At 66.3% G+C, this 57671-nt stretch carries 50 protein-coding genes, 1 tRNA gene and 2 pseudogenes (1 of these 53 running past the window's edge); 32 read left to right on the forward strand and 21 right to left on the reverse strand.

All coding sequences use genetic code 11. The features are described from left to right. Positions 1-114 (forward strand): annotated as a pseudogene (locus HWX62_RS27420) (3-hydroxybutyrate dehydrogenase); the annotation flags it as partial. 123 nt (positions 115-237) lie between these two features. Here HWX62_RS27420 and HWX62_RS27425 read toward each other — a convergent pair. Continuing rightward, entirely contained in the window at positions 238-1437 is a 1200-nt protein-coding gene (locus HWX62_RS27425; RefSeq protein ID WP_175932683.1) for an amino acid aminotransferase, read from the reverse strand. Positions 1438-1695: 258 nt separating this feature from the next. Between HWX62_RS27425 and uvrB the strand changes: the two genes are divergently transcribed. The 5 genes from uvrB (at position 1696) to HWX62_RS27450 (ending at position 7248) form a co-directional block, all read left to right on the forward strand. Then, on the forward strand, positions 1696-3786 hold the full coding sequence (uvrB, locus tag HWX62_RS27430; protein ID WP_034207824.1) for an excinuclease ABC subunit UvrB: 2091 nt from the start codon (positions 1696-1698) through the stop codon (positions 3784-3786). Between the two features lie 227 nt (positions 3787-4013). Further along, positions 4014-4565, forward strand: coding sequence for an iron transporter (locus HWX62_RS27435; protein ID WP_006483880.1), 552 nt, complete (start codon positions 4014-4016; stop codon positions 4563-4565). A 55-nt stretch (positions 4566-4620) separates the two neighbouring features. After that, positions 4621-4953: a cupredoxin domain-containing protein gene (locus HWX62_RS27440; protein WP_006760846.1), complete on the forward strand. Its 333-nt coding sequence runs from the start codon at positions 4621-4623 to the stop codon at positions 4951-4953. A 58-nt stretch (positions 4954-5011) separates the two neighbouring features. Continuing rightward, the gene (locus HWX62_RS27445; protein WP_175932684.1) at positions 5012-5854 is read left to right on the forward strand and encodes an FTR1 family protein; all 843 of its coding nucleotides are present in this window, start codon (positions 5012-5014) and stop codon (positions 5852-5854) included. Beyond that, the gene (locus HWX62_RS27450) at positions 5851-7248 is read left to right on the forward strand and encodes a 4Fe-4S binding protein (RefSeq protein WP_175932685.1); all 1398 of its coding nucleotides are present in this window, start codon (positions 5851-5853) and stop codon (positions 7246-7248) included. Before HWX62_RS27445 ends, HWX62_RS27450 begins: the two co-directional genes overlap by 4 nt. A gap of 276 nt (positions 7249-7524) precedes the next feature. On the opposite strand, the gene HWX62_RS27455 is transcribed toward HWX62_RS27450, so the two are convergent. The 3 genes from HWX62_RS27455 to HWX62_RS27465 form a co-directional block, all read right to left on the reverse strand. Continuing rightward, positions 7525-7770, reverse strand: coding sequence for a hemin uptake protein HemP (locus HWX62_RS27455; RefSeq protein ID WP_175932686.1), 246 nt, complete (start codon positions 7768-7770; stop codon positions 7525-7527). A gap of 140 nt (positions 7771-7910) precedes the next feature. Beyond that, complete coding sequence (locus HWX62_RS27460; protein ID WP_175932687.1) at positions 7911-8393, reverse strand: SRPBCC family protein; 483 nt, start codon at positions 8391-8393, stop codon at positions 7911-7913. Positions 8394-8489: 96 nt separating this feature from the next. Then, a complete protein-coding gene (locus HWX62_RS27465; RefSeq protein WP_175932739.1) occupies positions 8490-9362 on the reverse strand; it encodes a pirin family protein in 873 nt (290 codons plus the stop codon). A gap of 120 nt (positions 9363-9482) precedes the next feature. Between HWX62_RS27465 and HWX62_RS27470 the strand changes: the two genes are divergently transcribed. After that, positions 9483-10457 (forward strand): LysR family transcriptional regulator, encoded by a 975-nt coding sequence (locus tag HWX62_RS27470; protein ID WP_175932688.1) that lies wholly within the window; start codon positions 9483-9485, stop codon positions 10455-10457. A 403-nt stretch (positions 10458-10860) separates the two neighbouring features. Here the strand turns inward: HWX62_RS27470 and HWX62_RS27475 are convergent, their stop codons facing one another. The 9 genes from HWX62_RS27475 to HWX62_RS27515 form a co-directional block, all read right to left on the reverse strand. Beyond that, the gene (locus HWX62_RS27475; RefSeq protein WP_006478310.1) at positions 10861-11289 is read right to left on the reverse strand and encodes a biopolymer transporter ExbD; all 429 of its coding nucleotides are present in this window, start codon (positions 11287-11289) and stop codon (positions 10861-10863) included. A gap of 13 nt (positions 11290-11302) precedes the next feature. After that, the gene (locus tag HWX62_RS27480; protein WP_006483875.1) at positions 11303-12037 is read right to left on the reverse strand and encodes a MotA/TolQ/ExbB proton channel family protein; all 735 of its coding nucleotides are present in this window, start codon (positions 12035-12037) and stop codon (positions 11303-11305) included. Between the two features lie 36 nt (positions 12038-12073). Continuing rightward, positions 12074-12805 carry an energy transducer TonB gene (locus HWX62_RS27485; RefSeq protein ID WP_175932689.1) on the reverse strand — a complete coding sequence of 244 codons (732 nt, stop codon included), beginning with the start codon at positions 12803-12805 and terminating at the stop codon, positions 12074-12076. A 218-nt stretch (positions 12806-13023) separates the two neighbouring features. After that, the gene (locus HWX62_RS27490; RefSeq protein WP_006482749.1) at positions 13024-13260 is read right to left on the reverse strand and encodes a (2Fe-2S)-binding protein; all 237 of its coding nucleotides are present in this window, start codon (positions 13258-13260) and stop codon (positions 13024-13026) included. Between the two features lie 148 nt (positions 13261-13408). Beyond that, positions 13409-14266 (reverse strand): glutamate racemase, encoded by an 858-nt coding sequence (murI, locus tag HWX62_RS27495; RefSeq protein ID WP_175932690.1) that lies wholly within the window; start codon positions 14264-14266, stop codon positions 13409-13411. Between the two features lie 34 nt (positions 14267-14300). Beyond that, positions 14301-14777, reverse strand: a complete 477-nt coding sequence (bfr, locus tag HWX62_RS27500) for a bacterioferritin (protein ID WP_006482753.1) — start codon at positions 14775-14777, stop codon at positions 14301-14303. Between the two features lie 193 nt (positions 14778-14970). Continuing rightward, complete coding sequence (locus HWX62_RS27505; RefSeq protein WP_006478316.1) at positions 14971-16494, reverse strand: fumarate hydratase; 1524 nt, start codon at positions 16492-16494, stop codon at positions 14971-14973. Positions 16495-16538: 44 nt separating this feature from the next. Continuing rightward, the gene (locus tag HWX62_RS27510; RefSeq protein ID WP_034207817.1) at positions 16539-17123 is read right to left on the reverse strand and encodes a TIGR00645 family protein; all 585 of its coding nucleotides are present in this window, start codon (positions 17121-17123) and stop codon (positions 16539-16541) included. A 113-nt stretch (positions 17124-17236) separates the two neighbouring features. After that, positions 17237-18145 carry a DMT family transporter gene (locus tag HWX62_RS27515; protein ID WP_175932691.1) on the reverse strand — a complete coding sequence of 303 codons (909 nt, stop codon included), beginning with the start codon at positions 18143-18145 and terminating at the stop codon, positions 17237-17239. A 317-nt stretch (positions 18146-18462) separates the two neighbouring features. Here HWX62_RS27515 and acs point away from each other — a divergent pair, with 317 nt between their 5' ends. From acs to HWX62_RS27530, 3 genes are all read left to right on the forward strand, one after another. Continuing rightward, entirely contained in the window at positions 18463-20445 is a 1983-nt protein-coding gene (gene acs, locus HWX62_RS27520; protein ID WP_175932692.1) for an acetate--CoA ligase, read from the forward strand. Between the two features lie 85 nt (positions 20446-20530). Beyond that, the gene (locus HWX62_RS27525) at positions 20531-20875 is read left to right on the forward strand and encodes a DUF4212 domain-containing protein (RefSeq protein WP_175932693.1); all 345 of its coding nucleotides are present in this window, start codon (positions 20531-20533) and stop codon (positions 20873-20875) included. Between the two features lie 3 nt (positions 20876-20878). Then, entirely contained in the window at positions 20879-22894 is a 2016-nt protein-coding gene (locus HWX62_RS27530; RefSeq protein ID WP_175932694.1) for a sodium:solute symporter family protein, read from the forward strand. 232 nt (positions 22895-23126) lie between these two features. On the opposite strand, the gene HWX62_RS27535 is transcribed toward HWX62_RS27530, so the two are convergent. Next, a tRNA-Ser gene (locus tag HWX62_RS27535) sits at positions 23127-23217 on the reverse strand. Positions 23218-23681: 464 nt separating this feature from the next. Between HWX62_RS27535 and HWX62_RS27540 the strand changes: the two genes are divergently transcribed. The 12 genes and pseudogenes from HWX62_RS27540 (at position 23682) to HWX62_RS27595 (ending at position 38594) form a co-directional block, all read left to right on the forward strand. Further along, positions 23682-24311, forward strand: a complete 630-nt coding sequence (locus tag HWX62_RS27540) for a LysE family translocator (protein WP_175932695.1) — start codon at positions 23682-23684, stop codon at positions 24309-24311. A 418-nt stretch (positions 24312-24729) separates the two neighbouring features. Next, on the forward strand, positions 24730-27507 hold the full coding sequence (locus HWX62_RS27545) for a type VI secretion system Vgr family protein (RefSeq protein ID WP_175932696.1): 2778 nt from the start codon (positions 24730-24732) through the stop codon (positions 27505-27507). Positions 27508-27530: 23 nt separating this feature from the next. Continuing rightward, positions 27531-29792: a hypothetical protein gene (locus tag HWX62_RS27550; RefSeq protein WP_175932697.1), complete on the forward strand. Its 2262-nt coding sequence runs from the start codon at positions 27531-27533 to the stop codon at positions 29790-29792. A 122-nt stretch (positions 29793-29914) separates the two neighbouring features. Further along, a complete protein-coding gene (locus HWX62_RS27555) occupies positions 29915-31270 on the forward strand; it encodes a hypothetical protein (protein ID WP_048984991.1) in 1356 nt (451 codons plus the stop codon). A gap of 9 nt (positions 31271-31279) precedes the next feature. Then, positions 31280-31543: a PAAR domain-containing protein gene (locus tag HWX62_RS27560; RefSeq protein WP_006482760.1), complete on the forward strand. Its 264-nt coding sequence runs from the start codon at positions 31280-31282 to the stop codon at positions 31541-31543. 46 nt (positions 31544-31589) lie between these two features. Further along, positions 31590-32924 (forward strand): annotated as a pseudogene (locus tag HWX62_RS27565) (virulence factor). Positions 32925-33270: 346 nt separating this feature from the next. Beyond that, a complete protein-coding gene (locus HWX62_RS27570; protein WP_175932698.1) occupies positions 33271-34359 on the forward strand; it encodes a toxic anion resistance protein in 1089 nt (362 codons plus the stop codon). Positions 34360-34386: 27 nt separating this feature from the next. Further along, positions 34387-35127 carry a VWA domain-containing protein gene (locus tag HWX62_RS27575; protein WP_175932699.1) on the forward strand — a complete coding sequence of 247 codons (741 nt, stop codon included), beginning with the start codon at positions 34387-34389 and terminating at the stop codon, positions 35125-35127. A gap of 43 nt (positions 35128-35170) precedes the next feature. Beyond that, positions 35171-36187 carry a DUF475 domain-containing protein gene (locus HWX62_RS27580; protein WP_006482747.1) on the forward strand — a complete coding sequence of 339 codons (1017 nt, stop codon included), beginning with the start codon at positions 35171-35173 and terminating at the stop codon, positions 36185-36187. 88 nt (positions 36188-36275) lie between these two features. After that, on the forward strand, positions 36276-36932 hold the full coding sequence (locus HWX62_RS27585; RefSeq protein ID WP_175932700.1) for a TerD family protein: 657 nt from the start codon (positions 36276-36278) through the stop codon (positions 36930-36932). A 51-nt stretch (positions 36933-36983) separates the two neighbouring features. Then, complete coding sequence (locus HWX62_RS27590; RefSeq protein ID WP_175932701.1) at positions 36984-37850, forward strand: hypothetical protein; 867 nt, start codon at positions 36984-36986, stop codon at positions 37848-37850. A gap of 123 nt (positions 37851-37973) precedes the next feature. Then, the gene (locus tag HWX62_RS27595) at positions 37974-38594 is read left to right on the forward strand and encodes an HAD family hydrolase (protein WP_175932702.1); all 621 of its coding nucleotides are present in this window, start codon (positions 37974-37976) and stop codon (positions 38592-38594) included. A gap of 22 nt (positions 38595-38616) precedes the next feature. Here HWX62_RS27595 and HWX62_RS27600 read toward each other — a convergent pair whose 3' ends face one another. Continuing rightward, entirely contained in the window at positions 38617-39726 is a 1110-nt protein-coding gene (locus HWX62_RS27600; RefSeq protein WP_175932703.1) for a fatty acid desaturase, read from the reverse strand. Between the two features lie 225 nt (positions 39727-39951). Here HWX62_RS27600 and HWX62_RS27605 point away from each other — a divergent pair, with 225 nt between their 5' ends. Beyond that, the gene (locus HWX62_RS27605; protein WP_175932704.1) at positions 39952-40989 is read left to right on the forward strand and encodes an AraC family transcriptional regulator; all 1038 of its coding nucleotides are present in this window, start codon (positions 39952-39954) and stop codon (positions 40987-40989) included. A gap of 75 nt (positions 40990-41064) precedes the next feature. Here the strand turns inward: HWX62_RS27605 and HWX62_RS27610 are convergent, their stop codons facing one another. Next, entirely contained in the window at positions 41065-42114 is a 1050-nt protein-coding gene (locus tag HWX62_RS27610; protein WP_175932705.1) for a beta-propeller fold lactonase family protein, read from the reverse strand. Next, on the reverse strand, positions 42101-43468 hold the full coding sequence (locus HWX62_RS27615; protein ID WP_175932706.1) for an MFS transporter: 1368 nt from the start codon (positions 43466-43468) through the stop codon (positions 42101-42103). The genes HWX62_RS27610 and HWX62_RS27615 overlap by 14 nt, the downstream gene beginning before the upstream one ends. Positions 43469-44199: 731 nt before the next feature. Between HWX62_RS27615 and HWX62_RS27620 the strand changes: the two genes are divergently transcribed. Then, positions 44200-45180, forward strand: a complete 981-nt coding sequence (locus HWX62_RS27620; protein ID WP_175932707.1) for an acetyltransferase — start codon at positions 44200-44202, stop codon at positions 45178-45180. A gap of 162 nt (positions 45181-45342) precedes the next feature. Here the strand turns inward: HWX62_RS27620 and HWX62_RS33250 are convergent, their stop codons facing one another. The 3 genes from HWX62_RS33250 to HWX62_RS27630 form a co-directional block, all read right to left on the reverse strand. Next, the gene (locus HWX62_RS33250) at positions 45343-45465 is read right to left on the reverse strand and encodes a hypothetical protein (protein WP_006478335.1); all 123 of its coding nucleotides are present in this window, start codon (positions 45463-45465) and stop codon (positions 45343-45345) included. Beyond that, positions 45456-46688: an MFS transporter gene (locus tag HWX62_RS27625; protein ID WP_175932708.1), complete on the reverse strand. Its 1233-nt coding sequence runs from the start codon at positions 46686-46688 to the stop codon at positions 45456-45458. The genes HWX62_RS33250 and HWX62_RS27625 overlap by 10 nt, the downstream gene beginning before the upstream one ends. A 161-nt stretch (positions 46689-46849) precedes the next feature. After that, complete coding sequence (locus HWX62_RS27630; RefSeq protein WP_175932709.1) at positions 46850-47791, reverse strand: LysR substrate-binding domain-containing protein; 942 nt, start codon at positions 47789-47791, stop codon at positions 46850-46852. A 238-nt stretch (positions 47792-48029) separates the two neighbouring features. Between HWX62_RS27630 and HWX62_RS27635 the strand changes: the two genes are divergently transcribed. Both HWX62_RS27635 and HWX62_RS27640 read left to right on the forward strand, forming a co-directional pair. Continuing rightward, a complete protein-coding gene (locus tag HWX62_RS27635; protein WP_175932710.1) occupies positions 48030-49070 on the forward strand; it encodes an alpha/beta fold hydrolase in 1041 nt (346 codons plus the stop codon). Positions 49071-49194: 124 nt separating this feature from the next. Beyond that, positions 49195-49950 carry a 4'-phosphopantetheinyl transferase superfamily protein gene (locus tag HWX62_RS27640; RefSeq protein ID WP_175932711.1) on the forward strand — a complete coding sequence of 252 codons (756 nt, stop codon included), beginning with the start codon at positions 49195-49197 and terminating at the stop codon, positions 49948-49950. 21 nt (positions 49951-49971) lie between these two features. Here HWX62_RS27640 and HWX62_RS27645 read toward each other — a convergent pair whose 3' ends face one another. Further along, entirely contained in the window at positions 49972-50892 is a 921-nt protein-coding gene (locus tag HWX62_RS27645) for a glutamate/aspartate ABC transporter substrate-binding protein (protein WP_175932712.1), read from the reverse strand. Between the two features lie 213 nt (positions 50893-51105). On the opposite strand from HWX62_RS27645, the gene hutH reads away from it, so the two are divergent. The 6 genes from hutH to HWX62_RS27675 all read left to right on the forward strand — a co-directional run. Beyond that, entirely contained in the window at positions 51106-52629 is a 1524-nt protein-coding gene (gene hutH / locus HWX62_RS27650) for a histidine ammonia-lyase (RefSeq protein WP_175932713.1), read from the forward strand. Positions 52630-52633: 4 nt separating this feature from the next. Then, positions 52634-53329 carry a histidine utilization repressor gene (gene hutC, locus HWX62_RS27655; RefSeq protein ID WP_059578316.1) on the forward strand — a complete coding sequence of 232 codons (696 nt, stop codon included), beginning with the start codon at positions 52634-52636 and terminating at the stop codon, positions 53327-53329. 39 nt (positions 53330-53368) lie between these two features. After that, complete coding sequence (gene hutU / locus HWX62_RS27660) at positions 53369-55057, forward strand: urocanate hydratase (RefSeq protein WP_175932714.1); 1689 nt, start codon at positions 53369-53371, stop codon at positions 55055-55057. 2 nt (positions 55058-55059) lie between these two features. Beyond that, a complete protein-coding gene (locus tag HWX62_RS27665) occupies positions 55060-55683 on the forward strand; it encodes a HutD family protein (protein WP_175932715.1) in 624 nt (207 codons plus the stop codon). Positions 55684-55687: 4 nt separating this feature from the next. Then, the gene (hutI, locus tag HWX62_RS27670) at positions 55688-56911 is read left to right on the forward strand and encodes an imidazolonepropionase (RefSeq protein WP_175932716.1); all 1224 of its coding nucleotides are present in this window, start codon (positions 55688-55690) and stop codon (positions 56909-56911) included. 110 nt (positions 56912-57021) lie between these two features. Beyond that, on the forward strand, positions 57022-57671 hold the beginning of the coding sequence (locus HWX62_RS27675) for a formimidoylglutamate deiminase (protein ID WP_175932717.1). 727 nt of this gene lie beyond the right edge of the window; the window shows 650 of its 1377 coding nt (coding positions 1-650); it begins with the start codon at positions 57022-57024; its stop codon lies off the right edge, out of view.

Below are 57671 nucleotides of genomic sequence, written 5' to 3' on the forward strand. Positions count from 1 at the left end.
GTGTTCACGACGGTGCAGGATGTCGCGCAGACGGTGCTGTTCCTGTCGGCATTCCCGAGCGCCGCGCTCACCGGCCAGTCGGTGGTCGTCAGCCACGGGTGGTTCATGCAGTAACGCCGGCGCGGGTGGTGTCGCCGCCCACCGAACTGCCGTGCGGCACAAAAAAACGCGCTCCATGGAGCGCGTTTTTCATGTCGGCAGGGCGGGGGCCGGTGACGGCTGCCGCCCGCCGCCGCTTTACTTCAGGACCGCTGCGATCGCATTGGCGACCACGTCGAGATTGCGCGTGTTCAGCGCGGCCACGCAGATCCGGCCCGTGCCGACCGCATAGATACCGAACTCGTCGCGCAGGCGATCGACTTGTGCCGAGGTCAGGCCCGAATACGAGAACATCCCGCGCTGCGCGTTGATGAAGCTGAAATCGCGATCGACGCCGCTCGCCTTCAGGCGCTCGACGAGACCGTTGCGCATCGCGCGGATGCGATCGCGCATTTCGCCGAGTTCCTGCACCCACGAAGCGTGCAGTTCCGGCGACGCGAGCACCGCTGCGACCACTGCGCCGCCGTGGGTCGGCGGGTTCGAGTAGTTCGTGCGGATCACGCGCTTCAGTTGCGACAGCACGCGCGTGGCTTCTTCCTTGCTCGACGTGATGATCGACAGCGCGCCGACGCGCTCGCCGTACAGCGAGAACGACTTCGAGAACGACGACGACACGAACGCGTTCAGGTCGGCGGCGGCAAACAGGCGCACGGCAGCGGCATCGGCTTCGATGTTCTCGCCGAAACCCTGGTAGGCCATGTCGAGGAACGGCACGAGGTTGCGCGCCTTCACGACGTCGACGACCTGTTGCCACTGCGCTTCGGTGAGGTCGACGCCGGTCGGGTTGTGGCAGCACGCGTGCAGCACGACGACCGTGCCGGCCGCGTAGCCGTTCAGCGCCGACAGCATGCCTTCGAAGTTCACGCCGTTGGTGGCCGCGTCGTAATACGGGTACGCGACGACTTCGAAGCCGGCCGCCTCGAACAGCGCACGGTGGTTTTCCCAGCTCGGATCGCTGATCGCGACCTTCACGTTCGGATTCACGGTGCGCAGGAAATCGGCGCCGATCTTCAGCGCGCCCGTGCCGCCCAGTGCCTGGGCCGTGACCACGCGGCCCGCCGCGATCAGCGGCGAGTCGTTGCCGAGCAGCAGCTTCTGCACGGCCGCATCGTAGGCGGCGATCCCGTCGATCGGCAGGTAGCCGCGCGGCAGGCCGGCCTCGACCCGTGCCTTCTCCGCGTCGCGAACCGCGCGCAGCAGCGGAATCTTGCCTTCTTCGTTCGTGTACACGCCGACGCCGAGGTTGACCTTGGTCGGACGCGCATCGGCGTTGAAGGCTTCGTTCAGGCCCAGGATCGGGTCGCGGGGAGCAAGCTGGACAGCGGAGAAGAGCGACATGATGATTCGGCAGTAGTGAAAAGAGGGTCAGGCTTTCAGCCGGCGGGGCGGGCGCAGCGGAGCGCGCCAACGGCGCGACGCCGGAAAGCGCAGCAGCCTGACATTGTAGCGAATTCGCGCTGGCGGAGGCGGTGATTCCGTCGCGATCCGGCCGGGAATCGCGATTTCGGGCGGCCGCCGCGCGTCAGGAGCCGACAGCAGTTCGGGCGGCCGCGAAGCGCTAGAATGCTTTCTTTGCCCTTGCTCCGGCCGCATTCCATGTCCGAACATCATGCCGAAGTCGGCGACGCGCTCGACGAATCCAAATTCGTCACTTTCGAAGGCTCGCCGTTCCAGCTTTACCAGCCGTATCCGCCCGCGGGCGACCAGCCGACCGCGATCGACACGCTCGTCGAAGGGGTCGGCGACGGCCTTGCCTTCCAGACGCTGCTCGGCGTGACCGGCTCGGGCAAGACCTTCACGATGGCCAACACGATCGCGCGGCTCGGCCGCCCGGCGATCGTGTTCGCGCCGAACAAGACGCTCGCGGCCCAGCTTTACGCGGAGTTCCGCGAGTTCTTCCCGCGCAACGCGGTCGAGTACTTCGTGTCGTACTACGACTACTACCAGCCTGAGGCCTACGTGCCGCAGCGCGACCTGTTCATCGAGAAGGACTCGTCGATCAACGAGCACATCGAGCAGATGCGGCTGTCGGCGACGAAGAGCCTGATGGAGCGCCGCGACGTGGTGATCGTCGCGACCGTGTCGGCGATCTACGGTATCGGCAATCCGTCGGAATACCACCAGATGATCCTGACGCTGCGCACCGGCGACAAGCTCGGCCAGCGCGACGTGATCGCGCGGCTGATCGCGATGCAATACACGCGCAACGAGCAGGATTTCCAGCGCGGCACGTTCCGCGTGCGCGGCGACACGATCGACATCTTCCCTGCCGAACACGCGGAAATGGCCGTGCGCGTCGAGCTGTTCGACGACGAGGTCGAGACGCTGCACCTGTTCGACCCGCTGACCGGGCGCGTGCGGCAGAAGATCCCGCGTTTCACCGTGTATCCGTCGTCGCACTACGTGACGCCGCGCGACACCGTGATGCGCGCGGTCGAGACGATCAAGGACGAACTGCGCGAGCGGCTCGAGTTCTTCCATCGCGAAGGCAAGCTCGTCGAGGCGCAGCGCCTCGAGCAGCGCACGCGCTTCGATCTCGAGATGCTGCAGGAACTCGGCTTCTGCAAGGGCATCGAGAACTATTCGCGGCATTTCTCGGGCGCGGCGCCCGGCGATCCGCCGCCGACGCTCGTCGACTACCTGCCGCCCGACGCGCTGATGCTGCTCGACGAATCGCACGTGCTGATCGGCCAGCTGAACGGCATGTACAACGGCGACCGCGCGCGCAAGGAAAACCTCGTCAATTACGGGTTCCGCCTGCCGTCGGCGCTCGACAACCGGCCGCTGAAGTTCCACGAGTTCGAGCGCAAGATGCGCCAGGTCGTGTTCGTGTCGGCCACGCCGGCCGACTACGAGAAGCGCGTGACGGGCCAGATCGCCGAGCAGGTCGTGCGGCCGACGGGCCTCGTCGATCCGGAAATCGAAGTGCGGCCGGCGAGCTCGCAGGTCGACGACGTGCTGACCGAGATCAACGCACGCGTGAAGGCCGGCGAGCGCGTGCTGATCACCGTGCTGACGAAGCGCATGGCCGAACAGCTGACCGAGTTCCTGGCCGACCATGGCGTCAAGGTGCGCTACCTGCACAGCGACATCGACACGGTGGAGCGCGTCGAGATCATCCGCGACCTGCGGCTCGGCACGTTCGACGTGCTGGTCGGGATCAACCTGCTGCGCGAGGGCCTCGACATTCCCGAAGTGTCGCTCGTCGCGATTCTCGACGCGGACAAGGAAGGTTTTCTGCGCGCCGAGCGCTCGCTGATCCAGACGATCGGCCGCGCCGCGCGGAACGTGAACGGCAAGGCGATCCTCTACGCGGACAACATGACCGAGTCGATGAAGCGCGCGATCGACGAAACCGAGCGGCGCCGCGCGAAGCAGATCGCGTACAACGAAAAGATGGGCATCACGCCGCGCGGCGTCGTGAAGCGCATCAAGGACATCATCGACGGCGTCTACAACGCCGACGATGCGCGTGCGGAGCTGAAGGAGGCGCAGCAGCGCGCGAAATTCGAGGACATGTCGGAAAAGCAGCTCGCGAAGGAAATCAAGCGGCTCGAGAAGCAGATGGCCGACTACGCGAAGAACCTCGAATTCGAAAAGGCCGCCGCGACCCGCGACCAGCTTGCCGTGCTGCGCGAACGCGTGTTCGGCGCGAACGTCGGCGACCACATCAGCGGCGGTCGGTAAATCTTTCCAAACGTCACAGAATCCTTTTGGTAAAGCGCCTGTAAGCCTTGTCGGATCAGGGGTTTACGGCGCGCTCCGTTTGTTCCGAAACGGGTTCGGTGCTAAACTCCGCATGTATTGAGAATAGTTCGCATTAACGTTCTTCGTCGCGTTAGTGTTTCCAGCGGGCGGCCCCGGCGGCGGCTCGCATGTCGTCAAGATAGTCAGACAAATAACAAGGAGTGTCCATGTTGGGTTCTTCGTTCATCCGCACGACGGTTGCGGTAGCAGCGGCGCTTGCCGCGATGTCGGCCTCGGCGGCCGAGTACCCGATCGGCAAGCAGCAGATCCAGGGCGGCATGGAAATCGGCGCGGTGTATCTGCAGCCGATCACGATGGACCCGGAAGGCATGATGCGCAAGGCGTCGGATTCCGATATTCACCTCGAGGCCGATATCCACGCGGTCAAGAACAACCCGACCGGTTTCGCCGAAGGCGACTGGATGCCGTACCTGCAGGTCACGTACAAGCTGACGAAGCAGGGCGACACGAAGTGGAAGGCCGAAGGCGACCTGATGGGCATGGTCGCGAGCGACGGCCCGCACTACGGCGACAACGTGAAGCTCGCCGGTCCGGGCAAGTATCACCTGACGATGGTCGTCAAGCCGCCGATGCAGTCGGGCCACATGGCGTTCGGCCGTCACGTCGACAAGGAAACGGGCGTGGGCCCGTGGTTCAAGCCCATCACGCTCGAGTACGACTTCCCGTTCGCCGGTATCGGCAAGAAGGGCGGTTACTGATCGGTGGCATCACGAACGGCGCGCTTCGGCGCGCCGTCGGCGTAGAGAACCCAGAATGAAATTTCCCCAGAAAATCGTCGCTGCAGCCGCCGCGCTGTGGCTTGCCGGCGCGGCGCATGCGGCCGATCTGCCGACGTTCAAGCTCGAGATGACGGATGGCAAGCTGAACCCCGCCCGCATCGAAGTGCCGGCCGGCCAGCGTTTCAAGATCGAGATCCGGAACACCGGCAAGGGCGCCGCCGAATTCGAGAGCGTGCAGTTGCGCAAGGAGAAGGTGCTCGCGCCGGGCGCCGATTCGTTCGTGGTCGTCGCCCCGCTGTCGCCGGGCGAATACAAGTTTTTCGACGATTTCCACCAGCAGGCACAGGGCGTGATCGTCGCGAAGTAATGCGTTTTGTCTGCGTGCGGGCGCACCAGTCCCTTGCCCCGCGCGTCAGGAGGTATCGATGGGTCAGATCTTGTTCATCGTCTGGCGGGAGAGCGTCGAAGCGCTGCTCGTCGTCGGCATTCTCTATGCATGGCTGAAAAACGGCGACGACGACGCGCGCCGCGGCCTGCCTTTCCTGTGGACGGGCGTCGCCGTCGGCCTGTTGATGGCCGTCGGCCTCGGCGCCGCGCTGGTCGGGTTCACCGAAGTGTTGTCCGGCGACGCGCAGGACTATTTCCAGACGGCGATGGTGCTGATCGCGTGCGTGCTGATCGTGCAGATGGTGCTGTGGATGCGCCGGCACGGCCGCACGCTGAAGCGCGACATGGAGCAATCGCTGCAGCAAAGTACGCGCGACTCGAACTGGTGGGGCGTCGCCGTGCTGGTCGCGCTCGCCATCGCGCGCGAAGGCAGCGAGACGGTGATCTTCCTGTACGGCCTCGGTTTCGGCCAGTCGGGCCATGTCGACGGCAGCCAGATGCTCGCGGTCGTGATCGGCCTCGGCCTCGCGTTCCTCACGTTCTATCTGCTGCAACTCGGCGGCAAGTACTTCTCGTGGCGGCATTTCTTTCGCGTCACCGAAGTGATGCTGCTGTTCCTCGGCGCGGGCCTGTTCCAGACCGGCGTCGACAAGCTGATCGACAAGGAAATCCTGCCGCTCGGCATTTCGCAGGTGTGGGATACGTCCGCGATCCTCGATGATTCGGGCACGTTCGGTTCGCTCGTCGCGACGCTGACCGGCTATCGCGCGCACCCGGCGCTGACCAACCTGGTGGCCTATGCGGCGTACTGGGCGGTCGTCTGGCTGCTGATGAAGCGCGCGAGCCGCCGTCCGGCCGTTGCAGCGGGTCGCGCGGCATGAGCGTTGTCGCCGCCGTCAAGCCGGGCCGGCTCGCGCAGGCCGGCCAGTGGATGCAGCGCCACGGTGCGCTGATCCGCGGTATCCAGTGGATCGTCGTCGCCGTCTACGCGTTCCTGATCATCGTGCCGGCCGTGTTGCCGTTGCCGGACGATTCCGCGCATCTGTGGAACAACCTCACGCTCATCGCGCAATTCGCGTTCTGGGGCATCTGGTGGCCGTTCGTGCTGCTGTCGATGGTGATGCTCGGCCGTGTCTGGTGCGGTGTGCTGTGTCCTGAGGGCGCGCTCACCGAATACGCGAGCAAGTTCGGCCGCGGCGGCCCGATCCCGCGCTGGATCCGGTGGGGCGGCTGGCCGTTCGTCGCATTCGGCATCACGACGATCTACGGACAGATGGTGAGCGTGTACCAGTACCCGCTCGCGGTGCTGTTCGTGCTCGGCGGCTCGACCGTCGGCGCGATCGTGATCGGCGTGCTGTACGGCCGCGAGAAGCGCGTGTGGTGCAAGTACCTGTGCCCGGTCAACGGCGTGTTCGGCCTGCTCGCGCGGCTCGCGCCGATGCGCTACAAAGTCGACGAGGATGCGTGGCGCCGTTCGTACAAGAACGGCGAGCACGGCCATCGCGTGATTCCGATCAACTGCGCACCGCTCGTGCCGTTGCGCAACATGAAGGGCGCGGCGGCCTGCCATATGTGCGGCCGCTGCAGCGGGCATCGCGACGCGATTTCGCTGTCGCTGCGCTCGCCGTCCGACGAGGTCGTGAACCTCGGTGCGGAACAGGCCAACCCGTGGGACACCGCGCTGATCCTGTACGGCCTGCTCGGCGTGGCGATCGGCGCGTTCCACTGGACCGTCAGCCCGTGGTTCGTGCAGATCAAGCAATGGCTCGCCGGCTGGCTGATCGACCATGACATCACGTGGCCGCTCGAGACCAATGCGCCGTGGTTCCTGCTCACGCACTACCCGGATCGCAACGACGTGTTCTCCTGGCTCGATGGCGGGCTGGTCGTCAGCTACATCGTCGGCACGGGGCTCGTGTACGGCACGGCGCTGCTGGTGTTGCTGGCCGGCGCCACGCTGATGCTCGGCCGCTTCGATCGCGTGCGCCTGCATCACCTCGCGCAGGCGCTGATCCCGATCGCGGGTGCGGGCGTGTTCCTCGGGCTGTCGGCCACGACGCTGTCGTTGCTGCGCGCCGAGCACGTGCCGCTCGGCTGGGCAAGCGACGTGCGCATCGCGATTCTGGTCGGCGCCAACGTATGGAGTGCATGGCTCGCGTGGAAGGTGACGGGGCGCTATGCGGCATGGCCGCGCCGGCTCGCGGCATTTGCGTGGTTCGTCGTCGGGCTGGCCGTCGTCGACAGCGCATGGTGGTTGATGTTCTGGGGCTTCTGATGCGGTGTGCGAGCCGCCTGTCGCTCTTGCATTGACGGCAGGCAGCGGCAACACCCGGGCGGCGTGCGTTGCATACTGGCTGCCCAAACAAAAAGCGACACGTCGAAGGACGTGTCGCTTTTTTCTTCCTTGTGCGAGAACCAAAAAAGTGGCTTGGCTTGCTGCAACGGCTGCTTGAGTGTGTTTGCACGAAGGGGTCTAGATCTCGCGTGCAAGCCGTTACGCTGGCTACTGCCCAACACCTCTCAGGGAGGTGGTCCCCACAATACTCGGTCGTTACTTCGTCAGGATCAGTTTGCCGAGCCGCGTGGCGCGCAACTGATACGTCTCTCCGTTGTGCGCGATGCTGATGTGGCTGTGGCCTTGCAGCAGCGCGTCACTGTTGACGACCCGCGTGCCTGCGTCGCGGTTGCCGGCGGGTTTCGCCGGCGTGGTGACCGCTGCCGTCTTCTGGCGGCTGCTGGCTGCGGTGCCGGTCGTGCGGCGCAGGGACAGCGTGGTCGGGCGCATGGTGTCGGTCATTCGGTTTGATCGGTGACTGTCGATACGATGGAATGAATTCTAAATGATAACTATTCCCATTTACAAAAACTCTTTATCGATCGAAGTGCCGGATCTGATAGTTTGATTCAAAAGGGGCGGCCGGCGGGCCGCCACCGGGTTCAGTGCAGCGGATCGGGGTCCTTGCGACCCTGCGCGTATTCGCGGATCAGGCGGACCGTGTCGATATCCGACGTGCGGTACGCTTCCTTGACGATTCCGTGCGTCTGTCGAGCTTCTTCGCTGTCGTCCGTGACCGTCAGCGTCGTGCGGTACTCGAAACGCAGGAACAGCTCGTGGTCGTCGCGCTCCTCGATCGTCATCGTCAGCGAGCCGCCAATCTCGCCATCGGCCGCATGGATGTCGTAGCGGACCTGCTGGTTCGGCGTGAACGTCACGTGGTCGCGCACGGTCGCGTGGCCGTAATGCAGTTCGCGTTCGAGCGTCGTATCCGTTCGTTCGTGGATCACGCAGCTGTCGAGGCCGATCACGAACAGTTGCGGTTGTTCCGCACGCAGCACGAGGCCTTCCCACAGCTGGTCGCGGGTGAGGGTCGGCACGGCCGGATCGTCGGAGTTGATCTGGATCAGGTGTTCGAAGTTCAAGGGGACGGGTTCCTTCTGGTGGCGAGCGGCCACGTGGTTCAAGAACTTATTGTGACGCAAAACCACCGGCTTCGCGGCACCTGCGCCCCGGGCCGATCACGCTTCGATGCGACCCATGCGACCGGTCTGGTAGTCGACCACGGCCTGCCGGATCTCTTCTTCGGTATTCATCACGAACGGGCCGTAACGGACGATCGGCTCGTTGAGCGGCACGCCGCCGATCAGCAGCAGGTCGAGCGACGTGTCGCCGGCCGCGAACGTGACGGTGTCGCCGTCGTCGCCGTAGACGACCATGTGCCGTGCGTCGACAGCCTGCCTGTCGGGCCCGTAGAGGCCCGTTCCGTCGATCGGATAGGCGAACACCCGATAACCGGCCGGCACGGGCTGCGTGACCGTCGCGCCCGGTTCCAGCGTGAAATGCTGGTAGAGGATCGGCGTGCGCGTCTCGATCGCGGCCTGTACGCCGAATGCTTCGCCGGCGATGACGCGCACCCGCGCGCGCCCGTCCGGCGACGTTGCGGTCGGAATGCGGGCGGCCGGGATCTCCTGGTAGCGCGGTGCGATCATCTTGTCGCGCCGCGGCAGGTTGACCCACAGCTGGAAGCCGTGGGAGCGCCCGCCCGTCCGGGCGAACGCCGGGTCCGGCATCTCGCTGTGCACGACGCCGGCGCCGGCCGTCATCCACTGCACGTCGCCCGGGCCGAGCGTGCCGGCATGGCCTGACGAGTCGCGATGGCGGAAGCATCCGTCGAGCGCGTACGTCACGGTCTCGAAGCCGCGGTGCGGATGATCGGGCGCGCCGACGGCTTCGCCGGGGGCGTAGTCGACGGGACCCATTTCATCGAGCAGCAGGAACGGATCGAAGTCCATCAGCAGCCGCGTCGGGAACGGGCGGTGAACCACGAAACCGCCGCCTTCGGTGGTGCGAAGCGCGGGGTAGGTGCGGTCAAGCGAGCGAGCGGTGGTCATGGAAGCCCTCGAAATCATCGGAATAGCGTTATTTTTGAAACATGAGGCTATTATATGAGGCGTTTTACCGGACGATTTGCAGCGGTTCGCAATGGATTGTTCTGAAATTGGAACGATGAGATGAATATCGATGCACATAACCTGAACGACCTGATGTACTTCTCGCAGGTCGTCGAACATGGCGGCTTCTCGGCCGCCGAGCGCGTGCTGGGCATCTCGAAATCGCGTCTGTCGCGGCGCTTGACCGAGCTCGAGGCCGCGCTCGGCGTACGCCTGCTGCAGCGCTCGACGCGCAAGCTCGCGCTGACCGAGGCGGGGGAACTGTTCTACCAGCATTGCCAGGCGATGCTCGCCGAAGCGCAGGCCGCGATGAACGCGGTGCAGCAGTTGCGCGCGTCGCCGCGCGGCTCGGTGCGCGTCAGCGTGCCGGTGACGCTGTCGCAGACGATGCTGTCGCGCATCCTGCCCGAATTCCTGCGCCGCTATCCCGAAGTGAAGGTGCATGTCCGCGTGACGAACCGCGTGATCGACCTGTTCGAGGATTCGATCGACGTCGCGTTGCGCGTGCGCTCGGAGCCGCCGCAGAACGCCAACATCGTCGTGCGGCCGCTGTGGCGCACCGAGCAGATGCTGGTCGGCGCGCCGAGCCTGCTGAGCCAGAATGCGCCGCCGCTGGCGCCGGACGACCTGACGGGCTTCGAGACGCTCGATACGCCGAGCGTCGACGGCCGGCACGTATTCAACCTGATCGCACCGGACGGGACGCGCCACGTGCACGAGCATGATCCGCGGCTCGTGACGGCCGACCTGATGACGATCCGCGAAGCCGTGCTCGACGGCCTCGGGATCGCGGCGCTGCCGGAGATGATGTACGGCAACGCACTGCGCGCGGGGCAACTGTCGCCCGTGATGCCGGGCTGGACGCTGCCGGTGCCGCAGCTGTATGCGGTGTTCGTGTCGCGGCAGGGGATGCCGCCCGCGGTCCGTGCGTTCGTCGATTACCTGGTCGAGAAGCTCGACCATGGCGCGTACAAGGGGCCCGGTTGCCCCGAGCGCGCGAAGCAGGAAGCGGCGGCCGATGTTTCGGCGACCTGAACACGACGGGCACGACGACGCAAATTTGTTTTGTCATTGAAGCGTCGTCTGCAATCGCAAGTTTCAATCGCCGGAACCTTGAATGCGTGCGCGGCCGGGCCTATATTGAAATCCCATTTCGTGAAGGAAGTTCTGAGCGAAATCAGGTGGCCGCATATATTGTGAGCCAGATAGGGCAGAACGCGCAGTCCGTGCAGACCACGGCAGAGTCGCATTTGCGTTGCTCGAGGCGTAACCGATACCGCCGAAGAGCCCGCCGCCCGAAGGCGCCCGCGTGCGCATGAAAAAAGGCCTTCATCTGGCGATGAAGGCCTTTTACTTTGGGTGCGGCCGGCTAGGTGCGGCCGGCTAGGCGCGGCCGGCCAGGCGCGCAGCGGCTACCTGCGACGGCGGGGCGTGCGCGTTACTTCGCCTTTGCGCCCGGCTCCGTCACGAAGCCGAGCTTCGTCAAGCCGCCAGCCTGTGCGTCCGACATCACTTCCGCGACGTGCTCGTAGGCGACCTTGCGGTCCGCGCGCAGGTGCAATTCCGGCTGCGGCGTGCGTTTCGCGGCTTCCGCGATGCGTGCCTGCAGTTGTTCGCGCGTGACCGTGTGATCGTCCCACAGGATCGTGCCGTCGCCCTGGATCGCGACGTCGACGGTCTGCGGCTTTTCGTCGACGGGCTGGCTGCTGGCGTGCGGCAGGTCGATCTTCACCGCATGCTGCATCGCCGGGATCGTCACGAGGAAAATGATCAGGAGTACGAGCATGACGTCGACGAGCGGCGTCATGTTGATCTCGCTCATCACGGCATCGTCGTCATCGTCGCTGAAACCGGTGTTCATGGCCATGGTTCACCTCGTCTCAGCTGGCGGCGCGCGATGCGAGACGCAGGCCGTCGCGCGTCGACGACGACGCGAGGCTCGCACCCGTCACGAAGTATGCGTGCAGGCCGTGCGCGAAGCGGCGCAGCTTGCTGACGACACCCTTGTTCGCGCGGGTCAGCGCGTTGTAGCCGAGCACTGCCGGAATCGCGACGAACAGGCCGAAGGCCGTCATGATCAGCGATTCGCCGACCGGGCCCGCGACCTGGTCGATCGACGTCTGGCCGGTGGCGCCGATCGCGAGCAGCGCGTGGTAGATCCCCCAGACCGTGCCGAACAGGCCGACGAACGGCGCCGTGCTGCCGACCGATGCGAGGATCGCGAGGCCGCTTTGCATGCGCGAGATGCCTTCGTCCATCGTGTCCTTCAGGCAGCGCGTGACCCAGTCCGACACGTCCATGCGGTCGTGCAGGTGCGGTTGCGTCTGATGGTGGTGGTCGGCGGCTTCCTTGCCCGACAGTGCGAGCGCGAGGAACGGGTTGTCGTTCGGCGTCGATGCGGCGAGGCCGAGCTTCTTGATGCCGTCGTCGAAATTGTCCGAGTGCCAGAATGCCTGTTCGGCATTCTTCGTGAGGCGGTTCAGGCGGATCACGTTCCAGCCCTTGATGACGATCACGATCCACGACAGGACCGACATCACGAGCAGCGTGATCGCAATGGCGCGCGTGACGAAATCACCTTGCGCCCAGACGTGCGCGATACCGTAGCTTTGCATTTTTTTGTTTCCTTTGAATCTTCCGGATGAGGCAGGTTAGTCGGTGAGCCCGAAGCTGTAGGGCTGTGTGCGGGCGGCGCGGATCGCCTGGCCGTTCTCGATGTACGGACGGCAGGTGGTCGCGCGCATCGCGTCGAGTGCGGCGTCGTCGAGGCGCGGATAGCCGCTGCTCTTCTGCAGCTCGATGCTTTCGATCTTGCCGGTCACGCCGACGACGAAGTGAACATAGGCGGTACCCGATTCGCCGCGGCGGCGCGACATCGACGGATAGTCAGGCTTCACGAAGTTGCATTGGAGCGTCGGCACGTTCTTCGGTGCGCTGACCTGCATCGTTTCGCGCGCCGGGTTCGGCGTGGCGGCCGGTGCGGCGGGAGCGGGCGCGGCGGGAGCAGGTGTCGGATCGGCGGCGGGAGCGGGCGCGGGTGACGGGGCAGGCGAGGGCGCAACCGGCAGCGGGGTCGGTTTCGCCGCTTTCTGCACCGGCTTCGGTTCGACCTTCGGCTTCACGCGGGGCACGGGCTTCGGCGGCGCGGGCTGCGCGATCGATTCGGCCGCGACCTGCTGCGCGATCGGCGCGGGCGTGATGAGCTGCGCGGTGATCGTCTGGACCTCGACCGATTTCGGCGGCGGCGCGTTGCGATGGAGCCACGCGGCCGTCAGCATGATCGCGTGTGCGGCAAGCACGCCGACCGCGACGACGATCACTCGGGGATTCATACGTGGTGCAGCCGGCATGGCGCCGGCAGGAGCGAGATGCGAAGCCTGCATGTTAGCTTGAAAGAACGACGTCGCACCCGGGGCGCGGCGGGTGAATCGGCATCACTTGCGGAAGATCAGCAGCGAGATGCAAACGGTGGTTACGAATCCGATCAGCAATTCCATCACAGGCTCCTTGGCAGGTAAGCCGTTGGCTCGCGCGGACGGTGGCTTGCTGACGGTCAAGACAAAAAATGCGGCCGGGGCCGCATGCGTACGCTTCGCGCCGCTCAGGCCGCCTTGCGGTCGTAGAACGTGACCGGGATCGGATGAGCATGATGCTCGACACCGCACCGGCTCGCGCAGACGCCTTGCTCGGCCATGAGGTCGCGTACGGACTCCTCGCACTTGCCGCAGCACGTGGCCACGCCGAGCTCGAACTGGAGTTCATCGAAAGAGTTCACGCCCTCGGCGAGGGACGCGCGAATCTTGCGATCGGAAACAGACTTGCACACGCAGACGATCATGATGAGTTGCGATAGCTAACGTTAATGCGAATTATTATCATTAATTTTGCCGGTGTTGACAAGCATGGGTCGGGCTTTTTTTAAGGTCATCGGACCCTTGAAACGATGGGGCGGGGGACACCGCGGCGGGAGCCGGCGTACCGGCGCGTCAGGCGGTCGCGCAGGCGCGCGCGTTCGGCGAGGAAATGGTGACGGATTCGACCGGCGCATCGAGGCCGAGCAGCGTCGATGCGAGCGCGCGCAGTTGCAGGCCGTCGCTCGTCGAGCAGAAGCGCGGCGGCGCGGCATGCGTGCCGGCCGGCGCGCGCAGCCCGCGTTCGTCGAGCACCCGCGCGAGCTGGCGGGCGATGGCATCGCTCGTGTCGACGATCGTCAGGCGCTCGCCAACAAGGTCACGAATTGTTTCTGTGAAGAACGGATAGTGCGTGCAGCCGAGTACCAGCGTATCGGCACCGTCGTCGAGCATCGGCTGTAGATAACGCTGAAGCAGCGCACGCAATGCGGGCGAGTTCGTATCGCCGCGTTCGATCGCCTCGACGAGCCCGTGGCCGGGCTGGCAGATGAAGCGGCGGCCGGCGCCGTAGCGGTCGAGCAGCGCCTGGAAGCGCGGGCTGTTCAGCGTCGACTGCGTGGCGAGCACGCCCGCGACGCCGGTCGTGGACAGCGCGGCGGCCGGCTTGATGCCCGGCTCGACGCCGACGAGCGGGATCGACAGGCGTTCGCGGATGGCCGCGATCGCCCGTGCCGTTGCCGTGTTGCACGCGATGACGAGCGCTTTCGCGCCTTCGCGGGCGAGCCACTCGCCGATGGCCAGCGTGCGTTCCGTAATGAATGCCTCGTCGCGCGGGCCATATGGCGCGTGGTGCGAGTCGGCGACGTAGACGAACGATTCGTCGGGCAGGTGCGCGCGCGCGGCGCGCAGCACCGACAGGCCGCCGAGCCCCGAGTCGAAGATGCCGACAGGGGCGGCGGCGCGCGGCGCGGGAGCGGCGGACGGATTCGTCATCGTCAGGCGGGCGGCGGACTGGCGGGCAGGGCGATTACTCGGGCGAACCCATCATCGTTTGCTGGTAGTTCTGCAGGCCGACCTTGCCGATCAGGTCGATCTGCGTCTCGAGCCAGTCGATGTGTTCTTCGGTGTCGTCGAGGATCTTTTCGAAGATCTCGCGCGACACGTAGTCGCGCACCGATTCGCAGTAGGCGATCGCTTCCTTGCAGGTGGACTGCGAGATCTGCTCGAGCTTCAGGTCGCACTTCAGGATCTCTTCGGTTTCCTCGCCGACGAGCAGCTTGTGCAGGTCCTGCAGGTTCGGCAGGCCGTCGAGCATGAACACGCGCTCGATCAGCCAGTCGGCGTGCTTCATTTCGCCGATCGACTCGTCGTATTCGTGCTTGCCGAGCTTGTCGAGGCCCCAGTGCTTGTACATGCGCGCATGCAGGAAGTACTGGTTGATCGCCGTGAGTTCATTCTTCAGTTGGGCGTTCAGATATTCGATGACTTTCTTGTCGCCTTGCATGGCTGTTCCTTGTTCAGTGGGGCTTCAGAAACCGAACGATAATCGCTCGAACGAGAAAAGCCAAGCCTCGAAGCCTTGTCGGGCCTGCCTTTTGCGTGTAATGAGAATCAGCCTTGAACAACCGGCCGCGGACAATAATGAGAATGAGAAGTAAAAAGGCCGGACATCCGTCCGGCCTTTCGTTCGATCGCGCTTAAGCGGTGGCGACCGGGATCTTGCCGATCTTCGCCTGCCATTCCTTCGGACCCGTCTGGTGCACCGACGTACCCGACGAATCGACGGCCACCGTCACCGGCATGTCCTGCACGTCGAACTCGTAGATCGCTTCCATGCCGAGGTCTTCGAACGCGAGCACCTTCGCGCCGCGGATCGCCTTCGACACGAGGTAGGCCGCGCCGCCGACCGCCATCAGGTAGGCCGCCTTGTGCTTCTTGATCGCGTCGATCGCGACCGGGCCGCGCTCGGCCTTGCCGACCATCGAGATCAGACCCGTCTGAGCGAGCATCGTCTCGGTGAACTTGTCCATGCGCGTGGCCGTCGTCGGGCCGGCCGGGCCGACCACTTCGTCGCGTACCGGATCGACCGGGCCGACGTAGTAGATCACGCGGTTCGTGAAGTCGACCGGCAGCTTCTCGCCCTTCGCGAGCATGTCGGCGATGCGCTTGTGCGCGGCGTCGCGGCCGGTGAGCATCTTGCCCGACAGCAGCAGCGTCTGGCCCGGCGTCCAGCTCGCGACTTCTTCCGGCGTCAGCGTGTTCAGGTCGACGCGCTTGCTGGTTTCCGTGTTCGGTTCCCACTGCACCTTCGGCCAGGCGTCGAGCGACGGCGCTTCGAGCTTGGCCGGGCCCGAGCCGTCGAGCACGAAGTGCGCGTGGCGCGTGGCCGCGCAGTTCGGGATCAGCGCGACCGGCTTCGAGGCCGCGTGCGTCGGTGCAGCCATGATCTTCACGTCGAGCACGGTCGCGAGGCCGCCGAGGCCCTGCGCGCCGATGCCGAGCGCGTTGACCTTCTCGTGCAGTTCGACGCGCAGTTCCTCGACCCAGTCCTTCGGGCCGCGCGCGATGATTTCCTGGATGTCGATCGGCTCCATCAGCGATTCCTTCGCCATCAGCATCGCCTTCTCGGCGGTGCCGCCGATGCCGATCCCGAGCATGCCCGGCGGGCACCAGCCGGCGCCCATCGTCGGGACCGTCTTCAGCACCCAGTCGACGATCGAGTCGGACGGGTTCAGCATCACGAACTTCGACTTGTTTTCCGAGCCGCCGCCCTTCGCCGCGACCTGCACGTCGACCTTGTCGCCCGGCACGATCTCGTAGTGGATCACGGCCGGCGTGTTGTCCTTCGTGTTCTTGCGGGCGCCTTCCGGCGGATTGACGATCGATGCGCGCAGCACGTTGTCCGGGTGCGTGTAACCGCGGCGCACGCCTTCGTTGATCATGTCGGTGAGGCCCATCGTCGCGCCGTCCCAGCGCACGTCCATGCCGACCTTCACGAAGATCGTGACGATGCCGGTGTCCTGACAGATCGGGCGCTTGCCCTCCGCGCACATGCGGCTGTTCGTGAGGATCTGCGCGATCGCGTCCTTCGCCGCCGGGCTCTCTTCCAGCTCGTACGCGCGGCCGAGAGCCTGGATGTAGTCGAGCGGGTGATAGTAGCTGATGTACTGCAGCGAATCCGCGATGCTCTGGATCAGGTCTTCCTGTTTGATGACGGTCATGGCTGAGACTCTGTGGGGACAGTGGGGAAGGGGTTGCCGACGGTTCAGGCCGCCGGTCGGGACGCCGCGGGCGCATGCGTCTCGTGGAAATGGGCCGGGTGCGTGTGCGTCGTCAGGCGGTCGACCCACGCCATCACGAGCGCCGACACGAGGAACGACACGTGGATGATCACCTGCCACATGATCGCGTGCGTCGTGTGCTGGTCGGGGTTGATGAAGGTCTTCAGCAGGTGGATCGACGAAATGCTGATCAGCGCCATCGACAGCTTGACCTTCAGCACGCCCGCGTTCACGTGGTCGAGCCATTCGGGCTCGTCGGGGTGACCTTCGATGCCGAGCCGCGACACGAACGTCTCATACCCGCCGACGATCACCATGATCAGCAGGTTCGAGATCATCACCACGTCGATCAGGCCGAGCACCGCGAGCATCACGCTGATTTCGTCGAGGCCCGTCGCATGCGACAGCAGGTGCCAGACTTCTTTCAGGAACAGGAACACGTAGACGGCTTGCGCGACGATCAGGCCGAGGTAAAGCGGAACCTGGAGCCAGCGGCTCATGAAAATCAGCGCGGGAAGCGGGCGAAGCGGGCGACGGCCGGGACGGCCGGGCGAATGCGGGGCGGACATGTCGGAGTACGGGCGCGGTGCGCAGGTATCGGGGGTAATCTTGAAAAGGCGCGCTATTGTAACGCGTCGGCCGGCGCGGCTGCAGCGACGCGCCGGCCGACGCGGGGGACGGATCAGGAGGCGGCGGCCGGCACGCGTTTCACGCGCAGGCTCGCGAGCACGATGCCGGCGACGACGCACGCGAGCGCGACGCCGTGCGCGAGCGTCGGGCGCTCGCCGAGGAATGCGATGCCGTACGCGGCCGCGGCGATCGGCAGCACCGCGCTGAACACGCCGGCGAGGCTGCCCGGCACGTGCCGGATGCCCTTCATCCACAGCCAGAACGAGAAGATGCTGGCCGACAGCCCGTACCAGACGACGAGCGCCCACGTGCCGGCGGGCACGCTCGCGTAATCGAAGTGCCACAGCGCCGTCGCGCCGAGCGGCAGCATCAGGAACAGGCCGAACAGGTGGGTATACGCGCAGATGTCGATCGGCGCGAGCGTCTGCGTGAGCCGGCGCGACAGGATCACGTAGATCGATTCGCAGCACACCGCGCCGAGGATCAGCAGATTGCCCGCCAGCGAGCCGGACGCGTCGCCCTGCGCGCCGTGGCCGGCCGCGCTGCCGTTGGCGAGGTTGATCGTCACGACGCCGACGATCGCGAGCGCGATCGACACGAGCGCACGGCCGTTCGGTTTTTCACGCAGGATCAGCCATGCGAACAGCGCGACGATCGCCGGAATCGTGCTCGTGATGACGCCCGCGGCCACCGCGCTCGTGCGCTGCACGCCGTTGAGCATCAGCAGCGTGAACATGAAGGTGCCGAAGAACGCTTGCAGGAACAGGTTCAGCCATTCGCCGCGCTTGACCGCGCGCATCTTCACGGGGCTGAACAGCGGCCACAGCACGGCGATCGCGATCACGAAGCGCAGCGTGGCGAGGATCGCGACGGGGACGAATGCAACGATGGATTTACCGATACCGACGTTGCTGCCGACGAACAGCATCGACAGGATGAGGAAGAGGGCGTAGCGATTCAAGCTGGAATCCGGAAGGCGAGTTCAGTTAGGATTGTAGGGTCGCGGTTGTAACAGCGTAAAGCCGAGCTCGATGCGGCGCTCCGCGCGCGAAACGCCAGGCCGCGTAAGTGACGGGTAAGTTGGAGCGCTTATCGTGGAAACCGCCGGGCCGCGAGTCACGTTCGCGTGATGTGGTGCGGCGCAGCATCGCGCGCAGGCTTTCGCGGCCGCGTGCAGGTGGGTGGGAGACAGCGGCGCGCACGCGCCGGCCAAGACGACGCGCGGCGCGCACGATCGCGCCGCCATGCAGAGGATTCATGTTCACCAAGGGGTAGTCGATGTCTGCGATTGAATCGGTTCTTCACGAAACCCGTCAGTTCCCGCCGCCCGCGGCGCTCGAGAAGACGGCGACCATTTCCGGCATGCCGGCCTATCGCGCGCTCGTTGCCGAGGCCGAGCAGGATTACGAGGGCTTCTGGGCGCGCCTCGCGCGCGAGGGCCTCACGTGGCACAAGCCGTTCACGAAGGTGCTCGACGAGCGCCACGCGCCGTTCTACAAATGGTTCGACGATGGCGAGCTGAACGCGTCGTACAACTGCCTCGACCGTCACGTCGAAGCCGGTAACGGCGAGCGTGTCGCGGTGATCTTCGAGGCCGACGACGGCACTGTCACCCGCGTCACCTATGCGGATCTCCTCGCACGCGTGTCGCGCTTCGCCAATGCGCTGAAGAAACGCGGGATCGGCAAGGGCGATCGCGTCGTCATCTATATCCCGATGTCGATCGAAGGCATCGTCGCGATGCAGGCCTGCGCGCGCATCGGCGCGACGCACTCGGTCGTGTTCGGCGGCTTCTCCGCGAAATCGCTGAACGAGCGGCTCGTCGACGTCGGTGCCGTGGCACTCATCACCGCCGACGAGCAGGCGCGCGGCGGCAAGACGCTGCCGCTCAAGAGCATCGCCGACGAGGCGATCGCGATGGGCGGCTGCGACGCGCTCAAGAGCGTGATCGTCTATCGCCGCACCGGCGGCAAGATCGACTGGCACGCAGGCCGCGACCTGTGGATGCACGAGCTCGTCGACGGCGAGTCCGATCGCTGCGAGCCGACCTGGGTCGGCGCCGAGCATCCGCTGTTCATCCTGTATACGTCGGGCTCGACCGGCAAGCCGAAGGGCGTGCAGCACAGCACGGGCGGCTATCTGCTGTGGGCCGCGCAGACGATGAAGTGGACCTTCGACTGGAAACCCGACGACGTGTTCTGGTGCACGGCCGACATCGGCTGGGTCACGGGCCACACGTACATCACGTACGGCCCGCTCGCATGCGGCGGCACGCAGGTCGTGTTCGAGGGCGTGCCGACGTATCCGGACGCCGGGCGCTTCTGGAAGATGATCGGCGACCACAAGGTCACCGTGTTCTATACGGCGCCGACCGCGATCCGTTCGCTGATCAAGGCAGCCGAAGCCGACGACAAGGTCCACCCGAAGAGCTATGACCTGTCGAGCCTGCGCATCATCGGTACGGTCGGCGAGCCGATCAACCCGGAAGCGTGGATGTGGTACCACAAGCACGTCGGCCACGAGCGTTGCCCGATCGTCGATACGTGGTGGCAGACCGAAACCGGCGGCCACATGATCACGCCGCTGCCGGGCGCGACGCCGACCGTGCCGGGCTCGTGCACGCTGCCGCTGCCGGGCATCATGGCCGCGGTGGTCGACGAGACGGGCCAGGACGTGCCGAACGGCCAAGGCGGCATTCTCGTCGTCAAGCGTCCGTGGCCCGCGATGATCCGCACGATCTGGGGCGACCCGGAGCGTTTCAAGAAGAGTTACTACCCGGAAGAACTCGGCGGCACGCTGTATCTGGCCGGCGACGGCACCGTGCGCGACAAGGAGACCGGCTACTTCACGATCATGGGCCGGATCGACGACGTGCTGAACGTGTCGGGCCACCGGCTGGGCACGATGGAGATCGAATCGGCGCTGGTGTCGCATGAACTGGTGGCCGAGGCGGCGGTGGTCGGCCGCCCGGACGATACGACGGGCGAGGCGGTCGTGGCATTCGTGGTGCTGAAGCGCTCGCGCCCGGAAGGGGACGAAGCCGCGGCGCTCGCGAAGGCGCTGCGCGACTGGGTCGGCAAGCAGATCGGGCCGATCGCGAAGCCGAAGGACATCCGCTTCGGCGACAACCTGCCGAAGACGCGCTCGGGCAAGATCATGCGGCGCCTGTTGCGCTCGCTCGCGAAGGGCGAGGCGATCACGCAGGACACGTCCACGCTCGAGAACCCGGCCATCCTCGAACAGCTCACCGAAGTGCGCTGAGCACCAGCCGGTTGCGCATCATGCGCACGAGCCCCTGCGCGGCAATCCCGATTGCCCGCGCAGGGGCTTTTTGCTACATAACGGCATGACCGTACCGACCCGTTCGGCGCCTGCTGCGCCACCGCCCGTTCCCGAGCCGCTCGCGCGTGCGCATGCACGCTACTGGCGCTTCAACGTCGCGCTGATCGCGGTGCTGATGGCGATCGGCTTCGCGGTGTCGTTCATCGTGCCGTTCTTCGGGCCCGCGCTCGCCGGCGTCCGCTTTGCCGGCTTCAGCCTGCCGTTCTACGTCGGCGCGCAGGGCGCGATTCTCGTCTACCTCGTGCTGATCGTCGTCTACATCGGGCTGATGCAGCGCGCGGACCGCACGCTGCGCCGCGCGTACGACGAGCATGCGGCACGCGCCGGCCATGCGAACGGCGGGCGCTGATTCATGCTGACGCGTCGACTGATACGCGCATACGCGCTCTACACGCTCGGGTTTCTCGGCTTCGTGCTGCTGATGTGGCGGATCGAGCGCGCGACGGGCTCGGGCGTCTGGATCGGCTACGTGTTCCTGTTCGTGCCGATCGCCGTGTATGCGGTGATCGGCTTGTTGTCGCGCACGTCCGATCTCGTCGAGTACTACGTGGCCGGGCGGCGCGTGCCGTCCGCGTTCAACGGGATGGCGACGGCGGCCGACTGGCTGTCGGCCGCATCGTTCATCGGCCTGGCCGGCTCGCTCTACGCCACCGGTTACGACGCGCTCGCGTACGTGATGGGCTGGACGGGCGGATTCTGCCTCGTCGCGTTTCTGCTCGCGCCGTATGTGCGCAAGCTCGCGCGCTACACGATTCCGGATTTTCTCGGCACGCGTTTTTCGAGCACGGCCGTGCGCGCGCTGGCGGCGGGTGCCGCGATCCTGTGTTCGTTCGTGTACCTCGTCGCCCAGATTCAGGGGATCGGCCTGATCGCGACGCGCTTCATCGGCGTCGATTTCGCGATCGGCATCTTCTGCGGGCTCGCGGGCATTCTCGTGTGCTCGTTTCTCGGCGGAATGCGTGCGGTCACGTGGACCCAGGTCGCGCAGTACATCATCCTGATCAGCGCGATCCTGATTCCGGTGTCGTTGATCGCGATGAAGAACGGGCTCGGCCCCGTGCCGCAGTTCAATTACGGCAAGCTGATGGAGCGGGTCGCGGCGCGCGAGGCGCAGGTGCGCGACGCGCACGACGAGCAGCAGGTGCGCGACGCGTACCGCCGGCAGGCCGCGGCGATCCAGACGCGGCTCGACCGTTTGCCGGCGTCGTATGCGGATGCGCGCCGGCATCTCGTCGACCAGCTCGCCGACCTGCGGCGCCACAACGGGCCGCTGCGCGAGATCAGCCAGCGCGAGCGCGAGCTGGCCGATTTCCCGCGCGATCCGGCGGCGGCGCGCGTGGCGTGGACGCAGGCGCGCGACGACCTGCTCGCGCGTGCCGAGCCGCCCGTGCCGATGCACGAGCCGTTTCCGGCCGCGAGCGAAGACGAACGCAAGCCGCGCGAGCGGAACTTCCTCGCGCTGCTGCTGTGCCTGTCGCTGGGCACCGCGAGCCTGCCGCACATCCTGACGCGCTACAACACGACCACGTCGGTCGCGTCGGCACGGCGCTCGGTCGGCTGGACGCTGTTCTTCATCGCGCTGTTCTATCTGAGCGTGCCGGTGCTGGCGGTGCTGATCAAATACGAGATCCTCGCGAATCTCGTCGGGCGGCCGTTCGCCGAATTGCCGGCATGGGTCACGCAATGGCATCACTTCGAACCCGACCTGATCAGCGTCGTCGAGGTGATTCGCGACGGCATCGTGCACTGGTCGGAAATCCAGATGCAGCCGGACATCGTCGTGCTGGCCGCGCCGGAGATCGCGGGGCTGCCGTACGTGGTGTCGGGGTTGATCGCGGCCGGCGCGCTGGCCGCGGCGCTGTCGACCGCGGACGGGCTGCTGCTGACGATCGCGAACGCGCTGTCGCACGACGTCTATTACTGCATGGTCGCGCCCGATGCGTCGAGCCAGCGGCGCGTGACGATCTCGAAGGTGTTGCTGCTCGGGGTGGCGCTGTTCGCGTCGTATGTCGCGTCGCTCAATACCGGGAAGATTCTGTTTCTGGTCGGGGCGGCGTTTTCGCTGGCGGCGTCGAGCTTCTTTCCGGTGCTGGTGCTGGGCGTGTTCTGGAAACGCACGACGACGCGCGGCGCGATCGCCGGGATGGTGACGGGGTTGGCGGTGTGTGTGTACTACATCGTGTCGACGTATCCGTTCTTCACGCAACTGACCGGGTTCGCCGGGCGCACGTGGTTCGGGATCGAGCCGATCAGCTCAGGCGTGTTCGGTGTGCCGGCGGGGTTCGCGGTAGCGATCGTGGTGAGTCTGTGCGACAAGCGGCCGGATGAGTACACGCGGGCGCTGGTGGATTACATTCGGCATCCGTGAGGGAGCGGGACCGATGCATCGTGTCGGCGCCCCAAATGAAAAGCCCCCTGATTCATAGGGGAAATCAGGGGGGCTTCACGTATTCTGGCGGAGAGAGGGGGATTCGCCCACACAAGCGCGGGCCGCGGATTCGCTTGCAGGCGAATCCCTTCGAATCCCCCGCGCAAGCCGAACGATCGGCTTGCTTCTCTCCGGAAACGAAAATGCCCGCTGGCCGCGGGCATTTGAATTCTGGCGGAGAGAGGGGGATTCGAACCCCCGATAGGCGATTAACCTATACACGCTTTCCAGGCGTGCGACTTAAACCACTCATCCATCTCTCCGGAAGACCGAGAGTATAGCAAACTCTGGCGGTAGCCCGCCACTCCCTTCCGCGCCCGTCGGAAATTCGTCGCCGACAGCCACACCGAGCGCGGATCGCCTTGTGTCGGCTGTCCGCCGACATCGACGACCGGTACGAGCGGTTCGCCACCTTGCACGGTCGCGCGCGGAACGTCGTCTTCTTGCCGAACACGTCCGTTGCATAGCGGGCGCCGGCTCGTACTGTGTCGCCCGGAACGATGAAGCCGCGTGGCCCGCGTTGCACGCTGCGTCCGGTGCGGCTCGAGACAACTGGCTGCGCTTCACGGGCGATCGCGCACAACCGCCGAGCGGGCGTCGGGACGACATGCGATCATGCGAAGTCCGTATTCGTCGTGACAAACCGTGCGCACCGGTTGCGGCTGGTCGAGCCGATCACGACGATGCCCTCCGTCCGCACAGTTCGCTTCAGAAGGAACGCCGCATCATGTCGCTCTCCGCCTTGCTCGCTTTTGCGCTGATCCTGTCCGTCGGTGTCGCGACGCCCGGGCCGACGGTGTTGCTCGCGATGAGCAACGGTTCGCGATACGGGCTGCGCCACGCGATGGTCGGCATGCTCGGCGCCGTCACTGCCGACGTCGTGCTCGTCGCGCTGGTCGGATTCGGCCTCGGCGTGCTGCTCGACGCGTCGGAAACGGCGTTCGTGACGCTGAAGCTGCTCGGTGCGGCGTGGCTCGCGTACGTCGGCATCCGGATGCTGATGTCGAGCGGTGGCTCCGCGGTCGAGCAGGCAGACGTACCCGGGACGCCCGATCGCCGGAGCGCCTTTCTGAAAAGCTTCTTCGTCGCGATGAGCAACCCGAAGTACTACCTGTTCATGTCCGCGCTGCTGCCGCAGTTCGTCGACCGGTCGCACGCGATCGCGCCGCAGTACGCGATCCTCGCGGCGACGATCGTCGCGATCGACGCGATCGGGATGACCGCTTACGCGCTACTCGGCGTGCATTCGGTCCGCGTATGGAAGGCTGCGGGGGAGAAGTGGCTGAACCGGGTCAGCGGGTCGTTGCTGCTGATGCTCGCGGGATACGTGGCGCTGTATCGCAAGGCCGTGCATTGACGCGGTGGCGCAGCGGGGAAGCGACGTAGCGTCGTGCCATCCGGACGAGATGACGTCGGCCGAGGATCGGCATTTCAGCGCGACGTTCGCCGGTATCGACGGACGACGGGCTTCACGATTCGTGACTTGGCGGTGTAGTTCGTCCTGCCCGTATCGGGAATGCAGCGCGTGCGGGAACGACACCGGGACGACGCTCGAGGGGCGCGGGACGGGATCGGCCGACTTCGAAAGAATGTGAACGGTCGACTCCGGTTGCGCGCCTGACAAAAAGGATTCTAAATCCTGTCAAAAATCCGTCGCCAACCTGACAAATTTGCTATGCTCGCCGAAAACCAGACGGGCGGCACTCCCAGGGCGGACAGCGGGTGTGATTGCCCGCCGAATAACGAAGTCAAACAAAAATCCTGAGAGTCACGCTGTGAATACAGCCGAATTACTACGCACGTTTGCGTCGGGGGTGGTCGATCAGAACAATCGGCCGGTTCGCATGAACTGGGGGCCCGCCCAGAAAACGCTCGAGCAGGTGCTCGCGCTCCAGTATGCCGATATCCGCGAAGGATTGATGACGGGCATCGAAGGGCATCTGACCTGCGTGTCGGCACGGGCCGATCTGCCGATCCGCAGCTTCATCGGGCTGCCGGTCTCCGTCGAGATGACGACCGATCGCGGGCGTCTCCATACCATCAACGGCATCGTCACCGACGTTCGCGCCGGACAATCGGACGGTTCACTCACCTGCTACCAATTGACGATTCGCGACGTGCTGTCCGTGATGGAGCGGCGCACCAATTCGCGGTTGTTTCGGTCCAAGAGCCTGCCCGACATCCTGGGTGTACTGCTTCAGGAATGGCGCCAGCGCAGTTCGGCGCTCGCGGGCGCATTCGAGTTCGACCTGTCCGGTCTGCAAGCCGAGCGTTACCCCGCGCGTGAACTCACGCGGCAGGTCAACGAGTCGGATGCGCACTTCATCCGGCGGCTGTTGCGACGGGAGGGAGCGACCGTATTCGTCAAGGCGGGCAAGGCCGGCGAGCGGGCGAGCGGCAATGTGCACGACACGCCCGTTCATACGCTCGTCTTTGCCGACGACCCGATGAAGTTGCCGCAGACGGCCGCCGGCACCGTCCGCTACCATCGCGACGCCGCCACCGAAGAGCGTGACTCGATCACGCTGTGGGCGACGAGCCGCCGGTTGATCCCGGGCAAGATCATTCGGCCGACGTGGGACTACAAGAGCGGCCGGATGTCGCAAACCGAGCAGGCGACGATCGTCGATCAGGGCGACGGCGGCAACGACCTCGGGCATTTGCTGGCCGACGTCGTCATCGATATCCCGCACGCCGGGGATTCGTCGTCCGATCTCGACCGGATCGGCAAGGACCGGATGCTGGCGCATGAACTGCGTGCCGAATCGGTCGACGGCGTGAGCAATGTGCGCGATTTGGCCGTCGGCCACTGGTTTGCGCTCGCGGAGCATCCGCAGCTCGACACGATGCCGGCCGAACAGCGGCAGTTTGTCGTCACGTCGCTTCATCATTGCGTGCGGAACAACCTGCCGAAGGAACTCAACGAGCGCGCGCAATCGCTGTTCGCGGCAAGCCGCGTGCTGTTCAACGCGGTGCCGTCCGACGTGAACGGCACGTCGGGCGACGAAGGCGATAGGCGCTACGAGAATACGTTCTCGTGCGTGCGGCGCGGCGTGCCGCTGACGCCGGCCTACGATCCCCACGTCGACCTGCCGCCCGTGCATCCGATGACGGCCGTCGTCGTCGGGCCGGAGGGCGAGGAGGTGTTCTGCGATGAAATGGGCCGTATCCGCGTGCGGATCCAGGGGCTGAGCCCGGACGATCATGCGCACGCACAGGGCGCCGGCACGAGCGGCACACCGTCCGACAGCGCGCCGGTGCGCGTTGCCTGCGCGCTCGCCGGGCCCGGCTTCGGCGCGAATACGTTGCCGCGCGTCGGCATGGAAGTGCTGATCGGCCATATCGGCGGCGATCCGGACCGGCTCGTCGTGATGGGCGTGCTGGCCAACGGGCCGAACATGCCGGCGACCTTCAGCCATACCGGCGCGCTGCCGGGCAACCGCTATCTTTCCGGCACGAAGACGAAGGAAATCAAGGGGCAGCGGTACAACCAGATCCGCTTCGACGATACGCCCGGGCAGATCAGCAGCCAACTGGCGAGCGAGCATGCGTACAGTCAGCTGAATCTCGGCTATCTGACGCAGCCGCGCGACAACGGGCAGGGCGCGGCGCGCGGCGAGGGCGCCGAATTGCGCAGCGATGCGCACGTGGCGATTCGCAGCGGCAAGGCGATGCTGATTTCGGCTTGGGAGCGCCTGCGCGCGAGTGACGGGCATCTCGCGCGGGACGAGTATCTGCACCTGATGCAGGAATGCGTCGAGCTGTTCAAGAGCCTTGGCGACTATGCGGGCCAGCACCAGGGCGTGGCGCTGGATACGCAGCCGCACGATGCACTCGTGACCACGGTGAAAGGCTGGCCGAATGGCGACGCGTCCGGCGGCGGTGAATCGTCAGGCGCGTCGATGGCCGCGATCGGTATCACCGCGCCGGCCGGCATCAGCATGGCGACGCCGAAGACCGTGACGACCCATGCAGGCGGCAACGTCGATGTCGTCGCGCAGAACCACCTGCAGTACACGAGCGGGCAGCGGATCAACCTGCAGGCCGGGCATGGCGTGGCGATGTTCGCGCACAGCGAGGGCGTGTCGGCCATCGCCAACCAGGGGAAAGTGGCGCTGCAGAGCCAGAACGACGACACGCAGATCGATTCGGCGAAGAACATCCAGATGACGGCGGGTGGCGGCAAGCTCGCGGGCATGGCCAGCGAGCAGGTCGTGTTCGTGACGTCGGGCGGCGCGTACCTGAAGCTGCAGGGCGGCGATATCGAGCTCGGGTGTCCGGGGAGTTTCACCGTCAAGTCGGCGTCGCATACGTGGGCCGGGCCGGCGAGCATGAGCGCCGACTTTCCGAAGTTCGACCAAGGCTCGCTGGGGCGGGTGCCGAAGCTGGTCCGGGCCACGGACGGGCAGCCGGTCGAGGGCATGGAAGCCGAGGTGCGAAAGGCGTCGGGCGAATTGATCAAGGGGAAGACCGACGCGCAAGGCAAGCTGGCGCCGGTCAGCAGCGACCAGTTCGAACAATTGGCGGTTCGCTTCTTCAAGTCGAGAACCTGAGCCGAGTCTTCAAGAAAAACAACATGTTCAACTACAACTTTGCGCAGAACCCGGGCGGGCAACCGTCGACGGACGACCCGTCGCAGACTCCGGTGGGTGGTGGGCTGGGGACGACGCTGTTCAACCGCAACGACCTCGAGTGCGTGATGCAGATGCCGCTGCCGGGCGTCGTCATTTTCGTGCACGGGGTGAATTCGGAAGGGGAATGGTTCCAGGAGGCCGAGAAGGGGCTGTGTGCCGGGTTGAACCGGCGGATGGGGCGTTATGACGATCAGCTGTTCCATTGGGGGCCGGTGGCCGGGCAGATGACGCCGGTCAGCTATATCGAAAGCCTGACGCCGGACGGCTTCCTGAATCCGGAAATGTCGTCGAAGACGTACATCAAGCCCGATCCGTCGTTTTCGCCCGTCATCCACTTTCGGTGGGGCTATGCCGCGAATGCGCAGGAGCTGAAGGAGTATGGCGACAAGATCATGCTCAACGAGAAGAATTACTGGGGCGGTGGCCCGTTCGCGGGCGGGTGTTCGAGTCTGCCGGATCTGTGGAACGACGGATTGAACGATCGGCTCTTTCTGTGGCTGACCGTTCAGCACATGAACAGCATCGGCAATCGAAAAATCTACTCCACGCCGCCGCGCACTTACGGCGTACTTGGCGCGCTGCGGCTGGCACGCCTGGTCGAGTCGATCCGCAAACGACAGGCCGACGCGCCGATCACGATCGTGTGCCACAGCCAGGGAAACATGATCGGCCTTGCCGCCGCATTCCTCGGCGACCGGTTGCCCGAGGTGACGGATCAGTGGGGCAAGAAAGGGCGCTGCGTCGCCGACACTTATGTGCTCGCCAATCCTCCGTACAGTCTCGTCGAGGCCAACATGACCGACTCATGGGCCCAGCGCGGAGTGCGCGACAAGAACGGTCACGTGGGGCGCGAGACCTATGTCGCGCGCAAGGAGACGTTGAGGGCGTACTTCGATATCCTGCGTGCCCGGGCCGAGCTCGAGATGCCTGCGGAGGATCTCGATCGCGCGATGGAAAGCGCGAGACCGTCGAAGGATGGAGGCAAACCGTATAGCGCGGCCAAGGACCGGGAGGCGCATGGGCTGTACCAGAAAAACACCTATGGAAGAGTGACGCTGTACTGCTGTCCGCACGATCAGGTCATTTCCGCCCTGACCGTTCAGGGGATCGGCTGGCGCGGGATGAGTATCGATGAAATCAGTGCGACGAACGCGTGGGGCGTTTTTTCGCAACGCGTGTTCGCGTCGAATTTCGAGGTGGGCGGAGAGAGCAAGCTCTATCGGTACTGGCAGGATGACTGGCGCAAGGACAAGAACCAGAAGGAAGGTTTCTGGTATCCGCCATCACCACCGGCGCGCTATGGTCTTGGACGAGGCATGCATTCCAATGAAGGGTGGATCGCGAAATTCATCACCCTTGTAACAAGCCCGGCGCTCTATCTATTCAATTTGACGAACATGGCGGTCAATGCCGATCCGCCCAAAGACTGGGAAATCCCGATTACGGCACCGATGCTCGACAAGGAGACTCGCTTCCTCCCGCAGGCGTTGCGCTATGGCAAACCGTCGGGCGCTCGCGATGCGCAAGGGAAACCGATCGAGGAAGGACGCTTCAACGAGGGTTACGATCCGCCGTCGGCTGGGCGTGACGCCAACAAGGAGAACAAGCGTGATGACGATCCATACGACAACTTCGACGCGAAGTCGGAAAAATTCAAGACCGAGGGCGATGCGCTGAAGGCGCAGGGGGACGCGGCGTCCGAGGCTGCGCAGCGATACGAGGATCATTCCATTCTCCGGATGGAAGCGCGGAGATCCGGAAATCGCCGCTGGGTCGACAAGAACGGAAATGTGGTCGGGGAGGATAATCCGGCGTCAGCGAGTGCTGACTATACCGAATGGCGGAACAACGAGATATTCCAGATTCTGAACGGCGGGGACAAGAATAACCCCACTAACCATTCGACCATCATGACCAACAAGGATCATGCTGAAAAGGCATTGGCTTACGATGTGGCAATTGGGCTGTGCTATCTGACAGAGATGGATTGGCAGGACCTCAGGATTCAGGCTGATTGGCGATTTGCCAATAGTCTGGGTGATGAGGGTCAGAATGGTAAGATCGCGGAATACATTTTGACTGGAAAGTGCGATAAATCATTTTTGCAGGATTGGGTGGTCAAGGATGCTCATGCAAAAATGCCTTCCAAGATACACGACGAGCGAGATGGTGGATTTTTCATGAAGCTTGGAGGCATTTTATGAGATCGGCCATTGCTACGTGGCCGCGTCGATTTGGAGTCGCCGGCGGTGCATTGCTTCTTGCGTTGGGTGTATCAGTTTTAATATTGGTTTCGTCTGATGAGGCGACAGGAGCGCTGTTGAGCATGGGAACTCTGATGAAGCGGTTAGTCCTGGTTCCAGGGCTTGTGGCAATCATGGTATTTGCATTTGCAACTGTGATGGCGGGGCCGCGAGCAGTTGCGGCCTCATTGAACGAGAAGGCGGCTCCGGCCACCGGAGTTGGGGCGTCCAGACCATTCGTTGCTCAGGTCGTCGGGCTTGGCTGGATGAACCCGCTGCAGCGCAAGGATTACAGCACCGAGTGGCAGACATTATGGACGCTCGGCCTGGTAAAGCCGAATGTCAACGATGATATGGTTCGGGTTAATCCTAAAAAATATTCAACCTTGCAACCGATTGCTATCGTGGCCGATGGTCGCCGGGGGCGTGAATCATTTTCCGGATTCTATAAAAAGTATGTCAATGAATTGCTGATCCTTTTTAGGACGCGATATTTTACGAATGAGGACTATTTTTACACGGTTAGCGCGGATAGTCAGAAGAAGTGGCGGGAATTGGCTGGCATGCATATCGAGCTCGCCATCCCCTCGGGCCGACTCGATCCTGGGCTGGCGTCGGCACATTTGCGAGATCAGATTGTTAACTTCTTCGAAATAGGAAATCCGTCCGCCAAAAATTTATGGAGCCACGACACACCGCCGGATGTGCACGTGACATCGGGGCAGGGGAATGCCGGCTTCACGTCGCTGAACGCGGCACTCGACTATCTGGCCGCCCATCCCGACAAAAGTGCGTGGGTAATGAACTGGGATGCACCGAGCTTTCCGCCGAACGACGAACAGATCAACGAGAACATGGTGGTGCTGTTCCTTGCCGGCCCGGATCTGAAGACCGAGCGCGAGCCGCTGGCGTGGATCGGTAAAGCCGCTCGAAGCAACGTCAAGGATTTCGACGCAAAGCAAGGCGCGAGTCGCGCGGTGCAGGCATGGAAGTCGACGATCGATACGGCGGCGACTAATGCAGGCGTGCCGGTGTCGTCATTGAATTACATCGTGCACGACGCGGGCAAGGGCAGCGATGCTGCATCGACAAGAATTGCATCGCTGTCGCAGACGCTGACGGAAGTACTGCCGGAATACGATTTCCGTACGCAGACCTTCAATACGTCGGCACTGCTCGGTGACATGGGCGCCGGCGCGGCGCTGACCGATGTGGCGCTGGCGATCGGCCGAGCGAATCACCTCGGTGGAAATGTGCTCGTAGCCGGAACGACGGACCCCGAGCATCCGACGGCAGTCGTCGTCGTCGCGCCGTCGAAGCTGACGCCGATCGACGCCGGCAAGGACTGGTTCCGCGCACGCGGTGAGAACAACGCGTACTTGCCGTGGTGGGGGCGCCGTCACGACGCGCGCCCTGCGTCGCAAGGCTATTCGGAGTAAGGAGCACGCATGCGCGGAATCATTCGAGTCGGCGACGCAACGAGCCACGGCGGTCAGGTCGTGACCGGCAGCGCGGTCAGCGAAGTGATGGGGCGGCCGGTCGCCCGGCTCGGCGATACGTGCATCTGTCCGATCGCGGGCCATCAGGCCTGCTTTATCGCCGAAGGCGATCCGCAGGTCATCGTCGACGGGAAACCGGCTGCATTCGATGGACACAAGACGTCGTGCGGTGCGACGCTGATTTCGAGTCTGGCGTCGTCCGGGCGGGAATGAATTGCCGGACCGGCGCTCGAAGTTGGCCGGTTCGATCGGGGTATTCATGCACTGCTTCACTCTTGCCAGACGTATCGGGTGCGTCTCGATCGTGATGGCGACACTCTTGTCGAGCCCGCCATTGCGGGCTGAGACGCGCGCCGCATTGACGCAATCCGTCGAAGGTGCTTCTGTCGCGCCGTTTGTTGCCCAAGTTGTCGGACTTGAATGGCTCAATCCGCTGCAGCGTCGTGACTAGCCGACCGAGTGGCAATTGCTGTGGACGTTGGGCTTGGCTCCTGCGAACAAGAATGACGATATGGTGCGCGCCAACCCTAAAAAGTACTCTACCGTTCAAGCGATCTCAATCATCGCGGATGGCAGCTCTGGACGTGAATCATTTGGTGGATTTTACGAGAAATATATCGACGAGTTGCTCGTATTGTTTCGTACTAGATATTTTACCGATTCCAACTATTTCTATACCGTGAAACCTGGTGACAGAAGTAGATGGCGTGAGCTGGCTGGCGTGCATGTTGAACTGGCAATTTCTGGTCGTCTTGATCCCATCAAGGCAAAGGCATATTTGCGTGATCAAATAATCAGCACGTTCGAGATCGGAAATTCATCGGCAAAAGATCTGTGGAGCCACGACACACCGCCGGATGTGCACGTGACATCGGGGCAGGGGAGTGCCGGCTTCACGTCGTTGAACGCCGCGCTGGACTACCTGGCCGCGCATCCCGACAAAAGCGTGTGGGTGATGAACTGGGACGCGCCAAGCTTTCCGCCGCAGGACGAACAGATCAACGAGAACATGGTGGTGTTGTTCCTCGCCGGCCCGGATCTGACGACCGAGCGCGAACCGCTGGCCTGGATCGGCAAGGCGGCGCAAGGCAGCGTTCAGGATTTCGACGCGAAGCAAGGCGAGGGCCGTGCGGTGCCGGCATGGAAGTCGACGATCGATGCAGCCGCAGCCAATGCGGGCGTCGCGGTCTCGTCGCTGAACTACGTTATCCACGATACGGGCAAGGGCAGCGCGGCCGCGTCGGCAAGGGCTGCGTCGCTTTCGCAGGGGCTCGCGGCAGCCGTGCCCGAAAGCGACCTCCGCGGCGGGACCTTCAACACGTCGGCACTGCTCGGTGACATGGGGGCCGGCGCGGCGCTGACCGATGTGGCGCTCGCGATCGGCCGCGCAAATCATCTCGGCGGCAACGTGCTTGTGGCGGGCACGACGGACACCGAACATCCGACGGCCGTGGTGGTGGTCGCACCGTCGAAGCTCACGCCGATCGATCCCGGCAAGGACTGGTTCCGCGCACGCGGGGAGAACAACGCGTACTTGCCGTGGTGGGGCCGCCGTCACGACGCGGGCCCGGCGTCGCAAGGCTACTCGGACTAGGGCGCGACGCCCGCGTTAAGCAATCTGTAACAATCAGCGGAATAGCGACAGGCCAATTCTTTCAAAATACTTTCCATTTCTCTCCGTCGGCGTGTGCGGAGAATTCCGGATTCATGCTCCATCAACGCATATGTCCTTACATTGCCGGAAGCAGTATCGAGATGGCCGTCGTATATATTACAAAGCGTATGGAAATTGAAAGACTTGCCTGGCTTGACGCGCCGCACCGTCGCCATTTATTGTCCGTCTGCCGCCCGTGAGAGAGCACGGCGGCAATCGCGGAAGCGCGCGTTGCGCGCACGACAACACACGTAGCAAAAAGCAGAAAAGGAAACGTGGTAGCCACATGAAGCCGCTATTCGACGACAACAAATCCGATGCGGTCAGCGCTCGTCCTTCCACCCCGTCTTCGTCACCCGTCGCCGTGCCAGCCGCCGTCGCCAACGCCGCCGCGCCGGCCGCGCAGCCGACGGAGCGCCTGATCACCGTCGACGAGATCGACCAGCTCGGCGCGACGCAGGGTGCGCGGATCGCCGCCTTTTCCCAGCAGATTCTCGCGAGCGTCCGCGCATCGGACGCCGACCAGTTCGGCGACAAGCTCAACGAGCTGATCGCGACCGCGAAGGGGCTCGACCCGCGCGGCGCCGACAAGGGCGGGCTGCTCACGCAGGTCACGCGGCTGTTCCGCTCGACCAAGGAGAAGCTGCTGTCGCAATACGAGTCGGTGAGCAAGCGGATGGACACGCTCGTCGTCGAGCTCGAAAACCATGCGCAGCGCCAGAAGGCCGGCATCGACGAGCTCGAGCGCATGTACAACGACAACTACGCATTGCACCAGGCGCTCGCGCAGTCGAAGGCGCACGGCGAAACGGCGCTCGCGACGCTGCGCGCGCATCTCGCGGCCGGCCAGCAGCCGGCGGACGATGCGTTCGCGGCGCAGCGCCTGCTCGACGTGAAGCGCAAGGTCGACGCACTGGAAAGCAAGCTCGACGATCTCGACCGCGCGATGCTGATGTCGAAGCAGCTCGCGCCGCAGATCCGGATGGAGCAGGACCAGAAGCGCACGCTGACGTCGAAGTTCATGACGATCAAGACGGTGCTGATCCCCGCGTGGACCAACGCGTTCGCGCTCTATCTCGAGCAGCTCGGCACGAAGCGCGCGGCGGCGCTCGCGAACGCGACGTACGACGCGGTCGACGAGGCGATCCGCGCGCAAGCCGACCTGAACCGCCAGAACGCGCAGGAAGTCGCGAAGCTCGGCCAGCGCCCGGTGATCTCGACCGACACGTTCGAATACGCGCAGCAGCAGCTGTTCGGCGCATTCGACGACATCACGCAGATCATTGCCGACGGCCGCCGCCAGCGCGAGCAGGACGCGCCGCGTCTGCGCCAGCTCGAACAGGACCTGATCACCCGATTCGCTCCGAAGAACTGACAACCAAGAAACCTGAGAGATCACCGCATGATTACGCTTGAGAAACGCGCGGCGAAGGTCGCGATCGTCCTCGAAAAACGTCAGATCCTGAAGCCGCCGGTCGTACGTGTCGGCGCGGCGCTCGACATTTCGGGCTCCGCGAAGCCGCTGTACCAGTCGGGCGTGATCCAGGAGACGCACGACCGGATTCTCGGCATTGCACTGAAGTTCGACGACAACGGCGAAGTCGACACGTGGACCTTCACCGAAGGCTACGACCGCCTGCCGACCGCGACGCCGGACAACTACGGCTCGTACATTTCCGACCACGTGCTCAACGCGCGGATCGACAAGTGGGGCGGCACGCAGTACGCGCCGGTGATGAACGACATCGTCGATTTCTTCTTCCGTGCGCCGGAGCCGAAGCGCGAAGAAAAGCGCGGCTTCCTGAGCCGGCTGTTCGGCGCCGCGGACGACACGTCCGCGCCCGTGGTTTCGGCGCCCGTGAACGGCCATCTGCCCGCGTGGGTACTGTTCGTCACCGACGGGCAGAACCCGAAAAACGACCGCAAGCGCGTGCGCGAGCTGCTGGCCGAATCGCAGCACTTCCCGCTGTACTGGTCGCTCGTCGGCGTCGGCGATCCGAGCGAATTCGACTTCCTCGCGGAAGTCGCGGACGAAATGCCGAACGTCGGCTTCCTGCATCTCGAATCGCTCGACCTGAGCGACGAACAGATCTACGAACACCTGATCACGCAGGAATTCTGCGACTGGGTGCGCGCGAAGTAAGCGCGACCCGCCTGCCCCTTTTTCTGAACTCGATTACCCCATCATGTTGAAAGACTTCAAGATTCCGTTGTCGCTCACGGCGCTCGCGCTGATCGCGGCTTATCTCCTCGGCGGCGTGAAGGACATGCTGATCGTCGCGGTCCTGTGCGTGCTCGAAATATCGCTGTCGCTCGACAACGCGGTCGTCAACGCATCGGTGCTGAAGAACTGGTCGGAGAAGTGGCGCAACCGCTTCATGGTGTTCGGCCTGCCGGTCGCCGTATTCGGCATGCGGCTCGTGTTCCCGCTGCTGATCGTCGCGGTGATCGGCCACATCGGGCTGTGGGACGCGCTGACGCTCGCGATCGAATCGCCGGACAAGTACGCGGCGGTGCTGACGTCCGCGCATCACGAAGTGTCGGCGTTCGGCGGCGCGTTCCTGCTGATGGTGTTCTTCAAGTTCATGCTCGACACCGAGAAGGACGAGCACTGGATCGGCTTCCTCGAAGGCCCGATGCGCCATCTCGGCCGCATCACCGCGCTGGAAGTGGCGCTGACGCTCGCGATCGTGATCGTCGCGTCGTTCTACGTACCGGCAACGGAGCAGGTCAGCTTCCTGCTCGCGGGCGCGTTCGGCGTGATCGGCTTCGTGATCGCGCACGGCGTGGGCGACCTGGTCGGCGGCGAGGACACGGGCACGCGCGTGGTGCGCGAAGGCGTCGCGGGTTTCATGTATCTGGAAGTGCTGGATTCGTCGTTCAGCTTCGACGGCGTGATCGGCGCGTTCGCGCTGTCGAACAACATCTTCCTGATCGCACTCGGCCTGGGCGTCGGCGCGGCCTACATCCGGGAGATGACGCTCGTGCTGCTGAAGAAGGGCACGCTCGCGCAGTACCGGTTTCTCGAGCACGGCGCGTTCTGGGCGATCGGCGCGCTCGCGACGATCATGTTCCTGGGCGTGAAGTTCGAGGTGCCCGAGGTCGTCACGGGCCTGATCGGCGCGGCGATGATCGCCGCGGCCGTGTGGTCGTCGATCGTCGTGCAGCGCAAGGAAGACCGCGCTGCGGTGGCGGGCAAATAAGCCGCGTCGAAACCCATCCACGAGGGGCCGCCGCGTGCGGCCCGGCATCGCCGCCGGCGCAACGGCGGTTCCAGCAGAAGAGGTTCAGATGATCAATTTGTCGAAAGGCGGTCGCGTCAATCTGTCGAAGGAAGCGCCCGGCACGCAGAAATTCCGCATCGGTCTCGGTTGGGACGCGAACGCGACGGACACGGGCACGGATTTCGATCTCGACGTGTCGGTGTTCCTGTGCAAGTACGACGCACAGAGCAATCCGAAGCTGATCTCGGATCAGCACTTCGTGTTCTACAACAGCGAAGTGCGCACGATGGACCGCAAGGAAACCTTCAATCAGCCGGGCGACGATTTTCCGAAGCGCGGGATGCCTTCGTCGAAGTGCCTGGGCGTCGTGCACAGCGGCGACAACCGCACGGGCAGCGGCGACGGCGACGATGAAGTGATCTTCATCGACATGACGAAGCTCGCGGCCGACGTCGAGGAAATCTCGATCGTCGTGACGATCGACCAGGCCGAAGCGCGCCGCCAGAATTTCGGGCAGGTTCGCCACAGCTACATCCAGATCGCCGACGAGGTGTCGGGGGCGGTGATCGCGAAGTACGCGCTCGAGGAAGACTTCTCGATGGAGACGTCGGTGCAGGTCGGCAGCTTCTATCGCCGCGACGGCCACTTCATGTTCAAGGCGGTCGGCGCGGGCTACAACCGTGGCCTCGGCGATTTCGTCCGCGCGTACGGCGGCGCGGTCTGACTGGCGGCAGCCCGGCATGCGGAACCCCGCCGCGCCGGGCAGGAAGCAGCGATGACGAATCCGTCCGACGAGCCGAAGCGGCTCGAGTTCGATACGACGCCCGAGCGCACGCCCGGGCGTCTTGCGTTCGACGCGCCGGCCGCGGCCGGCGTGCCCGGTGCGCCGGCGCGGCCGGCTCCGCGGGCGCTCGATCTCGGGCCGGCGCCCGCGTCGGCTCAAGCCGCGCGTACGGCGCCGGCCGACGCGGTCGGTCGCGCGTTGTTCGGCGAATCGAACCATCCGCAGCTCGAAGCGTGCTTCCGCGCCGCACAGGCCAGTTTTCCGAATCTCTATCCCGACTACGCGCCGCGCATCGAGCGGCATATCCGGCAACTGGTGCCGCTGAAGCTCGCGACGGTCGCGACGATCGGCGACGGCGCGCTGGAGACGGCCGGCAACCTCGTCGAAGCGGTCGCGGCGACGACGCGCGAATTCAACGAACTCGGCGCGGCCGACATGATGGCCGGGATGCTCGCGCAGGCGACGCGCAAGGCCGGCCTGTTCGAACGCTGGTTCGGCGGCGCCTCCGGCGAGGTCGACTATCGCGCGGCGCTCGGCGCGCTGAAGCAGTCGCTCGGTTTCTTCCCGCGCCGCACCGAGGAACTGGCCGCGAAGGTTCGCGATGCGGAGGAAAACCTCGTGGTCGTGCTCGCCGCGTTGAGCGCGGTGTCGGACGTCGTGCGCGCGCCGGACGATGCGGGCGTCGAGCGCACGCTGTTCGACCGTCGCAACATCGTCGGGCAGGCCGTCCAGCAGATCCGGATGCAGCCGGCGCAACTGCGCGGGCTCGACGAGCGCGTGACCGACCTGCTGTCGCGCGCCGATCACCTGATGAACGTCGTGCTGCCGGCGGCGCTGGCCGCGCGGCCGCCGCGCTGAGCGAACGATCCGGCCGCACGCGCTTCGGTGCGCGCGCTGTCGCGTCAGGCGACACGGTTTCGCGCGGGTGGGCGCGAGTCTGCTATCTTCCCGGGCATCTCATCGCTTTCCCGCCGATTCTCCATGACCGACCGCATCGTCGCCGCCTTCGATTTCGACGGCACCATCACGACCACCGACAGCTTTCGCCACTTCGTCCGCCAGACGGTCGGCACGCCGCGTTTCGCGTGGGCCGGGCTGCGCGCGCTGCCGTGGATCGTCGCGATGAAGGCCGGGGTGCTGTCGCGCGGCGACGCGAAGGCGAAGTTCGCGTCGTTCGCGTTCGGACCGATTCGTGAAGACGCGCTCGACGCGCACGCGCGCCGGTTCGTCGACGGTTATCTGCCGAGCCTCGTGCGTCCGGAAATGCTCGAGCGCATTCGCGAGCACCGCGCGCGCGGGCACGAAGTCGTGCTGGTCAGCGCGTCGCCGTCGCTGTATCTGGAGAAGTGGGCGAAGACGGCCGGCTTCGACGCGGTGCTCGCGACGCGGCTCGCATTCGAGCGCGGCGTCTTCGCCGGGCGGCTCGACGGCGAGAACTGCTGGGGGCCGCAGAAGGTCGTGCGGCTGCGCGGATGGTGGGGCGACCGGCCGCCGAAGCAGTTGTTCGCATACGGCGACAGCCGCGGCGACAAGGAAATGGCCGAACTCGCGAACTGGGCGTGGATTCGCGGGCAGGGGCCGATGCCGCCGATCGACGCCTGATGACGCTCTCGCGCCGCCGGCGTTACGCGTCGGCCTGCACGTCGTGCGTGCGGCGAGACGGGCGATAGCTGCCCCAGCGATTCGCACGGGCGAAGGTGCCGACGTCGTTGAAGCGCACGCCGACTTCGCGCAACGCCGCATGCGCGGTGCGCGCGGTCAGCTGGCGGATGTAGAACGGATCGCGTACCACGAAGTGATGGATCGCGTGCGTGCTGCCGAAATTGAAGCAGAACAGCTGGAACGGCAGCATCCACCACGGGTTCAGCACCTGCGTCTGCTGGATCACGTTGCGCGAATCGATGTCGCCGAAATAGTGCATGTTCGAGCTGACGAAGTTGATGCAGAAGCTGCGCACGAAGTTCGGCCCGAGCCACACCACCGCCAGGAAATCGACGACGCTCATCGCGCGCTCGACGACGGCGGGAACCGTCATCGCGACGCCGAACGCATGCAGCGCGAACAGGCCGACGTGATAGACGATGAACGCATGCCACAGCGCGTAGTACAGGTGACCGACCGGCATGTACGACGACAGCTGCTCGACGCGCAACTGCAGGCGCTCGGACGGATCCCGCACCGGTTGCGCGGCCACGTACTGCTTCACCTTGCGGCGCATCGCGGCCGGCCGCAGCACGACGGCGAGCATGCCGTCGGCGATCATCAGCAGGCGCTTGACGCCCCAGCGCTCGCCGTTGGTGATGCCGAATTCCTCGAGATCCGATTCGCCGCCCGACACCTTGTGGTGATGCAGATGCATGCGCCGCCGCGTCCACGGGTTGATCGTGCCGGGCCGCGTGAGCCAGCACAGCGCCATCATCAGGTGATACGCCCACGGCGTCTTCTTGAAGTACATCAGGTGGATCAGGTCGTGCTCGAGCTCGTGGATCAGCGACGTGACGAACGCGGCGAGCGGCAGTGCGACGTACCACGCGATCGCGCCGCGTGCATACAGCCACGCGATCGCGAGCATCGCGCTGACCGACGCGGCCATGACGGTCGCGCCGACGAGGTTCTGGTTGTCGAGCAGCGGAAAACGCGCGCGGATCGCGTCGCTTGCGGCGTTCACTTCGCGGCGGACGTACGCGACCTTGTCTGCGTCGTGGCGAAAGGCGGTTCGTGCGGGTGGGCTCATCGACCGGGATCCGTGCGGAAAGAGTGGGGCGCAGTGCCGATGTGACAAGCATAGGCGCGTGCCGCAGCGCATGCGAGGGCCGTCGGTGCCAAGGATGGTGTCATTTCGGGCCACGTTGGCCGGCCGTGCGGCGTCCGACGCGCTGCTGCAAGGCTAGAGTGCCGCCGTGGTGTCATTGCGGGCCAGCGACGCTACAATCCGCCGAAACCGCCCGGAGTGAGCCGCATGGTCCTGTCCGTTCCGGATGCCGCGCGCCAGTTGAACAAGGCGACGGTGTCGTCCGCGTATGCGCTGTTCATGCTGATGCTGGCCGAGGAGCGCGGCATCGACGGCGGGCGCATTCTCGCCGGCTCGGGCGTCGAGCGCGGCCGGCTCGCGCAGCCCGATGCGCGCATCACGCCGCTGCAGCAGGCGGCGATCGTGTTCAACCTGCTCGACGCGACCGGCGATCCGTCGATCGCGATCGAGATCGGCCTGCGCAGCAGCCTGACGAAAGCGGGGCTGATCGGCTTCGGGCTGATGAGCTGCGCGACGCTCGGCGAGGCGATCGCGCTGGGCATCCGCTACCTGCCGACGCGCGTGCCGTTTTTCTCGGTGCGGCTCGCGCAGCTCGACGGCATCGTCGACATCGACGTGTTCGAAGCGTTTGCGCTCGGCCGGCTGCGCCAGTTCGCGATGGAAAACTTTCTGGTCGAGACGGCGATCCTGTTCAATTCGCTGCTGGATCCGACGCCGGGGCGCACGCTGCGCTCGCGTGCCGAGCTCCATTTCGAATGGCCGGAGCCGCCGTGGTTCGAGCGCTATCGCGCGCGGCTGCCGCGCTGCCATTTCGACGCGAGCGCGAACCGCATCCGCTGCGACGCCGCGCTGCTCGACGAGCCGATCGGCACCGCGAACGCGCAGACCGCGCAGATGATCGTCCAGCAGTGCGAGGCGGAACTCGCGCGGCTCGGCTATGCGGAGAGCATCGTCGAGCGCGTGCGCAATCTGCTGATCTGCGGCGAAGGCGGCTATCCGTCGGTCGACGACATTGCGCGCGAGCTGCACGTGTCGGCGCGCACGCTCAAGCGCAAGCTGGCCGAATACGGCGCGACCTATTCGGCGCTGCTCGACGAGATCCGGCTGCGCGATGCGCTGCGGCTGCTCGAAGGCACGCGGCTGCCGGTCGACGAGATCGCGGCGCGCGTCGGCTATACCGACCGCGCCAATTTCACGCGCGCGTTCAAACGCTGGACGGGTGTTGCGCCGAGCGAGCGGCGCTGAACGTTGCGCCCGCATCGGCATGCCGGTGCGGGCGCAGGCGCGGATGCTTCTTCAAACCTTCGAACCGTCACGCCTTCAGACGATCGCGACCCAGTTCGCGCCGCGTCCGCCCGGCACGCGCGTGTGCAGCGACAGCGCGCCGTCGTCCGGCGCGATCGCATACACGGCCACGTGTTCCGACCGTTCGCCGCAGGCGACGAGCCAGCGCCCCGACGGATCGATCGCGAACCCGCGCGGCTGCGTCTCGGTGGCCGTCGCCTGCGTGGGCTCGAACGCGCCGTCGTCGTTGCGGCGATAGCCGAGCAACCGGCTCGACGTGCGCTCGCTGACGTACGCGAAGCGCGCGTCGGGCGTCAGGTGCAGATCGGCGGCCCATACGGACGGTTCGGCGGGGGCGGGCGGACGCGCATGGCCTGGCGCGAGTCCCGTGACGGCAGGATGGCGCGCGCTCACGTGTGCGTCGCCGAGCCGGCCGGTGTCGGTGTCGCGTGCGAAGGTGGCGAGCGTCGCCTGGAATTCGCTGACGACGACGAGCGTGCGGCCGTCATCCGCGAACCGCAGGTGACGCGGGCCGAAGCCGGCCGGCACGCGCGTTTCGCCATGTTCGACCGCGCGCAGGCCGGCCGCGTCCTCGACGAGCGCGAAGCCGAACACGCGGTCCGAGCCGAGCGAACTGACATAGGCGAAACGGTTGTCGGGCGACACGATCACCGCGTGCGCGTTCGCGATGCCGCCCGCGACTTGCCGCGGCGTCCCGTCGCCGTCGCGCACGCGCGCCGCGTCGTAGAGGCTCAGCGAATGCCCGCCGTACGATGCGCCGAGCAGCCAGCGGCCACTGCGGTCGAGCGACAGGTACGCATGGCTCGCGTCGATCGCGGTCGTGCCGATGCGGGCGAGCGCGCCCGTGTCGGCGGCGACGCGGAACGCGACGATGGTCGGCTGCGTGCCGCGTGTCGCGACGTAGAGCCGCGCGCGGTCGGCCTGCACGGCGATCGGCATCGCGACGTCGGCGGCCGGATAGCGGGCGAGCGGCGCGAGCGTGCCGTCGCCGGCGAGGGAGAACGTGGCGAGGTCGCCGTCGGCGGCATTCGAGACGACGACGGTCAGGCGGTCAGTGTTCGGCATGGCGGAGCATCGAAGCGTGCGTGAAGGATTCGTCGGCCGGCAGCCCGCGCGGCGGATCGCTGCGCCGGTGCGTGCGCGCGAACAGCGCGGCGAGCGCGGCGACGAGCGAAGCGATCGCGAGCGCATACAGGCCGCCCGTGATCGAACCCGTATGTTGCTTCAGATAACCGAAGGCCGTCGGCGCGACGAAGCCGCCGAGGTTGCCGACCGAGTTGATCAGCGCGATCACGGCCGCGGCCACGCGCGTGTCGAGATAGCCCTGCGGGATCGGCCAGAACAGCGACGCCGCGGCCTTGAAGCCGAGCGCGGCGAAGCAGATCGACGCGAACGACCACACCGGATCGGGCGACGTCGACGCGAACAGCCCGCACGCGGCGAGCACGAGCGCGAACGCGAGCCAGCGCTGCGGATGCTTCCACTTCGACGACAGCACCGCGAAGCCGTACATCGCGCCGATCGCGATCATCCACGGAATCGTGTTGTACAGGCCGACCTGGAAATCGGTGAGGCCGCCCATCTTGCGGATGAGGGTCGGCAGCCAGAACGTGGCCGCGTAGATCGTCAACTGGATCGAGAAGTACAGGAAGCAGAACAGCACGATCTGCGGATCGCGCAGCAGCGTGGTGGCGCGCATCGGCACGTGCGAGCGGACGTCGCGCGTCGCGCGCTCGTCGTCGAGCGCGTTCTGGAGCGCCGTGCGTTCTTCGGCCGTGAGCCACGTCGCGTCGCGGATATGCGATTTCAGCAGCAGCCAGCTCGCGCCGCACAGCGCGACCGAGAACAGCCCTTCGATCAGGAACATCCATTGCCAGCCTTCGAGGCCGAAGCCGCGGATCGACAGCAGGCCGCCCGTGACGGGCCCGGACAGCACCGATGCGAACGCGGAGCCGCCGAGGAAGATCGCCATCGCCTTGCCGCGTTCCTGCGGCGGCAGCCACTGCGACAGGTACAGCACGACGCCGGGGAAGAAGCCGGCCTCGGCCGCGCCGAGCAGGAAGCGCAGCGCGTAGAACGACGTGTCGTTCCACACGAACGCCATCGCGGCCGCGACGATGCCCCACGTCGCCATGATCCGCGCGAGCCAGACGCGCGCGCCGTAGCGCTGCATCAGCAGGTTCGACGGCACTTCGAACAGCGCGTAGCCGACGAAGAAGAGCCCGGCGCCGAGCCCGTACGCGGCCGCGCCGATGCCGATCGACGCTTCGAGATGGCGATCGACGAAGCCGACGTTCACGCGATCGATGTAGTTCGCGATGAACATGATCAGCACGAGCGGCAGCACGTGCCACTTCACTTTCGAGACGGCGGACGCGAGCGGGTCGCGGCCGGACAGGGCGGGCGAGGGCGGGTTCAACTGTGTCTCCGGTCGGGCGGCGGCGGGCGGGCCGGCAGCCCGCGTCGACGTCTTGGGGTGATCTATGTAGTATGTCGTCGTATGACATGGTACGCCCGAGTATCGGGGATGAACTAGCGGGTTTACCCGTGATTTCACCGATATCGGGGGCGCTCGAAAAGCAGAACGTGCGCTTAAACATCTGATGACGTATGACATGAGGCGGCATCGCGGCAATCGCCAATTCAGCAGCCGGCCGGCCACGTCAGCGGAAAGTGCGCGGTCGACGCAACGTATTCGTGCACGGCACGTATCCCGGAGCCGGGTGAAGAGAGCCCACCTCGACGAGGACGATGCTCGATACCCGCATGTTTCGCATGCTGGCGCGCATGCGCGAAGTCGTGCCGTACATGAAACGGCCGCGGCGCGGTCGCGACGATCGGCACGCGGGCGACCCGCAAGCCGTTTGCAGGCCAGCCCGGCTACGCTCATTGAAGGGCGCGCTCGCGGTTGCGGCAAAATACGGGGCGCGCGCACCGGTGTGTGCGGCATTCGCGCGAACGGCATCCGCGCGGGCGGGATGGGCGGCGTGCGATGCAGACGTATTTCCGGCAGGCGGCTGCCGACGACGGGTTGGCGGAGAGGCGCGTCGTGGCATCGCGCATCGCGCCCGTCATCGCGTTCGCGAAATCGGCCGCGATGCCCGGCGCGAACGGCGGCGATTTCATGCCTCGACGATGGAGCAACGGATCATGCAGGACAACCAGTACGCGCGGCACGTCTTCGCGTTCAACGGCGACGCGGACGGCCTGTGCGCGCTTCAGCAACTGCGGCTCGCGGAACGGGTGCACGGCACGCTCGTGACCGGCGTGAAGCGCGACATCCGGCTGCTCGAGCGCATCGACGCGGGCGCGGGCGACCTCGTCACCGTGCTCGACGTGTCGCACGACCAGAACCGCGACGCGTGCGCGCGGTTGCTGCGCGACGGCGCGACCGTTCGCTACTTCGACCATCACTTCGCAGGCGCGCTGCCGGACCATCCGCGCTTCGACGCGCATATCGACACGGCGGCCGACGTCTGCACGAGCGCGATCGTGAACCGCTATCTCGGCGGCCGGCATGTGCGCTGGGCGATCGTCGCGGCATTCGGCGACGAACTGCCGGCGCTTGGCGACGCGCTCGCGCGCGAGCATGGCATCGACGAAGCCGAGCGTTGCATGCTCGCCGAACTCGGGCTTTACCTGAACTACAACGCATACGGCGAGTGCGTCGGCGATCTGCATTTCGATCCGGCGGCGCTCGCCGATGCGATGCTGCCGTGCATCGATCCGCTCGATTTCGTGCGCGAGACGGCCGTGTTCGCCGCGTTGCGCGACGGCTATCGCGACGACATGGCGCGTGCGCGTGCGCTTGCGCCGCTGCGCGAGGTGCCGGGCGCGACACTGGTCCGGATGCCCGATCGGCCGTGGGCGCGGCGCGCGACCGGCATGCTCGCCAACGAGCGGATGCGCGATGCGCCGCATGCGGCGCTCGCTGTGCTGTCGCCGTGCGCGGGCGGCGGGCTCGTCGTCAGCGTGCGCGTGCCCGACGGCCGGCCGATCGGTGCGGACGAATTCTGCCGCGGCTTCGCGACCGGCGGCGGGCGCAAGCGCGCGGGCGGCATCAACCATCTGCCGGAAGCCGAGTTCGATGCGTTTGCCGAGCGCTTCGAGGCCGCGTTCCGGCTCGATTGACGCGATGCATCGTGGCTGGATCGGCGGTTGTACCGGCGAGCACGGGCGGCCCGTCGGGCCGCCGCAGCGTGGGTCGATGCGTTCGGCATTGCGCCGGCCATGCGCTCGATGCGCTGGCCGCGTTGCCGAAGCGCCGCTGACCATGCGTCGCGGTTTGCCGCATCAATTGCAGAACGCGACGTGCTCGAGCAGCGCGTACGCGACGCCGGAATCGAAGTAGGCCGCGCCGCACCAGGCGACGAACGCGAGCGTGCCGGCGGCCAGCGCCGCGCGGATCATGCCCATGCCGCGTTGCCCGCTGCCGGGCGGGCGACGCGTGCGTCGTCGATCGGCAGGTGCAGCAGCGCCGCGAGCACGCCGAGCGCGATCGAGCCGATCCACAGCGGCAGGTACGAGTGCGTCGCGTCGTACACGAGCGCACCGAGCCACACGCCGAAGAAGCTGCCGAGCTGGTGCCCGAAGAACACGAAGCCGAATAGCGTCGCGATGTAGCGCACGCCGAACACCTGCGAGATCACGCCGTTCGTCAGCGGCACCGTGCCGAGCCACGTGAACCCCATCACGGCCGCGAATACGTAGACGCTCGCGGGCGACAGCGGCACGGCGACGAACGCGGCCATCGCGAACGCGCGCACGAGGTACAGCACCGACAGCACGTACTTGCGCCGCAGCAGCCCGCCGAGATGGCCGCACGCGTAGGTGCCGGCCACGTTGGTCAGCGCGATCAGCGCGAGCGCGACGCTCGCGTGGCGTGCCGGCAGCCCGTGGTCGAGCAGGTACGCGGGCAGGTGCGTCGCGATGAACGCGAGCTGGAAGCCGCATGCGAAGAAACCCGCGTTCAGCAGCCAGAAGCCGCGATGCGCGAACGCTTCGCGCACGGCTTCGCCGATCGACTGGTCGGAGCCGGCGGCGGCGCCGGCCGCCTGCGCGGGCCGGTCGCGCAGCAGCACGGCGAGCGGCGCGAGCAGCGCGGCGACGAGCGCCAGCGCGATGAACGCGTGCCGCCAGCCGATGCCGCCGATCAGTTCCTGCGCGACGGGCACCATGCAGAACTGGCCGAGCCCGCCGATCGCACCGGCGACCCCGAGCGCCCAGCCGCGCCGGTCGGGCGGAAAGAGGCGACTCAGCGCGCCATAGATCGACGCGAACGCGGAGCCCGACAGCGCGATGCCGATCACGAGCCCGGCACCGACCGTGAAGAGGCCGGTCGTGGCCGCATGCGCCATCGTGACGAGCCCGGCCGCGTACAGCAGCATGCCGGCGGCGATCACGCGCACCGAGCCGAAGCGGTCGGCCACCATCCCGGTAAACGGCTGGGCGACGCCCCAGATCAGGTTCTGCAGCGCCAGCGCGAGCCCGAACGCTTCGCGCGACCAGCCGTGGTCGAGCGAGACGGGCGCGAGGAACAGGCCCTGCACGTGGCGGATGCCGAGCGCCACGCCCATGATGAGGCCGCCTGCCAGCACAGGCAGCCAGCGGCGCCGGACTTCCTGCTCGATCGGGGTCATGCGTGTCTCCGGATGAAGGCGCGCGGCGAAACGGCCGCGCTCGATCCGATTAGACGAGCGGGGGCGCCGTCGCTCAAGCGATCATTCGGTCGGGTTGGCATGCGTGACGGGAATGCGAAGGGGGGCCTGTCCGCCCGCACGCGCATCGGCACGGCCTCGGCTCAGGCCGACGTCGTGTCGTGCGCGTGCATCGCCGCATCGCATTCGGCCGCTTCGGCGAGCATCCAGTCGCGCACGTCCGCGACTTCGCGGCGCGGCGCAGGATCGTGCTGGAACAGCCAGTAGCCGTACGTCTCCGACAGCGTCTGCGTGTGCGGCCCGAGCACCGCGAGCCGGCCGTCGGCGAGCATCGGCGCGACGAGCGCGAGCCGGCCGAGCGCGATGCCCTGGCCCGCGATCGCGGCCTGGATCACCTGGTCGTACTGGTTGAAGCGCAGCACGCCTTTCGGGCGCGCGTCGCCGAGCCCGGCCGCATGCAGGTGAGCGTGCCACTGCAATTGCGGTTGCGGCGGCCCGTCGAATTCGAGCAGCACGTGATCGGCGATCGCGGCCGCGCTCGTGACCGGCCGCGCGGCGAGCGCCGGATGCGCGACCGGCACGACGATCTCGTCGAACAGGCGCAGCGCGCCGGCCGGCGCGCGCTCGCGCGGGCAGTAGCGGATGCCCAGGTCGATGCCCTCTGCGCGCAAATCGAGTACCTTGTCGTTCGCGGCGACGCGCAGATCGATTCCGGGCAGGCGCGCTTGCAGTCGCCCGAGCCGCGGCAGCAGCCATAGCGCGGTCACGCCGATGCTGGCCGTGATCGTCACGGGCTGGCGCTCGCGCGCGGCGGCGAGCGACGCGACGGTGTCCTGCAGGCCGTGCAGCGCCGCATCCGCGACGCGGAACAGCCGTTCGCCTTCCGGCGTGAATGCGATCTTCCGGTAGCCGCGCTGCAGCAACGTCACGCCGAGATGCGCTTCGAGCGCATGGACCTGGCGGCTGACCGCCGACTGCGTGACGCACAGGTCCTGCGCGGCGAGCGTGATGCTCATGCGGCGGCCGACGGCGACGAAACCGCGGACGAGATCGAGCGACGGGAGACGGACGAGTGGCGTCGACATGCGCGTGACTCATGCGAACGGAGCAGCAAGATTGGTTGAGAACGCGGCACGCGTCAAGTTCAATGGAGGCTGGTGGATCGCGATGCTTGGGGCCCGAGCAAGTGCTGAAGCGCTAATTGGGAATCGACAGCGATGCATGGGATCCCAGTAAGCGCTGAAGCGCTAACTGGGAATCGACAGCGATGCATGGGATCCCAGTAAGCGCTAAAGCGCTAACTGGGAATCGACAGGAGACACGATGACGATTTCGAGCGAAGCAAGCGGAACGGCGCAGGACGCTCGCGCGGCGGGCGCGTTGCCGCCCGAACCCGTGACGCTGCACGCGGCCGACGGTTACGCGCTGCGCGGCCATGTCTGGCGCCATCGCGGCGGCGGCGCGGGGCGGCCCGTGACGGTCGTCAATTGCGCGACGTCGGTGCGTTGCGACTACTACTTTCGTTTCGCGGCCTGGCTGTTCGCGCAGGGGCGCGACGTGCTCGTCTACGACTATCGCGGCATCGGCGGGTCACGCCCGGCGCAACTCGCGAAGCTGGACGCGAACTGGCTCGACTGGGGGCGGCTCGATTGCGAAGCCGCGCTGCACTATGCACGCGACGCGTTTCCGGGCCAGCCGCTCGATGTGGTCGCGCACAGCATCGGCGGCTGCGTGCTCGGCCTCGCGGCATCGAACGTGCACGTGCGGCATGCGGTGACCGTCGGCGCGCAGTATGCGTACTGGCGCGATTATCTGCCGGCCGAGCGGCGCCGCATGTGGTGGAAGTGGCACGTCGCGATGCCCGCGATCGCGGCCGTGTTCGGCTACGTGCCCGCGAAGCGGCTCGGCTGGATGGAGGACACGCCGCGCGGCGTCGCGCTGTCCTGGGCGCGTTCGCGGCCGCGTTTCGAGGATGGCTACATCGGCAGCGTGCTCGACGACAGCGCGGCGAGCCGCGCCGCGTTGCCGGCGCGCTTCGCGGGGCTGTCCGCGCCGATGCTCGCGATCGGCCTCGACGACGACGCGTTCGGCACGGTCGACGCGATCGAACGGCTGGTCCGCTATTACACGGGCAGCCACGTCACGCATCTGCGGATCGCGCCGGCCGACATCGGGGTCGACGCGATCGGTCATTTCGCGTTTTTCCACAGCCGCTTCACCGACACGCTGTGGCCCGTCGCGCTCTACTGGCTCGAACACGGCGTGCTGCCGGCCGATGCGCCGGGCGCCGTGCATGCGCTGCATCCGGCATCGCGCGGACGGCTGACCGGGAGCGGCGCGCCGGGCAGGGCCGCGCACGGATGATCGGGCATACGCGAACGCATCGCACCGTGCCCGTTCGATTTGCGAGCGTACCGCGGCGGCCGCCCGCCGGCGCGATCGATTAACATCGGACGTTTCGTGTTAGCGCACAGGCTGCCGTACGCCGATGTCCATTCCGTCCGATCCCGCTTCTCCCGTTGCAACGCACCGCGCATGGCGCGTGCACGCCGTCGACGTGCCGCCCGCGGCGGCGCGCGCCGGCGTGCAGGTCGCGCGCGTCGATTTCGACTGGCGCGTGCCGCTCGTGTCGCCCGCGTATGCGGCGTTGAGCGACGACGAGCGCGCCCGCGCCGCGCGTTTCCTGCGGCACGAGGATGCGGTACGCAGCGCCGCGACGCGCGCCGCGCTGCGCGACGTGCTCGGCGCGGCGCTCGGCGTCGCCCCGCGCGCGGTCGAGATCGTCGTCGATGCATCGGGGCGGCCGTCGCTGGACCGCGCGCATCGCGCGTCGCTCGACTTCAACGTGTCGCATGCGGGCGACCATGCGTTGGTCGCGTGGGCGCCGGCGGGCCGCGTCGGTGTCGATATCGAGGGCTGCAACCGCGTGGCGGACTGGCGCGCGCTGACGCGCGAAGTGTGCGCACCCGCCGAGGCCGCGTATCTCGACGGCCTGCCGCCCGACGCGCGCGAGCGCGAATTCATGCGGGTGTGGTCCGCGAAGGAGGCGCTGCTCAAGGCGCTCGGCACCGGCATCGTCGGCGGGTTGCGCGCGTTCGCGGTGGTACCGCCGCGCGACGCGGCGACGCCCGCGACGACGATCGTCGAGCCGGCCGCGCCCGCCGCCGGCGTCGCGGCGTTCGACGCGGCGTGGCTCGACGCGGCGCCCGGCTACGCGGCGTGCGTCGCGTGGACGCGCGCGTAAGCCGGTGTCGACGCGCGGCGCTTACTCGAGCGGCGCGTCGTTCGGCGCCGCATAGCGTGCCTTGATCACGTCGCTCATCGGGAAGTCGAATGCCAGCCCCTTCGGCGGTACGGGCTTCATGAACCATTTGTCGTACAGCGCGTTGATCTCGCCGCTTTTCATCAACTGCACGAGCGCGCCGTCGACGAGCGCCTTGAACTGCGGATCGTCCTTGCGCAGCATGAATCCGTAGGCTTCCGACGATTGCGGCGTGCCGACGATCTGCCAGTCGGCCGGTTTCGCGGCGAGCTGGCGCACGCCCGCGAGCAGCACGTCGTCCATCATGTACGCGGCCGCGCGGCCCGATTCGAGCGTGAGCCGTCCTTCCCCGTAGTCCTTCGCGCTGATGATCTGCATGTTCATCTTCTTTTCCTCGTTCATCTTGCGCAGCAGGCGCTCGGACGTCGTGCCCTGGTTCGTCACGACCGTCTTGCCGGCGAGATCGGGGAAGTCGCGGATGCCCGACGTCGTGCGCGTGAGCAGACGCGTCGTCGCGACGAAGAAGGTGGTCGAGAACGCGACCTGCGCATGGCGCGCGGCGAGGTTGGTTGTCACGCCGCATTCGAGATCGACGGTGCCGTTCTGCACGAGCGGAATGCGGTTCTGCGACGTGACCGGAACGAAGCGCACCTGCAGGTCCGGCTTGCCGGTGCGCGCCTTCACAGCGGCGATCACGCGCTCGCACAGGTCCTGCGAGAAGCCGATCACCTTGCCGCCGGCGTCGACGTAGGAGAACGGCACCGACGTTTCGCGATGGCCGATCGAGATCAGGTTGGCCTGCCGGATCTTGTCGAGCGTGCCGGACAGCGGCTCCGCGGCGACGGACGCGCCACACGCGAGCGCGCACGCGGCGATGAGCAGGGGGCGGCCGAGCCGGGCGGCGAGTCGGGACGGGAAGGGCATGGTGGTCTCCAAGTCGATGGGTGATTCGTATGTTGCCAAAAACAAAATAACTGCAACATATGTTAATTGGTCGACTTGACGAGCCGGTGCCGCGGGCCGCGCCGGACATCAGGGAAATTCCCGAGGCCGGAATAATGAAAAACAGGTTGTCTAGACAAGTTGACGTGGCTACACTTCAATCCATTCCGAACTTGTCTAGACAGGATTGCTCACATGATTACGTTGACCCCCGGCCACCTGACCCTCCCGCAACTGCGCCAGATCGCCCGCGAATCCGTGCAGCTCAAGCTCGACCCGGCGAGCTTCGCGAAGATCGATGCGGGCGCGAAGGCCGTCGCCGACATCGCGGCGAAGGGTGAGCCGGCCTACGGCATCAACACGGGCTTCGGCCGTCTGGCCAGCACCCACATCCCGCACGACCAGCTCGAACTGCTGCAGAAGAACCTGGTGCTGTCGCACGCGGTCGGCGTGGGCGAGCCGATGGCGCGTTCGTCGGTGCGCCTGCTGATGGCGCTGAAGCTGTCGAGCCTCGGCCGCGGCCACTCGGGCATCCGCCGTGAAGTGATGGACGCGCTGATCACGCTGTTCAACGCCGACGTGCTGCCGCTGATCCCGGTGAAGGGCTCGGTCGGCGCATCGGGCGACCTCGCGCCGCTCGCGCACATGTCGGCCGTGCTGCTCGGCGTCGGCGAAGTGTTCATCCGCGGCGAGCGCGCGAGCGCGCTCGACGGTCTGCGCGTCGCGGGCCTCGCGCCGCTGACGCTGCAGGCGAAGGAAGGCCTCGCGCTCCTGAACGGCACGCAGGCATCGACCGCGCTCGCGCTCGACAACATGTTCGCGATCGAAGACCTGTACCGCACGGCGCTCGTCGCCGGCGCGCTGTCGGTCGACGCGGCCGCCGGTTCGGTGAAGCCGTTCGACGCACGCATCCACGAACTGCGCGGCCATCGAGGCCAGATCGACGCGGCCGCGTCGTACCGCGAACTGCTCGAAGGCTCGCCGATCAACCAGTCGCACCGCGACTGCGACAAGGTGCAGGACCCGTACAGCCTGCGCTGCCAGCCGCAGGTGATGGGCGCGTGCCTGGACCAGATGCGCCATGCGGCCGACGTGCTGCTGGTCGAAGCGAACGCCGTGTCGGACAACCCGCTGATCTTCCCGGACACCGGCGAAGTGCTGTCGGGCGGCAACTTCCACGCCGAGCCCGTCGCGTTCGCGGCCGACAACCTCGCGCTGGCCGCATCGGAAATCGGCGCGCTGGCCGAACGCCGCATCGCGCTCTTGATCGATGCGACGCTGTCGGGCCTGCCCCCGTTCCTCGTGAAGGACGGCGGCGTGAACTCCGGCTTCATGATCGCGCACGTGACGGCTGCCGCCCTCGCGTCGGAAAACAAGACGCTCGCGCATCCGGCGTCGGTCGACTCGCTGCCGACCTCGGCCAACCAGGAAGACCACGTGTCGATGGCGACGTTCGCCGCGCGCAAGCTCGCCGACATCGCCGACAACACCAAGCACATCCTCGCGATCGAACTGCTGGCCGCCGCTCAAGGCGTCGACCTGCGTGCGCCGTATCACACGAGCCCGAAGCTCGCGCCGGTGATGGAGACGATCCGCAGCAAGGTCGCGCACTACGAACTCGACCACTACTTCGCCCCGGACATCGCGGCGATCGCGAAGCTCGTCGGCGAGCGCGCGTTCGCGAAGGTCGCACCGTTCTCGTTCGCATCGGAACAGTAAGCCGATGAGCGCGCCGGTCTACCAGGAGATCAAGGATTTCATCCTGGCCCGCATCCACGCCGGCGAGTGGGAGGAGGGCGACCAGGTGCCGTCCGAGAACGAGCTGGCGCGCGAGTTCAAGGTGGCGCGCATGACCGTCAACCGCGCGTTGCGCGAATTGACGGCCGAGCAGGTGCTCACGCGCATGAAGGGCGCGGGCACCTACGTCGCGCGGCCGAAGTACGAGTCGACGCTGGTCGCGATCCGCAGCATCTCGGAGGAAGTCGGCGCGCGCGGGCATGCGTATCGCGCGAGCGTGCTGGGGCTCGACACGATCCGCGCCGACGAGGCCCTCGCCGACGAGATGCAGGTGGCCGTGCGCACGAAGCTGTTTCATTCGCAGGTGCTGCACTTCGAGAACGACGAGCCGGTGCAGCTCGAAGAACGGTGGGTGAATCCGGCGGTCGCGCCGGATTACGCCGAGCAGGATTTCACGAATACGACGCCGAACCTGTACCTGATGCGCGCGGCGCCGCTGCAGCGCGTCGAGTACCGGATCGAAGCGGCGGCCCCGGCGCCCGAGCGGCGCGAGCAGCTGCGGATGGACGACGTCGAGCCGTGTCTGGTTTTACATCGGCGCACCTGGTCGCAGGGCGTCGTCGCCTCGGTGGCGAATCTGTGGCATCCCGGCAGCCGTTATCGCTTCACCGGGCATTTCTGATTTCTTAATGATCTTCAATTTCCTTCGGGAGCAGTCGTCATGAACCATCCGAAACACATCGATCCCCGCCTCGACCCGACGCGCACGATCCGCGCGCCGCGCGGCAGCGAAAAGACCTGCAAGACCTGGCTGGCCGAAGCGGCCTACCGGATGATCCAGAACAACCTCGACCCGGAAGTCGCCGAGCATCCGCATGCGCTCGTCGTGTACGGCGGCATCGGCCGCGCGGCGCGCAACTGGGAATGCTACGACCAGATCCTCGCGTCGCTGAAGGATCTCGAGGAAAACGAAACGCTGCTGATCCAGTCGGGCAAGCCGGTCGGCGTGTTCCGCACGCACAAGGACGCGCCGCGCGTGCTGCTCGCGAACTCGAACCTCGTGCCGCACTGGGCGAACTGGGATCACTTCCACGAGCTCGACCGCAAGGGCCTGATGATGTACGGCCAGATGACGGCTGGCAGCTGGATCTACATCGGCAGCCAGGGCATCGTGCAGGGCACCTACGAAACCTTCTTCTCGGTCGCGAACCAGCACTTCAACGGCGATCCGTCGGGCCGCTGGATCCTGACGGGCGGCCTGGGCGGGATGGGCGGCGCGCAGCCGCTCGCGGCGACGATGGCCGGCTTCTCGATGATCGCGGTCGAATGCGACGAGACGCGCATCGATTTCCGCCTGAAGACGCGCTACGTCGACAAGAAGGCGACGACGCTCGACGAAGCGCTCGGCATGATCGAGGAAGCGAAGCGCACCGGCAAGCCGGTGTCGGTCGGCCTGCTCGGCAACGCGGCCGACGTGTTCGCGGAACTCGTCACGCGCGGCATCACGCCGGACTGCGTGACCGACCAGACGAGCGCGCACGACCCGATCAACGGCTACCTGCCGCAAGGCTGGACCGTCGCGCAATGGCGCGAGGCGCAGAAGGTCGATCCGCAGAGCATCGTGAACGTCGCGAAGCAGTCGATGGCCGTCCAGGTGCGCGCGATGCTCGCGCTGCAGGAACGCGGCGCGGCCACGCTCGACTACGGCAACAACATCCGCCAGATGGCGCTGGAAATGGGCGTCGAGAATGCATTCGACTTCCCGGGCTTCGTGCCGGCGTACATCCGTCCGCTGTTCTGCGAAGGCAAGGGCCCGTTCCGCTGGGTCGCGCTGTCCGGCGATCCGGAGGACATCTACAAGACCGACCAGAAGGTGAAGGAGCTGATCCCCGACGATCCGCACCTGCACAACTGGCTCGACATGGCGCGCGAGCGCATCGCGTTCCAGGGCCTGCCGGCGCGGATCTGCTGGGTCGGCGTGAAGGATCGCTATCGCCTCGGCCAGGCGTTCAACGAGATGGTGAAGAACGGCGAACTGAAGGCGCCGATCGTGATCGGCCGCGACCACCTCGACACCGGTTCGGTCGCGAGCCCGAACCGCGAGACAGAATCGATGAAGGACGGGTCGGACGCCGTCAGCGACTGGCCGCTGCTGAACGCGCTGCTGAACACGGCAGGCGGCGCATCGTGGGTGTCGCTGCACCACGGCGGCGGCGTCGGCATGGGCTTCTCGCAGCACTCGGGCGTCGTGATCGTCGCCGACGGCACGGCCGACGCGCACGAGCGTCTCGGTCGCGTGCTGCTGAACGATCCGGCCACGGGCGTGATGCGCCATGCCGATGCCGGTTACGAACTCGCGCAGCAGACGGCCCGCGAAGCCGGCCTGAAGCTGCCGATGCTCGGCCGCTGAGCATGACGGCGCTCGACCCGGCGCCGGTGAGCGCGACGCTGGCCGCCGTGCTGATTCGCGCGGCGGATCTCGTCGCGTCGCCGTGGAAGAACGGCGGCGGTGTCACGCGCGAGATCGGCGCGTTCCCGCCCGGCGCGGCCCTCGACGCGTTCGCGTGGCGCGTGAGCGTCGCGGACGTCGGCACGGCCGGGCCGTTCTCGCGTTTCGATGGCGTCGACCGCACGCTCGTGCTGCTGTCCGGCGCGGGCATGACGCTCGCCGAAGCGGGCGGGGTGAAGCACGTGCTCGATACGCCGCTCGCGCGTGCCGACTTCGCGGGCGAGACGGCGATCGACGCGACGCTGCACGACGGCGCGACGCGCGACTTCAACCTGATGACGCGCCGCTCGGCCGCACGGGGCGCGCTCGACGTGTGGCGTGCGGGCGCGCACCGCGTCGCGCCGGCCGATACCGTGCTGCTGTTTTGCGCGGCCGGTGCGGTGGGCGTCGACATCGACGGCGCGCACTACGCGCTGGAAGACATGGACACGTTGCGGCTCGACGGGCCGCGGCGTGCGTTTGACGTCGTCGTGAGCGGAGGCGGCGCGCTGCTCGCCGTCACGCTTGCCGTCGGCGAACGAGACTGAACGCATGAAACCGACTGTCTGGCATCACCTGAGGCTGTGTCCGCACGGCCATCCCGACGAGACGATCGACGACGCGGCGATCGCCGTCGACGAAACCGGCACGATCGCGTGGCTCGGCGCATGGTCCGCGCTGCCGCACGGCTATGCGCACTGGCGGCGCGAGGACCTGCACGGCGCGTGGGTGACGCCGGGCCTCGTCGACTGCCATACGCACCTCGTGTACGGCGGCACGCGCGCCGACGAGTTCGCGCAGCGCCTCGCGGGCGTCAGCTACGAGGCAATCGCGCGGCAGGGCGGCGGGATCGTGTCGACGGTGCGCGCGACGCGCGCGGCCGACGAGACGACGCTGTTCGTGCAGGCCGCCGCGCGCCTGCAGCCGCTGCTCGCCGAAGGCGTGACCGCGATCGAGATCAAGTCCGGCTACGGGCTCGACCTCGCGAGCGAGCGCAAGATGCTGCGTGTGGCGCGCCAGCTCGGCGAGCGTTTTCCCGTCACCGTCTACACGACCTTCCTCGGCGCGCATGCGCTGCCGCCCGAATATGCGGGGCGCGCGGATGCGTACATCGACGAAGTGTGCGACCGCATGCTGCCGGCGCTGGCCGACGAAGGGCTCGTCGACGCGGTCGACGTGTTCTGCGAACGCATCGGCTTTTCGCTCGCGCAGACCGAGCGCGTGTTCGAGGCCGCGACGCGGCGCGGGCTGCCGGTGAAACTGCATGCGGAGCAACTGTCGAATGCGGGCGGGACGGCGCTCGCCGCGCGTTACCGCGCGCTGTCGGCCGACCACCTCGAATTTCTCGACGAAGCCGGCATCGAGGCGATGAAGGCGGCCGGCACGGTCGCCGTGCTGCTGCCCGGCGCGTACTACTTCATCCGCGAAACGCAACTGCCGCCGATCGCGCTGCTGCGCAAGCACGGCGTGCCGATCGCGCTCGCGACCGACCACAACCCCGGCACGTCGCCGCTCGAATCGTTGCTGCTGACGCTGAACCTGGGCTGCACGCTGTTCCGCATGACGGTGCCCGAGGTGTTGCAGGGCGTCACGCGCCATGCCGCCGCGGCGCTCGGCCGCGCGGATCGCCACGGCGCGCTCGAGGTCGGTCGCCAGGCCGACTTCGCCGTGTGGTCGGTCGGCTCGCTCGCCGAGCTCGCGTACTGGATCGGCCGGCCGCTGTGCGAGCAGGTCGTACGCGGCGGCACGACCGTGTTCCGCCGGATGAACGGATAAGTTTCGCGGCGGTTCGGGCCGGGTCGTGACGGACCCGGCCCGGCCGACGTTTTGCATGGGACCGGACCGGTGCGCAAGCGCGCCCGGCCTCCGGTCGACGAGGACTCGCAATGACCGACACCCTGTTGTTCGCGGACCATGCCTACCTGCCCGAGGGCTGGCGCCGCAACGTGCTGCTGCGCTGGGATACGGCCGGCACGCTGACCGACGTGACACCCGACACCGACGCACCGGCGGGCGTCGCACGCGCGGCCGGGCCGGTGCTGCCCGGCATGCCGAACCTGCATTCGCACGCGTTCCAGCGCGCGATGGCGGGGCTCACCGAATACCGCGCGAATCCTGCCGACAGCTTCTGGAGCTGGCGCGACCTGATGTACCGCTTCGCGCTGAAGATCACGCCCGACGCGCTCGCGGCGATTGCACGCTGGCTGTATGTCGAAATGCTCAAGTGCGGCTACACGTCGGTGTGCGAATTCCATTACGTGCATCACGCGCAGGACGGCTCGCGCTATCCGCGCATCGCGGAGCTCGGCACGCGGGTGGCGGATGCCGCGCGCTCGGCCGGCATCGGCATCACGATGCTGCCCGTGTCGTACCAGTTCGCCGGCTTCGGCAACAAGCCGCCGCGCGACGATCAGCGCCGCTTCATCAACACGCCCGACGGCGTGCTCGAACTGCTCGACGCGATGCGTCGCGCGGCGCCCGAGCATGGCGGGCTGCGCTACGGCGTCGCGCCGCACTCGCTGCGCGCGGTGTCCGA

It is taken from the genome of Burkholderia sp. BCC0506 (genome assembly GCF_902833145.1).
GTDB lineage: Bacteria > Pseudomonadota > Gammaproteobacteria > Burkholderiales > Burkholderiaceae > Burkholderia.

Excerpts from the sequence above, each read along its gene's own strand:
- HWX62_RS27425 (WP_175932683.1), bottom strand. The coding sequence starts at position 1,437 with ATGTCGCTCTTCTCCGCTGTCCAGCTTGCTCCCCGCGACCCGATCCTG.
- uvrB (WP_034207824.1), top strand. The coding sequence starts at position 1,696 with ATGTCCGAACATCATGCCGAAGTCGGCGACGCGCTCGACGAATCCAAA.
- HWX62_RS27435 (WP_006483880.1), top strand. The coding sequence starts at position 4,014 with ATGTTGGGTTCTTCGTTCATCCGCACGACGGTTGCGGTAGCAGCGGCG.
- HWX62_RS27440 (WP_006760846.1), top strand. The coding sequence starts at position 4,621 with ATGAAATTTCCCCAGAAAATCGTCGCTGCAGCCGCCGCGCTGTGGCTT.
- HWX62_RS27445 (WP_175932684.1), top strand. The coding sequence starts at position 5,012 with ATGGGTCAGATCTTGTTCATCGTCTGGCGGGAGAGCGTCGAAGCGCTG.
- HWX62_RS27450 (WP_175932685.1), top strand. The coding sequence starts at position 5,851 with ATGAGCGTTGTCGCCGCCGTCAAGCCGGGCCGGCTCGCGCAGGCCGGC.
- HWX62_RS27455 (WP_175932686.1), bottom strand. The coding sequence starts at position 7,770 with ATGACCGACACCATGCGCCCGACCACGCTGTCCCTGCGCCGCACGACC.
- HWX62_RS27465 (WP_175932739.1), bottom strand. The coding sequence starts at position 9,362 with ATGACCACCGCTCGCTCGCTTGACCGCACCTACCCCGCGCTTCGCACC.
- HWX62_RS27470 (WP_175932688.1), top strand. The coding sequence starts at position 9,483 with ATGAATATCGATGCACATAACCTGAACGACCTGATGTACTTCTCGCAG.
- HWX62_RS27475 (WP_006478310.1), bottom strand. The coding sequence starts at position 11,289 with ATGGCCATGAACACCGGTTTCAGCGACGATGACGACGATGCCGTGATG.
- HWX62_RS27480 (WP_006483875.1), bottom strand. The coding sequence starts at position 12,037 with ATGCAAAGCTACGGTATCGCGCACGTCTGGGCGCAAGGTGATTTCGTC.
- HWX62_RS27485 (WP_175932689.1), bottom strand. The coding sequence starts at position 12,805 with ATGCAGGCTTCGCATCTCGCTCCTGCCGGCGCCATGCCGGCTGCACCA.
- HWX62_RS27490 (WP_006482749.1), bottom strand. The coding sequence starts at position 13,260 with ATGATCGTCTGCGTGTGCAAGTCTGTTTCCGATCGCAAGATTCGCGCG.
- murI (WP_175932690.1), bottom strand. The coding sequence starts at position 14,266 with ATGACGAATCCGTCCGCCGCTCCCGCGCCGCGCGCCGCCGCCCCTGTC.
- bfr (WP_006482753.1), bottom strand. The coding sequence starts at position 14,777 with ATGCAAGGCGACAAGAAAGTCATCGAATATCTGAACGCCCAACTGAAG.
- HWX62_RS27505 (WP_006478316.1), bottom strand. The coding sequence starts at position 16,494 with ATGACCGTCATCAAACAGGAAGACCTGATCCAGAGCATCGCGGATTCG.
- HWX62_RS27510 (WP_034207817.1), bottom strand. The coding sequence starts at position 17,123 with ATGTCCGCCCCGCATTCGCCCGGCCGTCCCGGCCGTCGCCCGCTTCGC.
- acs (WP_175932692.1), top strand. The coding sequence starts at position 18,463 with ATGTCTGCGATTGAATCGGTTCTTCACGAAACCCGTCAGTTCCCGCCG.
- HWX62_RS27525 (WP_175932693.1), top strand. The coding sequence starts at position 20,531 with ATGACCGTACCGACCCGTTCGGCGCCTGCTGCGCCACCGCCCGTTCCC.
- HWX62_RS27530 (WP_175932694.1), top strand. The coding sequence starts at position 20,879 with ATGCTGACGCGTCGACTGATACGCGCATACGCGCTCTACACGCTCGGG.
- HWX62_RS27540 (WP_175932695.1), top strand. The coding sequence starts at position 23,682 with ATGTCGCTCTCCGCCTTGCTCGCTTTTGCGCTGATCCTGTCCGTCGGT.
- HWX62_RS27550 (WP_175932697.1), top strand. The coding sequence starts at position 27,531 with ATGTTCAACTACAACTTTGCGCAGAACCCGGGCGGGCAACCGTCGACG.
- HWX62_RS27555 (WP_048984991.1), top strand. The coding sequence starts at position 29,915 with ATGGGAACTCTGATGAAGCGGTTAGTCCTGGTTCCAGGGCTTGTGGCA.
- HWX62_RS27560 (WP_006482760.1), top strand. The coding sequence starts at position 31,280 with ATGCGCGGAATCATTCGAGTCGGCGACGCAACGAGCCACGGCGGTCAG.
- HWX62_RS27570 (WP_175932698.1), top strand. The coding sequence starts at position 33,271 with ATGAAGCCGCTATTCGACGACAACAAATCCGATGCGGTCAGCGCTCGT.
- HWX62_RS27575 (WP_175932699.1), top strand. The coding sequence starts at position 34,387 with ATGATTACGCTTGAGAAACGCGCGGCGAAGGTCGCGATCGTCCTCGAA.
- HWX62_RS27580 (WP_006482747.1), top strand. The coding sequence starts at position 35,171 with ATGTTGAAAGACTTCAAGATTCCGTTGTCGCTCACGGCGCTCGCGCTG.
- HWX62_RS27585 (WP_175932700.1), top strand. The coding sequence starts at position 36,276 with ATGATCAATTTGTCGAAAGGCGGTCGCGTCAATCTGTCGAAGGAAGCG.
- HWX62_RS27590 (WP_175932701.1), top strand. The coding sequence starts at position 36,984 with ATGACGAATCCGTCCGACGAGCCGAAGCGGCTCGAGTTCGATACGACG.
- HWX62_RS27595 (WP_175932702.1), top strand. The coding sequence starts at position 37,974 with ATGACCGACCGCATCGTCGCCGCCTTCGATTTCGACGGCACCATCACG.
- HWX62_RS27600 (WP_175932703.1), bottom strand. The coding sequence starts at position 39,726 with ATGAGCCCACCCGCACGAACCGCCTTTCGCCACGACGCAGACAAGGTC.
- HWX62_RS27605 (WP_175932704.1), top strand. The coding sequence starts at position 39,952 with ATGGTCCTGTCCGTTCCGGATGCCGCGCGCCAGTTGAACAAGGCGACG.
- HWX62_RS27610 (WP_175932705.1), bottom strand. The coding sequence starts at position 42,114 with ATGCCGAACACTGACCGCCTGACCGTCGTCGTCTCGAATGCCGCCGAC.
- HWX62_RS27620 (WP_175932707.1), top strand. The coding sequence starts at position 44,200 with ATGCAGGACAACCAGTACGCGCGGCACGTCTTCGCGTTCAACGGCGAC.
- HWX62_RS33250 (WP_006478335.1), bottom strand. The coding sequence starts at position 45,465 with ATGGGCATGATCCGCGCGGCGCTGGCCGCCGGCACGCTCGCGTTCGTC.
- HWX62_RS27625 (WP_175932708.1), bottom strand. The coding sequence starts at position 46,688 with ATGACCCCGATCGAGCAGGAAGTCCGGCGCCGCTGGCTGCCTGTGCTG.
- HWX62_RS27630 (WP_175932709.1), bottom strand. The coding sequence starts at position 47,791 with ATGTCGACGCCACTCGTCCGTCTCCCGTCGCTCGATCTCGTCCGCGGT.
- HWX62_RS27635 (WP_175932710.1), top strand. The coding sequence starts at position 48,030 with ATGACGATTTCGAGCGAAGCAAGCGGAACGGCGCAGGACGCTCGCGCG.
- HWX62_RS27640 (WP_175932711.1), top strand. The coding sequence starts at position 49,195 with ATGTCCATTCCGTCCGATCCCGCTTCTCCCGTTGCAACGCACCGCGCA.
- HWX62_RS27645 (WP_175932712.1), bottom strand. The coding sequence starts at position 50,892 with ATGCCCTTCCCGTCCCGACTCGCCGCCCGGCTCGGCCGCCCCCTGCTC.
- hutH (WP_175932713.1), top strand. The coding sequence starts at position 51,106 with ATGATTACGTTGACCCCCGGCCACCTGACCCTCCCGCAACTGCGCCAG.
- hutC (WP_059578316.1), top strand. The coding sequence starts at position 52,634 with ATGAGCGCGCCGGTCTACCAGGAGATCAAGGATTTCATCCTGGCCCGC.
- hutU (WP_175932714.1), top strand. The coding sequence starts at position 53,369 with ATGAACCATCCGAAACACATCGATCCCCGCCTCGACCCGACGCGCACG.
- HWX62_RS27665 (WP_175932715.1), top strand. The coding sequence starts at position 55,060 with ATGACGGCGCTCGACCCGGCGCCGGTGAGCGCGACGCTGGCCGCCGTG.
- hutI (WP_175932716.1), top strand. The coding sequence starts at position 55,688 with ATGAAACCGACTGTCTGGCATCACCTGAGGCTGTGTCCGCACGGCCAT.